The 57,671-nt window shown below is 49.9% G+C and carries 47 protein-coding genes and 4 tRNA genes (2 of these 51 running past the window's edge); 33 read left to right on the top strand and 18 right to left on the bottom strand.

All coding sequences use genetic code 11. The features are described 5' to 3' along the window. The 5 genes from ACFOE0_RS16470 to ACFOE0_RS16450 all read left to right on the top strand — a co-directional run. Positions 1-1,426: the 3' portion of a fumarate hydratase gene (locus ACFOE0_RS16470; protein WP_380712417.1), read on the top strand. It extends 113 nt beyond the left edge of the window; the window shows 1,426 of its 1,539 coding nt (coding positions 114-1,539); the start codon falls outside the window, past its left edge; it ends in the stop codon at positions 1,424-1,426. A 107-nt stretch (positions 1,427-1,533) separates the two neighbouring features. Then, the gene (locus ACFOE0_RS16465; RefSeq protein WP_248936261.1) at positions 1,534-3,588 is read left to right on the top strand and encodes a dipeptidyl-peptidase 5; all 2,055 of its coding nucleotides are present in this window, start codon (positions 1,534-1,536) and stop codon (positions 3,586-3,588) included. 64 nt (positions 3,589-3,652) lie between these two features. Beyond that, on the top strand, positions 3,653-4,237 hold the full coding sequence (locus tag ACFOE0_RS16460; RefSeq protein ID WP_248936260.1) for a type IV pilin protein: 585 nt from the start codon (positions 3,653-3,655) through the stop codon (positions 4,235-4,237). Between the two features lie 42 nt (positions 4,238-4,279). Further along, on the top strand, positions 4,280-4,819 hold the full coding sequence (locus ACFOE0_RS16455; RefSeq protein ID WP_248936259.1) for a GNAT family N-acetyltransferase: 540 nt from the start codon (positions 4,280-4,282) through the stop codon (positions 4,817-4,819). Between the two features lie 95 nt (positions 4,820-4,914). After that, positions 4,915-5,916 (top strand): serine hydrolase domain-containing protein, encoded by a 1,002-nt coding sequence (locus ACFOE0_RS16450; RefSeq protein ID WP_248936258.1) that lies wholly within the window; start codon positions 4,915-4,917, stop codon positions 5,914-5,916. Positions 5,917-5,994: 78 nt separating this feature from the next. Here the strand turns inward: ACFOE0_RS16450 and adhE are convergent, their stop codons facing one another. After that, a complete protein-coding gene (adhE, locus tag ACFOE0_RS16445) occupies positions 5,995-8,592 on the bottom strand; it encodes a bifunctional acetaldehyde-CoA/alcohol dehydrogenase (protein ID WP_248936257.1) in 2,598 nt (865 codons plus the stop codon). 354 nt (positions 8,593-8,946) lie between these two features. Between adhE and ACFOE0_RS16440 the strand changes: the two genes are divergently transcribed. Next, a complete protein-coding gene (locus ACFOE0_RS16440; protein WP_115136879.1) occupies positions 8,947-9,579 on the top strand; it encodes a YchE family NAAT transporter in 633 nt (210 codons plus the stop codon). A 60-nt stretch (positions 9,580-9,639) separates the two neighbouring features. Here the strand turns inward: ACFOE0_RS16440 and ACFOE0_RS16435 are convergent, their stop codons facing one another. From ACFOE0_RS16435 to ACFOE0_RS16425, 3 genes are all read right to left on the bottom strand, one after another. Continuing rightward, positions 9,640-10,965 (bottom strand): anti-phage deoxyguanosine triphosphatase, encoded by a 1,326-nt coding sequence (locus tag ACFOE0_RS16435; protein WP_248936377.1) that lies wholly within the window; start codon positions 10,963-10,965, stop codon positions 9,640-9,642. 15 nt (positions 10,966-10,980) lie between these two features. Beyond that, positions 10,981-11,586: a 5'-deoxynucleotidase gene (yfbR, locus tag ACFOE0_RS16430; RefSeq protein ID WP_248936256.1), complete on the bottom strand. Its 606-nt coding sequence runs from the start codon at positions 11,584-11,586 to the stop codon at positions 10,981-10,983. Between the two features lie 101 nt (positions 11,587-11,687). Then, positions 11,688-12,902, bottom strand: a complete 1,215-nt coding sequence (locus ACFOE0_RS16425; RefSeq protein ID WP_248936255.1) for a pyridoxal phosphate-dependent aminotransferase — start codon at positions 12,900-12,902, stop codon at positions 11,688-11,690. Between the two features lie 553 nt (positions 12,903-13,455). Here ACFOE0_RS16425 and ACFOE0_RS16420 point away from each other — a divergent pair. From ACFOE0_RS16420 to ACFOE0_RS16410, 3 genes are all read left to right on the top strand, one after another. Beyond that, positions 13,456-14,838 (top strand): Na+/H+ antiporter NhaC family protein, encoded by a 1,383-nt coding sequence (locus tag ACFOE0_RS16420; protein WP_115136877.1) that lies wholly within the window; start codon positions 13,456-13,458, stop codon positions 14,836-14,838. A gap of 66 nt (positions 14,839-14,904) precedes the next feature. Then, a complete protein-coding gene (locus ACFOE0_RS16415; RefSeq protein WP_248936254.1) occupies positions 14,905-15,210 on the top strand; it encodes an antibiotic biosynthesis monooxygenase family protein in 306 nt (101 codons plus the stop codon). A 434-nt stretch (positions 15,211-15,644) separates the two neighbouring features. Beyond that, positions 15,645-16,934, top strand: coding sequence for an L-lactate MFS transporter (locus tag ACFOE0_RS16410; RefSeq protein ID WP_248936253.1), 1,290 nt, complete (start codon positions 15,645-15,647; stop codon positions 16,932-16,934). 273 nt (positions 16,935-17,207) lie between these two features. Here the strand turns inward: ACFOE0_RS16410 and ACFOE0_RS16405 are convergent, their stop codons facing one another. From ACFOE0_RS16405 to ACFOE0_RS16365, 9 genes are all read right to left on the bottom strand, one after another. Beyond that, the gene (locus ACFOE0_RS16405; protein ID WP_248936252.1) at positions 17,208-18,311 is read right to left on the bottom strand and encodes an HlyD family secretion protein; all 1,104 of its coding nucleotides are present in this window, start codon (positions 18,309-18,311) and stop codon (positions 17,208-17,210) included. Further along, positions 18,311-19,639 carry a glycosyltransferase family 2 protein gene (locus ACFOE0_RS16400; RefSeq protein ID WP_248936251.1) on the bottom strand — a complete coding sequence of 443 codons (1,329 nt, stop codon included), beginning with the start codon at positions 19,637-19,639 and terminating at the stop codon, positions 18,311-18,313. Before ACFOE0_RS16400 ends, ACFOE0_RS16405 begins: the two co-directional genes overlap by 1 nt. Further along, on the bottom strand, positions 19,636-21,009 hold the full coding sequence (locus ACFOE0_RS16395; RefSeq protein ID WP_283106453.1) for a TackOD1 domain-containing metal-binding protein: 1,374 nt from the start codon (positions 21,007-21,009) through the stop codon (positions 19,636-19,638). The genes ACFOE0_RS16400 and ACFOE0_RS16395 overlap by 4 nt, the downstream gene beginning before the upstream one ends. A 378-nt stretch (positions 21,010-21,387) precedes the next feature. After that, on the bottom strand, positions 21,388-21,951 hold the full coding sequence (gene efp, locus ACFOE0_RS16390; RefSeq protein ID WP_115136872.1) for an elongation factor P: 564 nt from the start codon (positions 21,949-21,951) through the stop codon (positions 21,388-21,390). Between the two features lie 49 nt (positions 21,952-22,000). Continuing rightward, on the bottom strand, positions 22,001-23,173 hold the full coding sequence (earP, locus tag ACFOE0_RS16385) for an elongation factor P maturation arginine rhamnosyltransferase EarP (protein ID WP_248936250.1): 1,173 nt from the start codon (positions 23,171-23,173) through the stop codon (positions 22,001-22,003). Between the two features lie 73 nt (positions 23,174-23,246). Next, positions 23,247-23,774 (bottom strand): flavodoxin FldA, encoded by a 528-nt coding sequence (gene fldA / locus ACFOE0_RS16380; RefSeq protein ID WP_115136870.1) that lies wholly within the window; start codon positions 23,772-23,774, stop codon positions 23,247-23,249. A gap of 57 nt (positions 23,775-23,831) precedes the next feature. After that, positions 23,832-24,104, bottom strand: a complete 273-nt coding sequence (gene ybfE, locus ACFOE0_RS16375; RefSeq protein ID WP_115136869.1) for a LexA regulated protein — start codon at positions 24,102-24,104, stop codon at positions 23,832-23,834. Positions 24,105-24,115: 11 nt separating this feature from the next. Next, positions 24,116-24,337: a DUF2788 domain-containing protein gene (locus ACFOE0_RS16370; RefSeq protein WP_115136868.1), complete on the bottom strand. Its 222-nt coding sequence runs from the start codon at positions 24,335-24,337 to the stop codon at positions 24,116-24,118. An 81-nt stretch (positions 24,338-24,418) separates the two neighbouring features. Then, a complete protein-coding gene (locus ACFOE0_RS16365; RefSeq protein ID WP_248936375.1) occupies positions 24,419-25,198 on the bottom strand; it encodes an alpha/beta fold hydrolase in 780 nt (259 codons plus the stop codon). A gap of 333 nt (positions 25,199-25,531) precedes the next feature. On the opposite strand from ACFOE0_RS16365, the gene seqA reads away from it, so the two are divergent. Further along, positions 25,532-26,101, top strand: a complete 570-nt coding sequence (gene seqA, locus ACFOE0_RS16360; protein ID WP_248936249.1) for a replication initiation negative regulator SeqA — start codon at positions 25,532-25,534, stop codon at positions 26,099-26,101. Between the two features lie 19 nt (positions 26,102-26,120). Beyond that, complete coding sequence (gene pgm / locus ACFOE0_RS16355; protein ID WP_248936248.1) at positions 26,121-27,788, top strand: phosphoglucomutase (alpha-D-glucose-1,6-bisphosphate-dependent); 1,668 nt, start codon at positions 26,121-26,123, stop codon at positions 27,786-27,788. 110 nt (positions 27,789-27,898) lie between these two features. Here pgm and msrA read toward each other — a convergent pair whose 3' ends face one another. Continuing rightward, the gene (gene msrA, locus ACFOE0_RS16350; RefSeq protein ID WP_248936247.1) at positions 27,899-28,381 is read right to left on the bottom strand and encodes a peptide-methionine (S)-S-oxide reductase MsrA; all 483 of its coding nucleotides are present in this window, start codon (positions 28,379-28,381) and stop codon (positions 27,899-27,901) included. 237 nt (positions 28,382-28,618) lie between these two features. On the opposite strand from msrA, the gene astE reads away from it, so the two are divergent. The 10 genes from astE to ACFOE0_RS16300 all read left to right on the top strand — a co-directional run bounded on the left by astE (position 28,619) and on the right by ACFOE0_RS16300 (position 36,405). Continuing rightward, entirely contained in the window at positions 28,619-29,665 is a 1,047-nt protein-coding gene (gene astE / locus ACFOE0_RS16345) for a succinylglutamate desuccinylase (RefSeq protein WP_248936246.1), read from the top strand. A gap of 164 nt (positions 29,666-29,829) precedes the next feature. Further along, positions 29,830-31,017: a thiamine pyrophosphate-dependent dehydrogenase E1 component subunit alpha gene (locus ACFOE0_RS16340; protein WP_248936245.1), complete on the top strand. Its 1,188-nt coding sequence runs from the start codon at positions 29,830-29,832 to the stop codon at positions 31,015-31,017. Positions 31,018-31,020: 3 nt separating this feature from the next. Next, positions 31,021-31,998: an alpha-ketoacid dehydrogenase subunit beta gene (locus tag ACFOE0_RS16335; protein ID WP_248936244.1), complete on the top strand. Its 978-nt coding sequence runs from the start codon at positions 31,021-31,023 to the stop codon at positions 31,996-31,998. An 11-nt stretch (positions 31,999-32,009) separates the two neighbouring features. After that, positions 32,010-33,554, top strand: coding sequence for a dihydrolipoyllysine-residue acetyltransferase (locus ACFOE0_RS16330; protein WP_248936243.1), 1,545 nt, complete (start codon positions 32,010-32,012; stop codon positions 33,552-33,554). 195 nt (positions 33,555-33,749) lie between these two features. Further along, a complete protein-coding gene (nadA, locus tag ACFOE0_RS16325) occupies positions 33,750-34,817 on the top strand; it encodes a quinolinate synthase NadA (RefSeq protein WP_248936242.1) in 1,068 nt (355 codons plus the stop codon). 209 nt (positions 34,818-35,026) lie between these two features. Then, a tRNA-Ser gene (locus ACFOE0_RS16320) sits at positions 35,027-35,114 on the top strand. A gap of 87 nt (positions 35,115-35,201) precedes the next feature. Continuing rightward, positions 35,202-35,289, top strand: a tRNA-Ser gene (locus tag ACFOE0_RS16315). A 96-nt stretch (positions 35,290-35,385) separates the two neighbouring features. Continuing rightward, positions 35,386-35,473 (top strand) — tRNA-Ser (locus tag ACFOE0_RS16310). Positions 35,474-35,561: 88 nt separating this feature from the next. Then, positions 35,562-35,649: transfer RNA gene (locus ACFOE0_RS16305), tRNA-Ser, on the top strand. Between the two features lie 153 nt (positions 35,650-35,802). Then, a complete protein-coding gene (locus ACFOE0_RS16300; protein WP_283106452.1) occupies positions 35,803-36,405 on the top strand; it encodes a prepilin-type N-terminal cleavage/methylation domain-containing protein in 603 nt (200 codons plus the stop codon). Positions 36,406-36,440: 35 nt separating this feature from the next. On the opposite strand, the gene cls is transcribed toward ACFOE0_RS16300, so the two are convergent. Then, positions 36,441-37,898 (bottom strand): cardiolipin synthase, encoded by a 1,458-nt coding sequence (gene cls / locus ACFOE0_RS16295; RefSeq protein ID WP_248936241.1) that lies wholly within the window; start codon positions 37,896-37,898, stop codon positions 36,441-36,443. A 120-nt stretch (positions 37,899-38,018) separates the two neighbouring features. Here cls and ACFOE0_RS16290 point away from each other — a divergent pair, with 120 nt between their 5' ends. Beyond that, positions 38,019-38,852, top strand: a complete 834-nt coding sequence (locus ACFOE0_RS16290) for an endonuclease/exonuclease/phosphatase family protein (RefSeq protein ID WP_248936240.1) — start codon at positions 38,019-38,021, stop codon at positions 38,850-38,852. A gap of 9 nt (positions 38,853-38,861) precedes the next feature. On the opposite strand, the gene dgt is transcribed toward ACFOE0_RS16290, so the two are convergent. Next, entirely contained in the window at positions 38,862-40,319 is a 1,458-nt protein-coding gene (gene dgt / locus ACFOE0_RS16285) for a dGTPase (RefSeq protein ID WP_248936239.1), read from the bottom strand. Positions 40,320-40,490: 171 nt separating this feature from the next. Between dgt and ACFOE0_RS16280 the strand changes: the two genes are divergently transcribed. The 7 genes from ACFOE0_RS16280 to ACFOE0_RS16250 all read left to right on the top strand — a co-directional run bounded on the left by ACFOE0_RS16280 (position 40,491) and on the right by ACFOE0_RS16250 (position 49,298). Then, entirely contained in the window at positions 40,491-42,272 is a 1,782-nt protein-coding gene (locus ACFOE0_RS16280) for a DUF885 domain-containing protein (protein ID WP_248936238.1), read from the top strand. 130 nt (positions 42,273-42,402) lie between these two features. Beyond that, positions 42,403-43,530, top strand: a complete 1,128-nt coding sequence (locus ACFOE0_RS16275; protein WP_248936237.1) for a M14 family metallopeptidase — start codon at positions 42,403-42,405, stop codon at positions 43,528-43,530. Between the two features lie 9 nt (positions 43,531-43,539). Continuing rightward, positions 43,540-43,857, top strand: a complete 318-nt coding sequence (locus ACFOE0_RS16270) for a zinc ribbon domain-containing protein (protein WP_115136852.1) — start codon at positions 43,540-43,542, stop codon at positions 43,855-43,857. Next, positions 43,854-44,135 (top strand): YeaC family protein, encoded by a 282-nt coding sequence (locus ACFOE0_RS16265; RefSeq protein WP_248936236.1) that lies wholly within the window; start codon positions 43,854-43,856, stop codon positions 44,133-44,135. Before ACFOE0_RS16270 ends, ACFOE0_RS16265 begins: the two co-directional genes overlap by 4 nt. Positions 44,136-44,275: 140 nt before the next feature. Next, the gene (locus tag ACFOE0_RS16260; RefSeq protein ID WP_248936235.1) at positions 44,276-45,193 is read left to right on the top strand and encodes a diguanylate cyclase; all 918 of its coding nucleotides are present in this window, start codon (positions 44,276-44,278) and stop codon (positions 45,191-45,193) included. A 1-nt stretch (position 45,194) separates the two neighbouring features. Then, complete coding sequence (locus ACFOE0_RS16255) at positions 45,195-46,148, top strand: ABC transporter substrate-binding protein (RefSeq protein ID WP_248936234.1); 954 nt, start codon at positions 45,195-45,197, stop codon at positions 46,146-46,148. A 6-nt stretch (positions 46,149-46,154) separates the two neighbouring features. Then, the gene (locus ACFOE0_RS16250; RefSeq protein ID WP_248936233.1) at positions 46,155-49,298 is read left to right on the top strand and encodes an ATP-binding protein; all 3,144 of its coding nucleotides are present in this window, start codon (positions 46,155-46,157) and stop codon (positions 49,296-49,298) included. Positions 49,299-49,369: 71 nt separating this feature from the next. Here ACFOE0_RS16250 and ACFOE0_RS16245 read toward each other — a convergent pair whose 3' ends face one another. After that, positions 49,370-50,464, bottom strand: coding sequence for a Rieske 2Fe-2S domain-containing protein (locus ACFOE0_RS16245; protein WP_248936232.1), 1,095 nt, complete (start codon positions 50,462-50,464; stop codon positions 49,370-49,372). A 31-nt stretch (positions 50,465-50,495) separates the two neighbouring features. After that, positions 50,496-51,869: a spinster family MFS transporter gene (locus tag ACFOE0_RS16240; RefSeq protein ID WP_248936231.1), complete on the bottom strand. Its 1,374-nt coding sequence runs from the start codon at positions 51,867-51,869 to the stop codon at positions 50,496-50,498. 245 nt (positions 51,870-52,114) lie between these two features. Between ACFOE0_RS16240 and ACFOE0_RS16235 the strand changes: the two genes are divergently transcribed. From ACFOE0_RS16235 to ACFOE0_RS16220, 4 genes are all read left to right on the top strand, one after another. Next, entirely contained in the window at positions 52,115-53,197 is a 1,083-nt protein-coding gene (locus ACFOE0_RS16235; RefSeq protein ID WP_248936230.1) for an MBL fold metallo-hydrolase, read from the top strand. A 15-nt stretch (positions 53,198-53,212) separates the two neighbouring features. Beyond that, entirely contained in the window at positions 53,213-54,898 is a 1,686-nt protein-coding gene (locus ACFOE0_RS16230; protein WP_248936229.1) for a class I adenylate-forming enzyme family protein, read from the top strand. Positions 54,899-55,106: 208 nt separating this feature from the next. Continuing rightward, on the top strand, positions 55,107-56,852 hold the full coding sequence (locus ACFOE0_RS16225; RefSeq protein ID WP_248936228.1) for an FAD-dependent oxidoreductase: 1,746 nt from the start codon (positions 55,107-55,109) through the stop codon (positions 56,850-56,852). A 31-nt stretch (positions 56,853-56,883) separates the two neighbouring features. Further along, on the top strand, positions 56,884-57,671 hold the 5' portion of the coding sequence (locus tag ACFOE0_RS16220) for a FadD3 family acyl-CoA ligase (RefSeq protein WP_248936227.1). It continues 829 nt past the right edge of the window; the window shows 788 of its 1,617 coding nt (coding positions 1-788); its start codon is at positions 56,884-56,886; the stop codon falls past the right edge of the window.

The raw sequence follows: 57,671 nt of genomic DNA, 5'->3' as shown, positions 1-57,671 counted from the left end.
CATGACTGAGGCCTATGAAAAGGAACAAAATCCTGCGGCCAAAGACGCCATCGCACAGATCCTGATTAATTCCCGTATGTCCGCTGAAGGCCGTCGTCCTCTGTGTCAGGATACCGGTATCGTGACCTGCTTTGTTAAGGTGGGTATGGCGGTTAAGTGGGACAAAACAGATATGACAGTGCAGCAGATGGTGGATGAAGGTGTACGCCGCGCTTACACCAATCCTGATAACCCGCTGCGAGCCTCTATTGTGGCCGATCCTGCCGGTGCCCGTAAGAACACCAAGGACAATGCGCCAGCTGTAGTGCATATCGATCTGGTGCCAGGTGCAGAAATTGAAGTGGCTATCGCAGCCAAAGGTGGCGGCTCTGAGAACAAGAGTAAGATGGTGATGCTGAACCCATCTGACGATATCGCCGCCTGGGTCGAAAAGACCCTGCCTACCATGGGCGCTGGCTGGTGTCCTCCTGGCATGCTGGGCATAGGCATTGGTGGCACCGCTGAAAAAGCCGCGGTACTTGCCAAAGAGTCATTGATGGACCCTGTCGACATTCATGAGCTGATGGAGAAGGGTGCTGAGACAGCAGAAGAGAAGCTGCGTCTGGATATTTTTGATCGTTGTAACAAGACAGGTATCGGTGCTCAGGGCCTTGGCGGTCTGACGACTGTGCTGGACATTAAAATCAAGTCGGCTCCAACACACGCTGCCTCCAAGCCAGTGGTGATGATCCCCAACTGTGCTGCAACCCGTCACGTACACTTTCACCTGGATGGCACTGGTCCTGCCGATCTGAGTCCGCCATCTCTGGATGATTGGCCGGAAGTGACCTGGGAGCTGGGTGACAATGTTAAGCGAGTGAACCTGGATACCGTCACTCAGAGCGATGTGGAAAGCTGGAAGAGTGGCGACACTCTGCTGCTGTCCGGCAAGATGCTGACTGGCCGTGATGCTGCCCATAAGCGTATTCAGAGCCTGATTGAAAGTGGTGAAGGTCTGCCTGATGGCGTCGACTTTACCGGTAAGTTTATCTACTACGTGGGCCCGGTTGACCCTGTAGGTGATGAGGTGGTTGGTCCCGCTGGCCCGACAACTGCAACCCGTATGGACAAGTTTACCGATCTCATGTTGGATAAGACCGGTCTGCTTGGCATGATTGGTAAAGCTGAACGTGGTCCTGCTACCGTTGAGTCCATCAAGCAACATAAAGCGTGTTATCTGATGGCCGTGGGTGGCGCCGCTTACCTGGTGTCCAAGGCGATTAAGAAAGCCCGTGTGGTGGCCTTTGAAGATCTGGGTATGGAAGCGATTTACGAATTTGATGTTAAGGATATGCCGGTGACAGTCGCGGTAGACAGTGACGGTATCAATGCCCACGAAACCGGGCCGGCAATCTGGAAGATCAACATTGAGAACGCCGCCAAATAAGCTCACAGGTTAACGCTAACTCAGTTCGGGGCGGCCGGTGTCGCCCCGCAAAGTTTTTGTTCGATTAAGTACCGGTTACAGGTACATCAACCAAAGTGAAAATAATAATGAAGAAGTCAGCCTTACTTTTGGCCATGGGATTGGCCGGTGTCACTGGTGCTGTAATGGCACAGGACAAAGCACCTTTTACCGTTCAGGATCTGGTAAAACTCAACAAACAGCACTCTGTGGCCGTATCAAACGATGGCCAGACTCTGGTTTATGGCCTGTCAGTTAAAGATAAAGAGGGTCATTCAGAGTCTGAGCTGTATAAGCTGGATCTGTCCAAATCTGATGCCAGGCCGGTACAGATTACCGGTGTACAGGGGACAGAGCACTCTGTGACTTTTGCTCCCGATGACTCAGCTATCTACTTTGTTTCTGCCCGAAATGGCTCAAGCCAGCTGTATCGCATGCCGATGCAGGGAGGAGAAGCGATTCAGGTATCGGATCTGCCAGTTGGTGTTGATGGCTACAAGCTGTCTGCCGATGGCAAACAGGTGGCTTTGCAGCTGAGAGTGTTCCCGGAGTGTGACACGCTGGAGTGCAGTGCCGATAAGTTTGAAGACCAAGCCGACAACCCAAACCGTGGCCGTGAATATGACCAGTTGATGGTTCGTCACTGGGATACCTGGCATGACCATGCCCGTAACCATATCTTCGTTGCGCCGATTGAAGGTAACAAGCTGGGCAGTCTGGTTGATGTGACCTCTGGTCTGGATACCGAAACCCCTCCCAAGCCATTCTCCGGCATGGAAGAGGTGACCTTTACTCCTGATGGCAAGCATCTGGTGTACACCGCCAAGGCACCATCAAAAGATCAGGCCTGGATCACCAATTATGATCTGTGGCAAGTCCCGGTAACCGGCGGCAAAGCCAGGAACCTGACTGAAGATAATAAGGCGTGGGATGCTCACGCGACTTTCTCTCCCGATGGCCGTTATATGGCTTATCTGGCTATGAAGCGCCCGGGTTTTGAGGCTGATCGTTTCGGCATTATGCTGCGCGATACTGTTACCGGACAGGAGAAAGAGGTTGCGCCACTATGGGACAGAAGCCCACACTCCCTGCAGTTTGGTGCAGATGGTCAAACCTTGTATGTGACTGCGCAGGATCTTGGTCAGGTCAGCATTTTTGAGGTAAACACCCAATTCGGTGATGTGAAGACCATCTATAACGATGGCAGTAACTCTGTGGTTGCCATTACAGATAACAAGATACTGTTCAGCCATAAATCTTTGATTGAGCCGGGTGATGTTTATTCGGTCGATAAAGATGGAAACAATCTCAAGCGTCTGACCAATACCAACAAAGAGAAGCTGGACAAGATCAAGTTTGGTGACTTTGAGCAGTTCAACTTTAAAGGTTGGAATAATGAAACCGTTTATGGCTACTGGTTGAAGCCTGCTGACTTTGAACCGGGCAAAAAGTATCCAGTGGCCTTTTTGGTACACGGTGGTCCTCAGGGATCATTCGGTAACAGCTTTAGCCACCGCTGGAATCCTCAGTTATGGGCTGGTGCCGGTTATGGCGTGGTAATGGTGGATTTCCATGGCTCAACAGGCTATGGCCAGGAGTTTACTGACTCCATCACCCAGGATTGGGGTGGTAAGCCTTTGGAAGACCTTCAAAAAGGTTTGGCGGCAGTAGGTGAGCAGCAGAAATGGCTGGATGTAGATAATGCCTGTGCATTGGGTGGGTCCTACGGTGGTTACATGATGAACTGGATCCAGGGTAACTGGAATGACGGTTTCAAGTGCCTTGTGAACCATGCCGGTCTGTTTGATATGCGCTCCATGTACTATGTCACTGAAGAGCTGTGGTTCCCTGAGTTTGAGTTCGGCGGCCAGTATAAAGACAACAAGGCGCTGTATGAGAAGTTCAACCCGGTGAACTATGTCGAGAACTGGCAAACCCCTATGCTGGTGATCCATGGTGAGAAAGACTTCCGCGTGCCTTATGGTCAGGGGCTCGCTGCCTTTACCTATATGCAGCGTAACAATATCCCCAGCAAGCTGTTGATGTACCCAACCGAGAACCACTGGATTTTGACCGGTGACAACCTGGAACAATGGTACGCCAATGTGCTGGGTTGGTTGGATACCTGGACTGAAAAACAGTAATATTCAGCTCATACGAAACCGGCGTTTAACGTCGGTTTTTTTCTGTCAGTTAAGTAGTCGACAAATGAAACAAATCAAAGCTAAGGGTTTTACCCTTATTGAGCTGGTGATCACTCTGATTATCCTGGCCATAGTTGGGGTCATTGCGCTTCCCAAGTTTATTTCTTTTACTGAAGAGTCCCATGTGGCCAAGCTTCAGGAGGTCAAGGCCAATATGCAGCAGTCTGTTGATTTCGCTCATCAGCGGTGGTTGCTCAATGGTCATCCGGGGGGAATGAATGATCTCGAAGGATTTGCTCATGATGCCGAGGGTAATCCTCAATTGGATATGAGCGCTCAGGGTTATCCTTTAGGGGTAAACAAAAACAATCCAATGGGAGCACCGTTGAATATCGGTCGGGGAGAGCAGGCGTGCGGTGAACTATGGAACGCATTGCTGGACACTGAACTGACGGTCAGTCATAAACTCGCGCACAAAGATCAGGTAGACTTTATTTCCAGGCGGGTCAGCACATCCCACAGTACTGGTCTTAATGCCTGCGTATACGCTTATACCCATTTGGGGTTTGAACAGGATCTTGAATCATCGGCGTTGATGCTGACATACAATATAGTTACCGGTAAGGTTGAGTTAACCAACAGACTTTAGCCTTAAGGTAATAATTCCGAAGCCATTTTCCAGGGAGGAAACATGCAACTGATTGGTGAACGAGTCAGTTTACGATTATTGCAGGAGCAGGATCTTGCTGCTTTTGCCCATTATCGCTCCCAGGCAGATATCGCTCGGTATCAAAGCTGGAGTGAATATACCCTTGAAGATGCCAAAGCCCTGTATCGTAATATGGGACTGAGAGCTTTTGGTGCGCCAGGGCATTGGTTTCAAATCGCCATTATCGACAACGAAAGTGGCCAGTTGACCGGAGATCTGGCGCTGCACTTTATCGATGGACGTCAGACTGAAATTGGCTTTACCCTGTCGTCAGACTGGCAGGGGCAGGGGATCGCCCGTGAGGCACTGCAATTGATGCTGGAGTACCTGTTCGATGGAATGAAGAAACACAGGGTGATCTCTATTACCGATACCCGCAATTCCGCAGCGGTTCATCTGTTGGAGCGACTGGCATTTCGCCGGGAAGCTCACTATGTTGACAACATTTTCTTTAAAGGCGAGTGGGGCAGCGAGTATCAATACGCCATGCTTGCCAGTGAGTGGTTTGATAAGCAGGGCTGAGTGTTGATCGCTTTCACCTTTATGCAATGACCAACTAATTGAAATAAATAGGGTCGTTCGTTAGTTTACTTCCTTTGCCAATAATGGACATTGCTATGCCCACAGAGGCCAATAAGCCAAATTTCACCAAAACCTTCAACCTGGTTTTACTGCCGCTCATTCCATTCCACCTTGCAGCAAGCGAATTGCCTGCTGACATCTTTGATTCTCTGTTGAGCGATAAGGACTTTGTTGGCGAGGTCCTTATTACACAGGGAGGTAAACCTGTCTATCAGTTTGAGTCGAAACCGAACTCATATCTGGCCGGTTATGAAAACGGCGGCTATCTCGCCGGTTCCATCAGCAAGCAATTTGTGGCGGCTGGCATATTACGTTTGGTGGATGAGGATAAAGTGTCTCTGGACAATCAGATCATAAAGCTCTTGCCAGATACCGGCACTCCCGGAGCCGTGCTTATTCGTCATTTACTAGACCATAGTTCAGGCCTGATTGCGCCGGATAAGCCCTTGGCCTTTGTGCCAGGGACAGGATTCAGATACAGCAACTATGGCTATGAGTTGCTGGGCAAAGTACTTGAGTCAGCTCATAAGCAGCCCTTGTCTGAAGTGCTGGACGGTATCAGTAAACAATGCGGCTTAAGTCAAACTGGCGGTGAATTGGCTTTGGTCCAGGGTCGGCTAGAGGACGCCGAAGGTCAATTCACGCTATTGCCCGCGACCGCTGAGCGTCCGGCATTAGCCAGTGGTGGTCTGATATCCCGCGCTCAGGATCTGGCTCGCTGGAACACTTGCCTGTATGGCTCTGACTTATTGACTGAGGAGTCCCTCAGTTACATGACCTCAGCGACGCAGTCTCGTAATCACAGATGGGGCGATCTGGGTTATGGTGCCGGTATTCAGATTTCCAGGGTTATACCACATGAATACAGTCACTCAGGTTATGTGCCGGGGTTTATCAGCACCCTGAGCTACTTCCCCGACAAGGATATCAGCATGGTTGTGCTTGAGAGTACTTCCTGGCATTGGCGTGATATTCCCAGAGCATTCAGGTTTCACGATGAGTTACGAAAGCAGCTGCTGGTGCAGATACAGGAGTAATGTTCTGGTGCGTTCAAATTAAGACTGATGAAAAGGGCCAGTTGGCCCTTTTCTTATCACGCTAACTATCAGTAAGGATTAGTCCCGGTAAGTTTCACCATAGAAACTGGCCAGCAGCAGGGCTTTCAGCTCGGCGATCAGTGGGTACCTTGGGTTGGCACCTGTACACTGGTCGTCGAATGCACCTTCCGCCAAATCATCCAGTTGCTCAAGGAACCTGGCTTCATCAACTCCTGCCGCTTGGATAGATGCTGGAATGTTGAGTCTGGTCTTGATGCCCTCTATCGCTTCAATCAGGGCTTCTACTTTCTCATCATCGTTACTGCCCGGCAGACGCAGGTAATCGGCAATGTCGGCGTAACGACATTTGGCCTTGGGTCTGTCGTATTGGCTGAAGGCCGCCTGTTTGGTTGGACTGTCAGTGGCATTGAAGCGGATCACATTGCTGATCAGCAGGGCATTGGCCAGGCCATGAGGCAAGTGGAATTCTGCGCCCAGTTTGTGAGCCATCGAGTGACACACCCCGAGGAAGGCGTTGGCAAACGCTATGCCTGCGACGGTTGCGCCATTGTGGACCTTTTCTCTTGCCTCTGGTGCTTTGGCTCCCAGTTCGTAAGCCTGTGGCAGATGATTAAACAGCAGCTTCAGCGCTTGTAGGGCCTGACCGTCACTGTATTCATTAGCCATCACACTGACATAGGCTTCCAATGCGTGCGTGATAGCGTCAATACCTCCGAATGCGGTGAGCGACGGCGGTAGGTCCATGACCAGATTGGGGTCGATAATGGCCATGGAAGGGGTCAGCTCGTAATCGGCAATCGGATACTTCTGGCCCGTGGTTTGATCTGTCACCACAGCGAAAGGTGTGACTTCAGAGCCTGTGCCTGATGTCGTCGGTATCGCTACCAGACTTGCTTTGACACCCAGCTTGGGGAAGGTATAGATACGCTTGCGAATATCCATAAACCTCAGGGACATATCCGCAAAGTCGACATCCTTGTGTTCATACATGAGCCAGATAATTTTGGCTGCATCCATTGGGCTGCCACCGCCCAGGGCGATAATGACATCAGGCTGAAATCTGTCCGCCATCTCAACCCCTTCCATTACTACGTCCAGGGTAGGGTCCGCTTTAACACCGTAGAAAACATCCGTATCTATACCAAGAGATTTGAGAATGGCCAGAGTCTCGTTGCAGTAACCGGCATTGTAGAGATAGGTGTCGGTGATGATCAGCGCACGCTGCTTACCTTTCAGCTCTTCAAGGGCGACGGGCAAGCTGCCACGACGGAAGTAAATCGACCTGGGAAGCTTGTGCCACAGCATATTCTCGGCCCTCTTGGCGACGGTTTTCTTATTGATAAGGTGGCTGGGACCAACGTTTTCAGAGATCGAGTTGCCACCCCAGGAACCACAGCCCAATGTCAATGATGGTGCTAACTTGAAGTTATAAAGATCGCCAATTCCCCCCTGAGACGCGGGAGTATTAATCAGAATGCGGGCGGTTTTCATCCGCTGACCGAAGAGTCTGATGCGCTCATTCTGGGAGTCCTGATCTGTATATAGGCCTGAAGTGTGGCCTATGCCGCCAAGGGCTACCAGGGCTTCGGCAATATCCAGTGCTTGTTCGAAGTCGCCAGCCCGATACATGCCCAGCAGGGGTGACAGCTTCTCAAGTGCAAAGGCTTCATCATTAGCTATGGCGCTGACTTCACCTATCAACACCTTGGTGATATCCGGCACGGTAATGCCGGCCATTTCAGCAATTTTTACCGCAGACTGGCCGACAATATCAGCGTTGAGATGGCCGTTTTTCAGGATAACGCTGCGAACCGCGTCAGTTTGCTCGGGTGATAACAGGTAGCCGCCATGCTTGGCGAATCGCTCTTTTACTGCATCATAAATATCATCGACGACGACTACTGCCTGTTCTGACGCACACACTACACCATTATCAAATGTCTTGGACATCAGGATAGAAGCCACTGCACGTTTAATGTCGGCGGTTTCGTCAATGATGATGGGCGTGTTACCTGCACCGACACCAATAGCAGGCTTTCCTGATGAGTAGGCTGACTTGACCATACCCGGGCCACCAGTGGCCAGGATCAGGTTTATTTTGTCATGGGTCATCAGGTGGTTCGACAGCTCAACGGAGGGCTCATCGATCCAACCAATAATATGCTCAGGTGCGCCGGCGCCAACGGCAGCATCATGAACCAGTTTGGCTGCGTAGGCTGTGGCGTTTTTGGCTCTGGGGTGGGGAGAGAAGACGATACCGTTACGGGTTTTCAGGCTGATAAGGGCTTTGAAGATTGCTGTTGATGTGGGGTTGGTAGTCGGCACTATACCGCAAATAATACCCACCGGCTCTGCAATGGTGAGCGTGCCGAAGGTGGAGTCCTCATCTATGATGCCGCAGGTGAGCTCATCCTTGTATTTGTTGTAGATATACTCAGAGGCAAAGTGGTTTTTGATCACCTTGTCCTCTACCAGGCCCATGCCGGTTTCCTGAGCCGCCATCTTAGCCAGCTCAATTCTGGCGCCAGCAGCGGCAAAGGCTGCGGCCCGAAAGATAGTGTCGGTTTGCTCCTGTGTAAAAGTGGCAAACTCGGCCTGAGCTTTGGCGACCTTATCCATTAACAGGTCAAGCTCCCGGGGCGAAGTGATTCTCATAACACTCTCCTGAAAAAAAGATTCAGCAAATGCCGGATTTGCTCAATCCTCTTTCCTTGTCTTTGACACTACACAGGCGGGCTACAGCTTTCTGTGAGCCAAAGCACGTAAGTCGGGTAAAGCTTATATAGGGAGCCTGAACGGGGAATATTGCAGCATTGCCTTAAAAGAATGATTCAGGTGAGAAGTAGGTTTTAATTGATAAATGACGTGTTACCTTCGGTAAAAGTGGATAAATACCGAGCTATTCATTGAAATTGTGACCAGCTTAAAAGAATCACGCTACTGAAATAGGCGGGATATAGGTTAGAGTAGCGTCCGATTTCTCGCTCGGCATTTTCAAGGAATTCTGTCTTGGACTTTACCCTTTACATCAAATTTTTCCTGGGTCTGGTTGCCATCATCAACCCTGTAGGCCTGCTGCCTGTTTTTGTCAGTTTGACCAGCCATCAAACTGAGCCAGAGCGCAACCAAACTGCGAAAGTAGCCAATATCGCTGTGGTGGTTATTCTGCTGGTTACCATCTTTGCCGGTCAGCATATTTTGAATATGTTCAGCATCAGTTTGTCGGCGTTTCGTATTGCCGGCGGCACTCTGATTGCCATTATTGCCATGTCGATGTTGCAAGGTAAGCTGGGTGAGGTTAAGCGTAATAAAGAGGAAGTGGGCGAATCCTCTGCCATGGAGTCTGTGGCGGTTGTGCCTCTGGCGCTGCCACTGATGGCAGGTCCGGGTGCTATTTCATCTGTGATTGTATTCGCCGCAGAGAACAATACCTGGGTTAATCTGGCCGGAATGTCCGCCGCAGTAGTGGTGTTTGGCCTGCTGAGTTTCCTGCTGTTCCGTATGGCGTCAGTGATCTACAAGATTCTGGGCAAAACCGGGATTAACGTCATTACCCGTCTGATGGGTTTGATTATGCTGTCTATCGGTATTGAAGTGATAGCCGCAGGCTTTAAAGGCATGTTTCCAAGCCTGATAGGCTAAGCCTTGCATAAGAAAAAAACGCGCTATCAGGCGCGTTTTTTTATGTCTGCATAAAGATCGTCAGATCAGCGGGCCATTAATGTCAGCGACGCTGGGGGTAAACAACTGGCGGTAGAGGCGGGCGGCAAAGTCATCTGTCATGCCTGACAGATAATCTGCGATTACCCGCATGCTGTTGCCCTCACTTTGCCGAGACTCCAGATACCTTTGTTGGGTATTGAGCGGTAACAGGCGCATGGGATCTGACGCAAGTGCTTCAAACAGCGTCATCAGCATTTGCTGTCCTTTATACTCAAGCATCTGCACTTCGGGCTTTCGTACAACGCGTTTCAGAACAAACTGTTTAAGGACTTCCAGTACGATATGGAAGGCGGGCTCCAGCCTGGCCTGAAACTCCAATAACGGATCTTCAAAGGTGTTTTGTTTGATGATGTTGATTGCAGTGACGAAGCCATTAACCAAAGTGCCTATGGCGTCTTTCCTGATGTAGTGCTCCGGGTTGAACATCCTGACATCAATATCTGCCAGTTCCTGACGGATCCATTCATCTTCACTGGCTCTGAGAGACGGCGTGATATCCTGCTGCCATTGTTCCCGGGTAACTATGCCCATCACGATGGCATCTTCCAGGTCATGCACTGCGTAGGCGATATCATCTGCCAGCTCCATGATGGTGGCATCCAGTGACTTACAAAGGGATTTACCCGGAAGGTGACCGTTGGCGGCCTGATATCGGGAAAAAGCCTGCTTGTCGGCGTCCGTCACAGGCCCCAGCACCCAATCCAGAATTTCGCTGTCGTCATTATAAACCGCTTTGACCGGCGGCCAGTCCTGAGGCCTGACCTGGTGATTGGGCTTTACTGCACCTTGGGGGATTTGTGGGGCAAGATGAGCGGCAGTGACAGGATACTTGAGTATTCCCAGCAAGGTCCTTCTGCTCAGGTTCATCCCATAATGCTGGGTATATGGCTCCAGGCGGGTGAGAATTCTGAAGGTCTGGCCATTGCCTTCAAATCCACCGTGATCACGCATCATATAGTTAAGCGCGACTTCACCGCCGTGACCAAATGGGGGGTGGCCAATGTCGTGAGCCAGACACAGAGCTTCAATCAAGCTGGTGGAGTCCATCAGCCAGGCATAATCAGGATGTTTGCGTTTAAGCTGCGCACAAATCCCGGTACCGATTTGCGCCACTTCCAGTGAATGGGTCAGTCTGGTGCGATAAAAATCATTCATCCCCACGCCCAACACCTGGGTTTTGGCCTGCAGCCGCCGGAAAGCTGCACTGTGCAGGATACGCGCTCTGTCTCTTTGAAACGGACTGCGCTCATCGTTTCTTCGTAATTTATCTTCAGCCAGTCGGCGTGCCTGCCATTGGGGATTTATGTTCACTGCCTCTCCTTAAGCCTGATGGTCTTCAGCAGATAACCTGTCTACCGAGACAAAACAGCTGTCGCTGAAGGTTTTCAGAAAGTATTCCACTTCAGGCAACTGCTCTCGATAATACAATAGCATCTCCCCAAGCCGAATTTTGACATGTGCAAATTCGTCGTTACCGAAACGCATCTCATCCATTGCTTTGATATAGGCCGAAATAAGGTCGGCGGCTTTCACCAGCTTCTTATATTCAGGGTCTACTTCATTTTGCACAATCAAAGGTCTGAATATCTCTCTGAGCTCAGGGGGCAGGGTGTTGACGCAATCCTGCTCAGCCATCTCTTCAAGCTTTTTAAACTCTTTGGTCAACTCAGGGTTGTGATATTTGGTGACATGGTTGATGTCCTGCAACTTGGTCTCTGAACACTCATGATAGAGCGCCAGAGTAGCGGCACGTTCAGGGATGAGCTCACCATCGAAATAGGTGTTACGGATAACCGCCAGCATGTGGGCGATGACGGCGACCTGATGGGAGTGCTCGGCGATATTCTCTTTTTTAACGCAATGCATGAGTGCCCAGCGTTTAATCAGAGGCATGCGATGGATCCAGGCAAGAAAACTGCTTTTCATAGAGGTGTTCCATAAACTGCGGGTACTGATTTAAGGTTAACCTGTATATCACCAACAAAAAAGCCACCCTGAGGTGGCTTTTATAAAATAAGCTGCTGAATTTACTGTTGGTATGTTTCGAGGAAGCTACCAAACTCAGTCATGGCTTTTTGCAGATCTTCTTTCCAGGGCAGGAACACCACTCGCAGGTGGTCCGGCTCTGGCCAGTTAAATGCCGTGCCCTGAACCAGCAGAATTTTCTTGTCATTCAGCAGGTCCAATACCAGCTTCTCATCGTCCCGGATATTAAACTTCTTGGTATCCAGCTTAGGGAAGGCATACAGAGCGCCTTTCGGTTTTTTGCAGCTGACACCGGGGATGCTGTTCAGCAGTTCGTAACAGGTATCACGTTGCTGGGCGAGGCGTCCCAATGGCAGTACCAGTTCATTGATACTCTGATAACCACCCAGTGCAGTTTGAATAGCATGCTGGTTAGGCACGTTGGCACAAAGGCGCATGGACGCCAGCATATCCAAACCTTCGATATAGCTGCGGGCATCCTTGAGGTTACCCGTAAGCATCATCCAGCCGACACGGAAACCGGCGGCGCGATAGGCTTTTGACAGACCATTAAAGGTCACGGTCAGAATGTCATCGGACAGACTGGCAGCAGGAATGTGCTGAGCACCGTCATACAGAATCTTGTCGTAGATCTCATCGGCGAACAGGATCAGATCATGTTGACGACAGATTTCGATAATTTCAAGAATCAACTCACGGCTGTACACCGCACCTGTTGGGTTATTCGGGTTAATCATCACCAGTGCACGGGTGCGAGGTGTGATTTTGCTGCGTATATCGTCCAGATCCGGGAACCAGTCAGACTCTTCGTCACAACGATAGTGAATCGCTTTACCGCCGGCCAGGTGCGCTGACGCTGTCCACAGTGGATAGTCAGGTGCCGGGATCAGCACTTCATCACCTGTATTGAGCAGGCCCTGCAATGCCATGAGGATCAGTTCGGATACGCCGTTACCAATATAGATATCATCGATATCGACACTCCGAATCCCCTGGGATTGGTAATGCTGGACAATGGCTTTACGGGCAGAAAACAGACCTTTGGATTCACAGTAACCCTGTGCACTTGGCAGATTCAAAATAACGTCACGGACAATCTCTTCCGGCGCTTCAAAGCCAAAGGGGGCAGGGTTACCAATATTCAGTTTCAGGATCCGGTGACCTTCGTCTTCCAGACGGCGGGCTTCTTTATGAACCGGACCTCGAATGTCATAGCAGACAGTATCCAGTTTGTTTGATTTGATGACCGGGCGCACTATAACCTCAAAAATACGCAAATACAGAGTTAACTCAGTGCAAGATATAGGAAAACCGGAGGTTCTGAAAGGGTACTTGAATAAAATAATCGAAAATATAAGGCGCCTCACGCAGAGTAAAATGCTGATCTTTTGCGTTTGGCGCTCCCTGATTAGGGTAATCCACTACTTGTTGGCGTTTTGCTGTCATTGGCGTCAGGGTAAATGCGCTTTCCCCTTATATCCTGCGGTTTATCTTTGTTATCTATTCAGTCACAACTCCATGGATGATGGGCTGAGAAAATCCTTTCACATGCTTGAGGTTACCACTTTATTAGCCATGTCTTATCATCTTTTGGCCTGCATTTTAACAAATTAAAGTTGACTCATTATTCAATGCGATTTATTTTCTGCGCGATGTTTTGACCAAGGCAAAACAAAAGCGGCAATTTACCGTCTGGAGGCATGCCCCAACATAAAGCAGCACAGGTGTCCCGGCGTTACCTGTTTATACCGGTGGCACTTTTCTTATAACAAGCCTGTGAAGGCAATAATAAACAGAGGACCTAAGTGCATGTCTGAGCCGACTGCGTTAAGTCTTATCCCACCTGCTGTGGTATTAACCCTGGCCATTTGGCTGCGTCGTCCCATCCTTTCCCTGGTTATCGGTGCTTTGGTAGGCCTGCTGTTGGTCGATCCCAAAGCGATATTGAATAATTTCTCCGAAATCTCTCTCAAAGTCATGGGTGATGAAACCATAGGCTGGCTGATCCTGGTTTGTGGTAGTTTTGGTGCGCTGATTGCGCTTCTGGTGCGAACCGGCGGCGCCATGGCCTTTGGTCGATTCGCGCTGAAGTTTGCCAAAGGACCGAGATCATCACTTTTTATGACCTTTATTCTCGGGGTCATTATCTTTATCGACGATTACCTTAATGCCCTGACTGTGGGCTCCACCATGAAACGGGTGACAGATAAATTTAAAGTCTCCCGGGAAATGCTTGCTTATGTTGTAGATTCAACTGCGGCACCTATCTGTGTGCTGGTTCCGTTGTCGACCTGGGCTGTGTTCTTTGGTGGTTTGCTGGTGGACAATGGTGTTGCGGCGGAAGGACAGGGCATTGCTGTCTATATGCAGGCCATTCCTTATATGCTTTACGCCTGGCTGGCGGTGGGCATGGTGGTGCTGGTGATCCTTGGTGTGGTGCCGGCTATGGGCCCGATGAAAAAAGCTCAGTTAATGGCGGCTCAAGGGGCTCCTGCACTTAAGCAGGTAGATCTTGAGCAGGTGCAGACATCTGACGAGTATGCCCTCAAGGCGATTGAAGAGGAGTTTGCCAATGCCGATACCCATGGCAAGTTGCATAACTTCTTTGTGCCGATTTTACTGCTGGTGGCCTTTACCATCTATTTTGATATCGATGTTTGGCTGGGTTTGCTGGCAACCTTGGCTATCACACTGCCTTACTATGCGGTTCAGCGTCTGATGCCACTGTCGGAGATGATGGATCAGATGATTGACGGCTTTAAGAGTATGCTGCCGGCAATCGGTACCGTCACCGCCGCGTTTATCTTTAAAGATGTGTGCGACATGCTGCAGCTTCCCCAATATGTTATCAATAGCCTCAGTCCCTATATGACCGCGCAGATGTTGCCGGCTGTGGTATTTGTGGCTATGGCGGGACTGGCTTTCGCAACCGGTTCCAGCTGGGGCATCTTTGCGGTATCTATCCCGATTGTGATGCCTTTGGCCCATTCGGTCGGCGCAGATATTCCGCTGGTGATCGGCGCCTTGCTATCTGCATCATCATTCGGCTCTCAGGCCTGCTTCTATTCCGACTCAACCGTTTTGGCGGCTCAGGGATCGGGTTGTAATCTGGTGAGTCATGGGGTGACGCAGTTGCCCTACGCCTTAATCGCGGCGGTGGTCGCCTTCGCCGGATTTATCATGCTGGCATAAGTTATCAAGCCGCCCCGGGGCGGCTTTTTCATATCCGCCAGGGACTTAAGGGGCAAGGAGGAACAGATGTTCGTTGTGATATTCAAAGCCACACCGGGAGAGCAGGGTGATGAATACGCTGCCATGGTGCAGCAACTGAGAGTACTGGCATTTGAGCGCTACCATTGTATCGACTTTATCGCCGCCAGCAGTGGTGAGATGGAGGTCGCGATTTCCTATTGGCGCACAGAGCAGGACATACTGAATTGGAAGAGTAATCCCCTGCACCTTAAAGCACAGCAATTGGGCTGGGCGCAGTGGTATCTGGACTATCAGGTGGAAGTACTTAGCCTTGAGCGCAGTTATCAATTCAGCCAAAAACAGATCATTTGAGGAAAGGGAGAAATCATAAGCTCAACATCTTACCTGTCATCTCTGGTCTTGGGACTTTGACGTTCGCAGTTTATGTTTCAACTCTGTGCTACAAACTGCAAATGTATCAGTGCCGGGCGCCATCGCTTTTTATTTTATTACACTTAAAGATCATAAAATCGCCTGCAGCGTAACAGCTGTTGCAATTGGATCGTATGTGCTTATTGCTGTTAGCATCTGAGTTTTGACAAAAAAGCTAAGTAATACAATGTGATGAAAATCACTTTGGTTTAAATGTTCAAAGATGTATCAATCACGCTTCTTTCCTTTCTGCACTTGCTGCTAGAATCCCCCGCCTTCATAAGTAATGCCTTAATCAAAAACTATGTAACCAGGTTGTTTTGGCTGTATCTAATGTGCTGCCAGGGTTGAGGTGAAAATATAAAAGAGGCGATATGAAAACGCTGAGTCGAGCCAGGCAGATCCTGATTGCGGGTTTCTGCATTAATTTGTGTATTGGTATTCTTTTTACCTGGAGTGTATTTAAAAAAGCACTGGTGATGGACCTTGGATGGAGTAACGCCGAGGCCTCGATGCCATACACCATTGCCATTGTCACTTTCTCAATCTCATTGTTGTTGGCCGGGATAATCCAGGACAGGTTTGGGCCACGTCGGGTATTGATTGCCGGTACCTTGCTTTCAGGTATTGGTTTGATTGCATCCGGCTTTGGCACCACACCGGATATGCTGATTGTCAGCTTTGGTCTGATCGCCGGTGGCGGTATTGGCTTCGCTTACGCCTGTTTGGCGCCCGCAGCCATGAAGTGGTTTGCGCCTTCCCGTCGGGGGGTGGTTAATGGTCTGATTGCCGCAGGCTTTGGACTGGCCGGCGTGTATCTGGCGCCTCTGATCACCACCCTTATCGGTGGTTGGGGAATTGAAAAGGCGTTTATCTTTTTGGGCGCCGCGTTGCTGCTAATCGCTGTGCCACTGGCCTGCACCATCACCAATCCCCCTGAAGGTTATGTCGCTGCGGATAATGGCGATGCAGTCCAGAAGCAACAGCCTATCCGCGAAGAGATCAATTGGCGCGGCATGATGCGTACCCCCCAATTCTATGGCCTGTGGTTTATGTACCTGTGTGCGTCATCAACGGGTTTGATGATTATCGGCAATATCACATCCATCGCCGCTGTTCAGACAGATATGGCAGGTGCCGCGCATCTGGTCGTTATCCTGGCCCTGTTTAATACCTTTGGCCGTGTCGGTGCCGGGTGGCTTAACGATAAAATTGGTGGGCTGTCGACCCTGGGCATCTCATTTGTGCTGCAGATTGCCAATATGTTGATGTTCCCATATTACGCGGGTGAAATGGGTATGATGCTTGGTGCGGCTCTCGCTGGTGTCAGTTACGGTACTTTGCCCGCGGTTTTCCCGTCTTTGACCGCAAATTTTTATGGCTTGAAAAACTATGGTACCAACTATGGCGTGGTTTACACCTCCTGGGGTGTCAGCGGATTTATCGGCCCCATTATTGCCGCGTTCGCTGTAGACTCAACCGGTACCTATGAGTTGGCCTATTTTGCTTCTGTAGGCATTATGTCGTTGGCACTCATGGTATGTCTGATGATGGCTCAGGCGGCATTCAGAAAGCGTGCTTTGGAGGCCAAAGCTAAGCTGGCTGAATCGGCCGCTGATGTTACCGGCGCAGCTGAGACGCTAACTTCTGCGCAAGCCCGTTAACTAGCTGCATGATAGCCATGGATGGCTGTCTGTTCCCCTCCTGATTTACTCTTCAACCTTTCTGTTCCGGTATCTCCACCATTCAATTCCTTGGCTGTCATTAGTGGCAGTTCAGCCGCACTCTTTGGCATTCTGATGTTCAGTTCATCTTTCCTATCTAAAATCACTTGCCATAGCCACCACCAAGAGGCTTTTTAAGCTGCTAATGAGTATTGAGATAAAACAAAAAAGCCAGCTAAAAGGTCAGCTGGCTTTGAAGATTTAAGAGGGGAACTATAGAGATGTTGTTGGCGACTTAGCCAGTTTGTTTTTCAAGTCAGCCAGCCATAGGTAGTCAAACTCGACTTTAACGGGCATCCCTTCAATATTGACCTTCAGAGGCTCTGAAGGGGTCAGAATAACTTTCATGACGGCCTGTTCACCATCAAAAGGTCCCGATAGTTGTTTTGGAAGCTTACTCACCAGCTCTGTTGGCTCTTTAATTTCTGCAGTGAACTTATCTCCGTTTGGCAGAATAATGCTGGCCTGCTGTCCCAGATGCACATAATCCAGATATTTTGGATCCAAATAAGCAATAACAACTGGGGCTGAGCGCCCCTGCAACCACATTAACGTGGTGTCAGCACCTACATATTCACCCTTTTGAACTTCAACTTGAGTGACTCTCGCGTTATCCGGGGACCTGATATTGAGCTGATTTGCCTGTGCCTTTAGTTTTGTCAGCTCAAGGTCATATTCAGCCTTGAGTTTGGCAAGGGGGCCTGTGTATTTCTCAATTTTCTGTTTTTGTAGCTCAGAGAGCAGGTCTGCCCTGGCTTGTTCAAGGTCCATTTCGGCTTCGGTGTAATACCTCACAGTAGCGATAGTATCGGAGACCGGAATGAGCTTTTGCTCCATGTATTTATTGAAATCCTTGAGTAACTTACCCTGTTTTTTCAGTCCTTCCCGGGCAACATCCACTTTTTTCTGCAGCTGGGCAATCACAGCCTGCTCTTCTTCGCTATTCAATGTGTCAAGTTGATGCCTGCGTTGTTCTAAGTCGGCTATAACAGCCTGATTTGCAGCCTGGCTGATGGATATCAGTGTTTGCCCCTGTTTTACGGGCTGCCCAACTTTAACCTCCAATGTCTGGATGTTACCTGATAACGGTGTCCGTATTGGCATGGGCTCTGTGGTAATCAGGCCAGGGGCTGAGATGAACAAAAGAGGCTTTGACATAAACCAAATCACAAGTAAAGCAGGGGCTATCACCATGGCCAGCAACAGGTACCATCTCAGTTTATAGCCTGTGCGTTTGGCCTGCGCATACTTAATCTGCTGTCCCTTATCGACAGCGGGTTGCGTTGACTTGGGACTCGACTGATAAACTACTTTCATCAGAATTTTCTACCTCGTTTTAAAACCCACCAAGGGGCCATTGAACTCTCTTCGTGGGAACGTCTAACCACTTCATTAATTAATGCGAACAGTGTTATTGAACGCATAAACAGGGCGAACACAGGATAAAGTGGCAACCATGGCAATAACTTCAGGTCCTGTATGGGGCGCTCGGATACGGCCAGCAGTACCAGGCTGTACATAAAGCAGAGCACCAGCAGGTACAGGCAGTACATGGTAAGGAAAAGCGGAACCGTGAACTCCCAGGGGTAGGAAGCACAGAGCCAAACCATATAAAGCAATATCACTGCAGGCATCAAAACGTTTTGCAGTACACCGTAGAGCAAGGTAAATACAAAGGTCTTTAGCCCCAGTAGCCTTGGTGTGAATGCCGGCCAGTGTTTTCTCATGTAGAGGAACAGCAAATCGCCATCCCATCGAAGTCTCTGTAAAACCAGATCCCGGATAGATGCCGGTGCGTCTGTGTGGCCGATAGCCAGGGTGGCAAAGGGGATACGCCAATTTGGATGTCGGGCGAAATACTGTTTTATGCGAACGGTTAAATCGAGATCTTCGGCCGTATGAGTATCCCATCCTCCGATCTGTATCAATACTTCCCGTCTGAATGCACCAAACGCGCCGGAAACGTTGTTCAGCAGATTCCATTGCCCAAGACCGGTTTTTCCCCCTTGAATTGATATCATATATTCAATGGACTGCATCCTTGTAAACAATGAATCATTGACGTTTCTGACTCTCAGTGAGCCGCCTACAGCGGGGACATCAGGGTCTTCAAAAAAGGGCACTATACGAGCAACTGTGTCGCAATCGAAAGACGTATCGGCGTCGGCATTGATAATGATTTCACCTGTGGCTGCGTGCAGCCCTGCATTAAGGGTTGAGACCCGGCCACCTCGTTGCCATTTTGGCAGCACCGTGATGCTCCTCCCGGGAACAGCTAAATCCTGCGCGGCTTTACAGGCAACCTGATAGCTGTGGGCGTTTTGCACTGCGCCATCCACCACAGCAAAAATCTCTATATGACCGTCGTAGACCTGCTCAACAAATGACTCAATGGTTGAGCGTACAGCATCGCCTTCTGCGTAACAGGTAATGACTACCGACACCCTGGGGAAGTAGCCACTGCTTTGTCGGGGCGCGATAAAAGAGGCGTGATAGAACTTTAATATGCCCGTGATCACCAATAACATCAGAGGTAATTCGTAGGCCAATACCAAAGGAAACACCCAAACCACAGCCTCCAGCTGATTTGTCAGTAAATGCCAGATATCCAGCAGTACATACAGGATGGTGGTAAATTCACTCATCGGTTGATTAGCTCACTTTGTGCCAGAGAGGCCATCAGCCATTGCTGAAAGTTCATACCCGTATCGGCCGGTAAGCCAACGGCTCTGAAGTCAAAATGTAAAGGCAGAGTGAAGGTTTCCTGCAATTCGGTAAATTTGCTGATAAGTGAACTCAGGCAGCCCGGGAGAGTAAAGGGCAACAGAAACAGCATGCCTTCTTCAGTATATTGAGTGCAGGCATCTGTCGTCCTGACAATTGAGCAGATCCTTTCCTGCAGAGTCTCCAGTTGATGAAGTGGCATACCTCTTTCACTCAGCAACGCACCATCGGTTAGCTTGACTGACAAAATGGTGTGAGTCTGACCGTGGCGTTTGGCGAGTTTATTTTGCCATTGTGCCAGCCAGCAGAACTGAGCAAGGCTCATCTGATTGCCTTCGCTATCGGCAAATAAGTTGGCTACAACCCCTTGTCTGGCCAACAGTTGCCCAGCTAAAGACAGTCCATAGGAGTAAAAGTTTTTGGTGACCAGTGCGGACAACTCATGGAGTTCATTACACTCCAGACACTGTGCGCTGACAGGGGCTTCAGCGAACATGGTATGGCAAGTCTTACACACATGATTTTCAATCGGCCGGTCATAATCAACGCCTATGTGTCGCAGGCTCTGATAACAATTAGGACATTCAAGTCCTGACTGTTTCCTGAATTGAGTCTCAGCACCTATGTGGCCGCAATTAAAGCAGTGGAGGCAGGTTTGAAGCTGAAAATCTATGCTTTGGCACGAGGGGCAAGTATCCAGATAATTCAATCTGCTTGAATGGCAGCATGGTGAAAATCTGGCCCGGTTTTCCAGTTGCAAATGTTCAAGCCAGCCTTTGTCGGTTAATCGATTCAGCCATTCAACCTGGTTGCAACTCTTGACTCCCCAAAGAGCCAATAGTGGATATTCGTACAGGTGGGGTTGAACGGGTACCTTCCTGGGTAACATGCTGGCTTCAGGGTGTAACCAAAGATAGGAAAGCAGCATCAGCTCAACATTGTTGTTGGGCTTTAGGTTCCACAACTTTTTTCTTTTTATAAAGGCGTCATATTCCTGTTGCCATTCTCCACTCCATTGACCGTTTGCCAGGTAAGGGGACAACAGAGATGGCGTTTCTATCAAAATCAAACTCAATGATGTGGAAGTTTGCTGCCGCAATGAGCACAGAATTTGATCCTGATTGGCACACGACTGGACAATGATAATGTCCTGCTTGATCAGATTTAACTGATCCTGGGAATAGAGCTCAACTGATTGACAATCAATATCTGCCGGAGCTTCACCGACCCAGGCAAGTGCTGTGACTCCAGATACTGGTGGAATGACAGTAGGAATAGCGTCTGAATGCATTTATTAACCAACCCAAACTTAAATCAGTAAAACCAACCACGGACCCGACCAAAGACAGATGTTCTGGTCAGGTTTGACTGAGCGATACGGTGAATGAATTTTCATTCGAAAATAAGAGGACTGTTAGCGAAGACTGGATTCGGGGGAAAGGGAATCGCAGCACAAATTTGATGGAATCTGCCTACAAAAAACCAATCCTCGCTATCAAGGGGGCGGATAATAATACAATTAGAGTATTTGGTCTAACAAATTTGTTTTTCTTGGGGCGTATCTGATGCGGCTGTTTGGATATGTGGGGAAATGTGTTGGAATTGTGTTTATTTAAGGGTTAAAAAAACCAGCGCGTTGGCGCTGGTTTTCAATATTCAGAGGGCGGAATTACACGCGCTTCTTGAATTCACCGGTACGGGTGTCGATTTCGATCTTGTCGCCTTCTTTAACGAATTCAGCAACCATCACTTCCAGATCGCTACCAACGATCTTGGCAGGCTTCATTACCTTGCCAGAAGTATCACCACGGGCAGCTGGCTCAGTGTAGCCAACTTCACGAACGATGGTGGTAGGCAGTTCAACAGAGATAGCCTTACCTTCGTAGAAGGTTACCTGACATTCTTCAGTCATGCCGTCAACGATGTACTTGGCAGCGTCGCCCATGTTGTCAGCTTCAACGTCGTACTGGTTGTACTCAGAATCCATGAATACGTACATAGGATCTGCGTAGTAAGAGTAGGTGCAGTCCAGACGCTCCAGAACGATTACGTCCATCTTGTCTTCACCTTTGAAGGTGGTTTCAGTGGAGGAGTCGATCAGAACGTGCTTCAGTTTCATTTTCACGATAGCAGCGTTACGGCCGGAACGGGTAGTTTCAGTCTTCTGTACAACCCATGGGCTGTCGTTAAACATGATCACGTTACCTGGACGGATTTCATGAGCAGTTTTCATTGCTAAATTTCCTATATATTGGACGTTTTACTATAAGGCGGTATCTTAACTATTTTTGGACGAATTGCACTAGCCGTGAGGCTAAATCTACCGTCTTTAAAGCATCGATTGGCCATTGTTTGGCATGGTCCAACAGGTCCACACCAACAGAATTAATGTTTTGCCACTGTTCAACCACAGCATCTGTGCGCTGCTGGTTGAAAGCCAGATTCAGTTGTCGCCAGCTTTTAGCAGACTCAAAGGCCAGATTATCGCAGTAAAGTCGCATAAAAGCTTCTAATTTTACCAGATGATAATCACCTTCCTGTTGATATATATGCCAAATGAAAGGTCTGGCGGCCCATTGGGCTCGAAGGAAAGAGTCTTCCCCCCGCACGATATTGAAGTCACAGCTCCACAGCAGGCGGTCATATCCTTGCTGGTCTGTCATCGGCAGCACGTGGATAGTGAGATTTCCCAGGCTAAGCTGTTGTCCCGGTACCAGTTGGTCAATATCACAGGGCAACAGGGATTTCAGGCTGTTAAAGCTGCGACCTTTTGGGATCAGGGCATGGACAGGTTCACTTTCATTGGCCCAATGTTGGCAAAGTGCCGGCAGCGCCTCAGTCTCATAGCTGAAGATGCTGATCACCTTATGGTGCTGCTCTATACCGCTCAGCCCAAGCTTGTTAAACAGTGATAGCCTGTTTGCACTGTCAGCCTGCCAGGCATCCCGCTGGGCAAACAGGTCGGACTCACAGATAAGGCCACCGGTTTTCTCGGTAAAGCCAGGCATATAAAAGAACTTATCAACACCGTTGGGCTGGAACGAGGGTAGCCCATGACAGCCTTCTACCCAATCTTCGGCGCTCAGGTATTCCAGGTTCAGCCACACGGGTGGTTTAACCGGGTTTTGCGACTTGACGGGGGCCAGTTGGGATTTCACTTCATCGGGCAGTTCGCAGGCAAAAGCCTCAATCAGGACTGCGCCCGGTGAATAGGGGAGATCCAGTGGCTGGTTCCATTGTTTAATGGTGACACCCTGAATGGTCTGGCTGTGAGAGGCCGGGTCAAGAGTCGGCAGTATATGGCCAAAGCTGCCAAGGTCATCGACCCAAAGGTTGACCTTGATGCTGTATTCATTGGCAAGCTGCTTGGCCAGACGCCAGGTCACGCCGATATCACCGTAATTGTCGACGACGGCGCAGAAGATGTCCCAATGATTCGAAGAAGTTGTAGTCATAGATTTGTCAGGACAGGATACAGAAAAGGCGGCTGCATTGCCGCCTTTGTCAGAGTTGCTGCCGGAGCCTGGATTAGTCTTCCAGCTCAGCCAGACACATCTCTTCGTAAATTTGTTTAACCCAGGCGTCAACACGCTCTTCGGTCAGTTCTGGCTGACGATCTTCGTCAATACCCAGACCGATGAAGTGGTTGTCATCAACCTGTGCTTTCGAGGCTTCGAACTCGTAACCTTCAGTAGACCAGTGGCCGATGATGATACCGCCACGGGCCTGAACTATGTCACCCACCATGCCCATGGCATCCAGGAAGTACTCTGCATAGTCTTCCTGATCGCCACAACCGAAAATAGCGACTAACTTGTCGTTAAAGTCGATCTGCTCCAGCTCAGGGAAGAAGTCATCCCAATCGCACTGTGCTTCACCATAGTACCAGGTCGGGATACCGAAAATCAGCAGATCGAACTCAGCGATCTCTTCTTTGGTGCTCTTGGCGATGTCTTTTACATCAACCATTTGCTTACCCAGTTTCTTCTGGATCATTTTGGCTACAGCTTCGGTGTTACCTGTATCACTACCGAAAAAAAGACCTACAGTTGCCATTGTCTTTCCTTAATGTGTTTAATGCGCGTTGTCACGTCTATCGTGGTACAAAAACTGTCAGCAGTCGATTTGCTTGAGCAGGAGTAATTCGATTAACTGGCTGCGGCTGATGTTACTGGCCAGCGCTTCGCGGTTCAAGGCGTCATATAATTCTTGTGACACTTTTAACTCTATCCGCTTCAAGCCCTTCGCTTTATCCCGCTGGATTTGATTGCGTTTATTGACCTTGAGTTGCTGTTCGCGGGGCAGAGGATTGGTCCTGGGGCGTCCGCGTCGCTTTTCATTGGCAAACAGGTCAATCGTTGTTCTGTCTGTTGCTTCTTTAGCCATGTTGTTGTCGTTTAACCAATACCCGAGGATTCCCAGGTAAACTGGATAATACCTTTTGCCACAAACCCGGCACAGCCGAGAAAGAGCACTAACCAAACAATATATTGACCGAACTTGGGGACATTTCCCTGTTTCAGTACATCCCGGATGGCCATCCCGATAAAGAAAAATATCGCTGCAAAAAACAGATTCAGGCCAAGGGTTTCAATCTGTTCCATGTACTGATTCAGCATGCATTTTCATCCTTCTGTGCTGCCCGGGGTCAAAAGAGGCGGGAATATATCATATCAAGTGTGGCAGAGCTATATTCCACATCAGGCTTCCGGCCCCTGATTGTCGGCTTTGTCGATAAAGTGTTCAACTATACGGTTAAACTGAGCCGGCTTCTGTGCATGGAGCCAATGTCCTGTCCCTACAATGGTTTTTGCCTGGACACTGGGAAACTGTGCCAGAATCGGCTGCCTGTGGTCACTCAGTACATAGTCTGATTGATCGCCACGAACAAACAAGGTTGGCCCCTCATATTTTAGTCCTGTATAAGGCCAATCGATCAGATGAGAATAGCATTCCTGCAATCCACTGAGGTTCAGCTTCCAGCCAAAGCCCTCGTCGCTGCGTTGTAAGTTCTTGAGCAGGAACTGGGCTGTGCCTTCATCTATACCTGAATCAAGCAGGTGGGTCAGGGCATCTCGTCTGTCTTTAATGCTATCGAGGGGCAGGCTGGTCATGCCTTCAAATACTTTGGTGTGTCTGGCGTGATAGGGAACCGGTGCGATATCAGCTGCCACCAAACTCTCGACCCGCGCCGCTTGGGTCAAAGCGACGGCCATGGCTACTTTTCCCCCCATTGAATGGCCAACCAGATGGGCGCTGGTCAGCCCCTGGCTATCCATAAACCCGGTCAAGGCCTCAGCCATGGCACCATAGTGCATATCATGGGTGTGCTCACTTAGCCCGTGGTTGGGCAGATCGATACGCCAAACACGATACTTTTGTTCCAGCTGACGCCCCAGGCCTTTAAGGTTATCGAGATTCCCAAACAATCCATGAATAAGGATGATGTCACTGCCTTCCCCACTGACTTCATAATGTATCTGCGGTTGTCCCACGTCTCGATCTCCAGCTTTTGAAATTGGTCAGGATTTTGCCTTTTTTTTGAATTGAATAACAGTTTTAGAGCAGTTTAATTAAGGCGTTGGAGAAAGATTCCGTCAAAAGCGGCACCATCCCTGGCCTCCCTGAGCAGGCTTTGTTGATTACACACTGTGCTGCAACGGGGGAAAACTGGCCGGTAGAGCAGAATCCAACGATTTTTCATTATCATGGCGCTTATCAATCTGTTAAATCTGACATACACTGATCGCCTTTAATTGTTCCGCCAACCGTTGTGGAACAGGTGACAAGAGTTATCAATAGGAAAACTGCTCATGAAATATATCGAGGTTGATGAGGAGCTGTATCGCTACATTGCCAGCAAAACTGAACGTATTGGCGAGAGTGCCTCGGATATTCTGCGTCGTTTATTGGGATTGACTGTTGAACAGGCACCATTGGAAGTGCCTGAAGATATCAGTCATCCAGGCAAGGAAGTTGAAGAAGTCCAGGAAGTGAAAGCGAGCCACGAAGTCGCAGAAACTGCCCAGGTTAACACCAATACCGTTATCGCCTTTGATGAGCTGGTTAATGAAGCTCAATTGGAAGCTCAAAAGGGTGCTGTAGGCCGTTTTCTGTTTATTCTGGAAACTCTTTACCTGTCATCCGGTAACGGTTTCGATAAAGTGTTGCAGGTTCAGGGGCGTGATCGTCTCTATTTTGCAACGTCCAAAGACGCGCTGCTTAATGCCAGCAAATCAGCCAATCCAAAAGAGATCGGCAACAGTGGCTACTGGGTAACCACCAACAACAATACTGCCAAAAAGCGCAATATTCTCAGTGAAGTACTAGAGCAGTTTGGTGCATCTGAAATCCAGGCCAGCAAGCTGGCAGAACGTGTTTAGTTAATAGTGGAGTCAAAGTTTGGCCAGTCATAAGAGGGCGGGTAAGCCTGCGCTGCAATCCGATTTAACCAATATTCCCAAGCTGATCAGTCAATATTTCCGTCTGGTTCCGGACATGACCAAGGCGGCCCAAAGGGTGACCTTCGGCACATCCGGTCACAGAGGCTGCGCAGCAGACTCAAGCTTCAATGAGTCGCACATTATGGCCATTACTCAGGCCGTGGTGGATTACCGCAAATTGAAAGGAATAGACGGTGGTTTGGTGTTGGGCATGGATACCCACGCTCTGTCTCAGGCGGCTTATATTACGGCTATCGAAGTATTGGTTGCCAATCAGGTGACTGTGATTGCTCAGTTGGACGATGCTTATGTGCCTACCCCTGTGGTCAGCCAGTATCTGGTGGCCGCCAACCGGGGTAAGCACAGCTCTGACAAAGGCCTGCTGGATGGCTTGATTATTACTCCCTCCCATAACCCTCCACGGGACGGCGGTATTAAGTACAACCCACCTCACGGTGGACCGGCTGAAGGTGAGATTACCTCCTGGGTTGAGCAGCGTGCCAATGAATACCTTGAAGCTCAACTTGAAGGTGTAAAACGTGCCAACATAGAGGTGGCGTTAACCACAGGTTATGTTAAACATGTCGACCTGTATGCTCCCTATATCGATGCCCTGGAAAAGGTGATCGATATGAAAGCTATCGCTGATGCGGGTATCAAAATTGGTGTCGATCCACTCGGCGGATCAGGTATCTATTACTGGGATAAAATTGCCCAGCGCTATGGTCTTAATATCACTGTACTGAATGACAAGGTGGACCCGGCGTTTGGTTTTATGACGCTGGATAAGGATGGCAAGATCCGCATGGATTGCTCATCACCCTTTGCCATGGCAGGACTGTTGGCCCATGCCGACAAATTTGATCTCTGCCTGGGGAATGATCCTGACTTTGATCGTCATGGCATCGTTTGTCCTGCACGAGGCGATGTGAAGGGGGGCTTGATGAACCCCAACCATTTCCTCGCGGTGGCTATCGATTATCTGGTTACCCACAGACCGCAATGGGCAGCGGACAAAGCGATTGGTAAGACGCTGGTGTCCAGCGCCATGATAGATCGTATTTGTGCATCCCACGGCAAAACTCTGATGGAAGTCCCGGTTGGCTTTAAGTGGTTTGTCGATGGTCTGGCAGATCAGTCAATTGCCTTTGGTGGTGAAGAGAGCGCCGGCGCCGCATTTCTGCAACTGGATGGTCAAACCTGGTGTACTGATAAAGACGGTTTCATTCTGTGTTTGTTGGCTGCAGAGATCCTGGCTGTGACAGGTAAAAACCCTGCGGAGCATTATCAGAGACTGACCGAACAATTCGGTACCAGTTTTTATACCCGAATTGACAGTCCTATCAGCGCTGCCAAAAAAGCGAAGTTTTCCGCTCTTAATGCTGACTCACTGGATGCCACTGAGTTGGCCGGTGATAAGATCACTGCTGTACTCAGTCATGCCCCGGGTAATGGCGCTGCTATTGGCGGTTTAAAGGTAGTCACCGACAATGGCTGGTTTGCCGCCAGGCCATCGGGTACTGAAGCGCTGTTCAAGTTGTATGCAGAGAGCTTTGTCAGCGAAGCCCATTTAAAGCAGTTGCTGGCAGATGCCAAAGCCATGCTGGATGCTGCGCTGAAACGATAAGATGCCAGGGTTAGTTTAGTTGCCTGTGCCCGAATCTGGATTGACTGGTTAACCAGAAAAAGCCCGCATATCTGCGGGCTTTTTTATGGCGATATGATTGATGTAAGGAGTTAACCATAAAAGATATGACAGCTGGGCAGTTCGTTTTTGGCCAGGTAATTCTGATGGTAGGCTTCCGCTTCATGAAACCTGACGGCAGGGACTATCTCAGTCACTATCTGCTTAAGACCCCAACGTTCGCTTTTTATCAACGCCAGTTTTGATGCTTCGGCCTGCTGCTTTTGAATCCTGTCGTGGAAAAAGATGGTGCTGCGATACTGACTGCCGATATCCCCACCTTGTTGATTCAGGGTAGTGGGGTTGTGATTTTGCCAAAACACCGTCAGCAGTGTCTCAAAACTAACCCTTTCTTCGTCGTACTCTACCTGAACAACCTCCGCATGCCCGGTCGTCCCTGACTTTACACTTTGATAGTCGGTGTACTTGTCATTGCCGCCCATATAGCCACAGGTCACGTCTGTCACGCCTTCAATCTGACGAAAGAAATGTTCAACGCCCCAGAAACAGCCTGCGCCAAAAGTTGCCTGTGCCATATTTGCTCTCCATAAAATAAACGTAAAGACGTTTAGCCGTCCATACGTCTTATGTTGTTTCAAACTTGATTGGGTTGCAAGGGGCTGGAATGAAGTTTTTGTTTGAATAGATTGTGTCAATTGCTAAGGCTCTGACTTGATGATGAAAAATCTGTGTTATGATTGCCTGCAATCACTGGTAATCGGCAAATTAAATTTTGCGATACAGGGAAACACAAAAATAACAAGGAGCTATTAATGCTAAAAACCCTGATGACTTCAAAGGATTTTCTGGCTCTGACCCTGGCACATCCCGATGGACTGGCAAAACCAGAATCCATGGTGCTTGGTGACCATACCCGAGTCGAAATACAGGACACAGGGATTCTGGTTTTTGAACCACTGAATCCGGGAAATAAAGATATTGTGCTCTCTTCCGGTGTACACGGTAATGAGACAGCTCCTATTGAGCTTTGTAACGGCCTGATTAAACGATTGCTGAACCAGGAGATACGTACCAGCCACAGAGTCATGTTCCTGTTTGGAAATCCTCATGCCATGTTCAACGGCACCCGTATCGTTGATGAGAACCTTAATCGTCTGTTCAGTGGAGAGCATTCCCGGGGCGAAGGCCTGACAAACCCAGAGCGCCACAGAGCCAAAAGACTGGAGCAGGCGGTAGACGGCTTCTTCAGCGCCGAACCTTCCGGTGAGCCAGAGCCAAGACAGAGAATTCACTATGACCTTCATACCGCTATCCGTGGTGCCAAGTATGAGAAGTTTGCTATCTACCCATACCGCCATGGTCGCCCTTACAGTGCCGAGCAGTTACGATTCCTCGATGCGGCGGGTGTAAACTGCGTCTTGTTCCACCACGAGCCCACCACGACTTTCAGCTACTTTTCTGCCAACGGCTATGGTGCTGACGCTTTCACCATCGAGCTGGGTAAAGTGTTCCCTATGGGACAAAACGATATGACCCGCTTTATCGCCATGGACCAAATGCTCACAGACCTGATCACCGGCAAGCCCCTTGAGATGCCGGCCTATAACCCTAAGCGACTGCATCTGTACCGGGTCAGTCGTTCCATCGTTAAGGAAACTGAAGACTTTGAGTTTACCTTCGCCAATGACGTGGAAAACTTCACCAGCTTCAGTAAAGGTGTGGTGTTGGCGCGGGATGGCGGCCAGGATGTTGTTGTTGAAGAGAGCAGGGAAGCTATTGTTTTTCCTAATGCCAAAGTGCCGATCGGCCAGCGAACCCTGCTGTGTCTGGTACAGGTGGATGAGCCCGACGTAATGTAAAGCAATTTATACAAGCCATGCAGGGGCAGGATCTGCATTGCCCAAGTGTAAAAGTTGCTGGCTAGCTTACGTTAACGTAATGTTCTGATTGCGTATCGAAATCACAGCGAGCAGTGTCGGGAAGGGGAGATTTCCCGCCTGCTCTGGATAATAAAGAGCAAAATATGAGCAACGCAACACAAAAAGACGAGCGTCAGACTCTGGTGCATCGTGTCAACTTTATTGAAGGCAATGCGCTGTCAATTCCCATTCTTAAGATACTGCAGGCCGATGGAACGACCTACGAAGGCGCTATAGAGCCAACTATCGATCAGCAGTTAGCTTTGAAAATTTATGATACCTGTGTGTTCACCCGTGTGCTGGATGAGCGTATGTTGGGTGCCCAACGTCAGGGCCGTATCAGTTTTTATATGACCTGTACCGGTGAAGAGGCGGCAGTGATAGGCAGTGCCGCTGGTCTGGACCAGGAAGACGTTATCCTGGCTCAATACCGGGAGCATGCAGCGCTGCGTTATCGTGGTTTCACCACTGAGCAATTTATGAACCAGATGTTCAGCAACGCGCTGGATCTGGGTAAAGGCAGACAGATGCCCATTCACTATGGCTGCGCTGACCTTCACTACCAAACTATCTCTTCTCCTCTGGCCACCCAGATCCCACAGGCAACAGGTGTTGGTTACAGCCTGAAAATGCAGGGTAAGCGTAATGTCGCAATCTGCTATTTCGGTGAAGGTGCCGCCTCGGAAGGTGATTTCCATGCCGGCCTGAACATGGCCGCAGTGCACAAAGCCCCGGTTATATTTTTCTGTCGCAATAATGGTTACGCCATTTCCACTCCAACAGAAGAGCAGTTTGCCGGTGACGGTATCGCCAGCCGTGGTGTGGGTTACGGCATGCATACGATTCGCATCGACGGTAACGATATGCTGGCGGTATTGGCCGCCACTCAGCAGGCCAGGGCATACGCACTTGAGCATAAGGCGCCGGTACTGATTGAAGCTATGACCTACCGTCTTGGCGCTCACTCCTCTTCAGACGATCCATCCGGATATCGCTCTAAAGAGGAAGAAGCCAAATGGCGTGAACATGACCCGGTTCAAAGGTTCAAGCTATGGCTGATCAATAAAGGGTGGCTGAAAGAGGCAGATGATGCCGCTCTTTATGAAAAGTACCGTCAGGAAGTCCTGGATCAGGTAAAAGTCTCAGAAAAGATCCCTTGTCCGTCGCTGGATGAGTTGATTGAAGATGTATTGGATACACCAACGCCTGCGCTGAAACAGCAATTGGCTGAATTAAAGGCACATATTAAGAAGTATCCAAAAGCCTATCCAAAGACGTCAGGGAGAGACTGAGTTATGCCAAAGATGAATATGTTGCAGGCCATTAACGAGGCCCTGACCATTGCCATGGAAACCGATGAGCGCATGCTGGTATTCGGTGAAGACGTTGGTCACTTTGGTGGAGTATTCCGCGCGACGTCAGGTCTGCAGGACAAGTTTGGAAGAGAAAGATGTTTTAACACGCCTCTGACCGAGCAGGGGATCGCCGGATTTGCCAATGGTCTGGCTTCCAATGGTATGACGCCAGTGGCTGAAATACAGTTTGCTGACTATATCTTCCCGGCTTTCGACCAGATTGTGAATGAATCAGCAAAGTTCAGATACCGCAGTGGTAATGAGTTTGACGTCGGTGGATTAACCTTCCGTACCCCCTATGGCGGTGGTATTGCGGGTGGACACTACCACTCTCAATCTCCCGAAGCTTACTTTACCGGTACACCTGGACTGAAAGTGGTGGTTCCACGCAATCCTCACCAGGCCAAAGGTCTGCTGTTGGCCTCTATCCGAGATAAAAACCCTGTGGTGTTCTTCGAACCCAAACGTCTCTATCGTGCATCAGTGGGCGAAGTCCCTGAGGGTGATTATGAGATTGAACTGGGTAAGGCCGAGGTTGTGGCTCAGGGCAGTGATATCACTCTGCTGGGCTGGGGCGCTCAAATGGAGATCCTTGAACAAGCTGCTGAAATGGCTGCCAAGGAAAATATCTCCTGTGAAGTGATTGATCTTCGCAGTCTGGCACCATGGGATGTTGACACTGTGGCTGAATCGGTACGTAAAACCGGTCGCCTGCTGGTTAACCATGAGGCGCCTTTGACCGGTGGTTTCGCCGGTGAAATCGCCGCCACCATACAGCAGGAGTGCTTCCTTTATCTGGAAGCGCCTATTGCCCGCGTATGTGGCTTGGATACCCCTTATCCGCTGTGCCATGAAAAAGAATATATGCCAGATGCGCTTAAGACCTTTGAAGCCATCAAGGCCACAATGAACTACTAGGAGCCCCGGCAATGATTAAGGATTTTATTTTGCCGGATATCGGCGAAGGTGTCGTTGAGTGTGAACTGGTCGAATGGCTGGTGAACGAAGGCGATGTCGTGACTGAAGATCAGCCTATCGCTGATGTGATGACAGATAAGGCCCTGGTGCAAATTCCCGCCCCTTATAATGGCAAAATCACCAAGCTGCATTATGCCAAGGGAGAGATTGCCAAGGTTCATGCGCCGCTTTACAGCATTGAGATTGACGGTGAGGGTGAAGAGGTGGTTGAAGCGACACCCGAGCCTGCAGCTCAGGAAAAGCCTGTGGCTTCCAGTACCGCATCTTTTGTGGTGGAAGACTTCCTGCTGCCGGATATCGGTGAAGGTATTGTCGAGTGTGAGCTGGTCGAGTGGCTGGTCAATGAAGGCGATCATGTACTGGAAGATCAGGCTATCGCAGATGTGATGACAGATAAGGCCCTGGTTCAGATCCCGGCAATCAAAGCGGGCAAGATTGCCAAGCTGTATTATCGCAAGGGACAGTTGGCAAAAGTTCATGAACCTCTGTTCGCCATCGAGGTTGCCGTGGACAGCGCCAGTGCTGCAGTCACCCCTGAAGCTGCAGAAGCCGGTAATGCGGCTACAGCCCCCAGCGACATTGCGCCAAGTCGCCGTCCAGGCAAGGCTCTGGCAAGTCCTGCGGTAAGACGTCTTGCGCGTTCCCATGACCTGGATTTAAGCCTGGTTCCTGGCTCAGGTAAAAATGGCCGTGTCTACAAAGAGGACGTGCAGCGATATCTGAGCGGCGATAAGCCTGCAGCCGTCAAGGCAGAAGCTACAGCGCCTGTGGCCAGTACAGCAACATCTTCTGCTGACAGGGTAGAGCCTATCAAAGGGGTTAAGGCTGTTATGGCCCGTGCCATGCAGGAGTCTGTATCCACCATTCCTCACTTTACCTATTGTGAAGAGCTGGATATAACAGAGCTGATGGCACTGCGGGCCCAGATGAAGCAGAAATATGGTACAGACGAGCTGAAAGTGACCATGATGCCTTTCTTTATGAAAGCCATGTCGCTTGCCCTTAACGAGTTCCCTTTGCTTAACAGTCAGGTCAATGCCGATTGTACTGAGCTGACCTATAAGGGCAGTCATAACATAGGTATGGCGGTGGACTCCAAGGTTGGTTTGCTGGTGCCCAATATCAAAGATGTTCAGGCCAAGTCGATTTTGGATGTTGCGGCGGAGATTACCCGTTTGACCAAAGATGCCCGCAGCGGCAGGGTGCAACCGGCAGATCTTAAAGGTGGCACCATCTCTATCTCCAATATTGGCGCTCTGGGCGGTACTGTGGCAACGCCCATTATCAATAAGCCGGAAGTGGCGATTGTGGCCTTGGGTAAAGTACAAAGCCTGCCCAGATTCAATGAGAAAGGTGAGGTAGAAGCCCGTCAGATTATGCAGGTGAGCTGGTCCGGCGACCACAGAGTGATTGATGGTGGCACCATTGCCCGCTTCTGTAACCTGTGGAAGCAGTATCTTGAGTCCCCTCAGGATATGCTGATGGCGATGCGATAAGCCTTGTCGGCGACCAAAAAAAGAGCACTCAGGTGCTCTTTTTTAATTTAATGCAAACCGAAAATTTGTTATGGGGCAGGGTATTGAGTTCCGTCTTTATAACATTAGGGGTAACTTGTTGAAGATCACAGAATTGTGGGGGCAGAAGGATTTACGTATACTTACCGAACGTTTTGATCCTTTTGCAGTTTTAACATGGAAGCCCAGGTCCCAGTTTATACCCCAGTTGAATATCCGTTTCCGCCCAAGCCAGCCCTATTGAGTGATGAGCAAAAGGCGCAGTACAAGGCCCGTATCAAGTCATTATTGCAGGAACGTGATGCCGTTCTGGTGGCACACTATTACACAGATCCTGAAATCCAGGCGTTGGCTGAAGAGACCGGCGGCTGTGTTTCCGACTCTTTGGAGATGGCCCGGTTTGGCCGTGACCACCCAGCCAAGACCCTGATTGTTGCCGGCGTGAAGTTTATGGGTGAGACAGCCAAAATTCTCAGCCCGGAAAAAACCGTGCTGATGCCGACACTGGACGCTACCTGCTCACTGGACGTAGGCTGCCCGATTGAAGACTTCAGCAAGTTCTGTGATGCTCACCCTGACCATACTGTTGTGGTTTATGCCAATACCTCTGCGGCTGTTAAAGCCCGTGCAGACTGGGTTGTGACATCCAGTATTGCGCTGGAGATTGTAGAGCACCTGGATGCGGAAGATAAGAAGATTATCTGGGGCCCTGACCGTCACCTGGGCAGCTATATTGCCAAACAAACCGGCGCTGAAATGCTGTTGTGGCAGGGAGAGTGTATTGTACATGATGAGTTCAAGGCCAAGGCCCTGCGCGAGCTGAAACTGCAACATCCTGATGCTGCGGTACTGGTTCACCCTGAATCACCGGCCAGTGTGGTGGATATGGCTGACGCCGTGGGCTCAACCTCTCAGCTGATCAAAGCTGCTCAGACTATGGATAATGACACCTTTATCGTTGCAACTGACAAAGGCATTTTCTACAAGATGCAGCAGGCAGCTCCAGGCAAAAACCTGATTGAAGCTCCTACCGGTGGTAACGGTGCGACCTGTCGCAGCTGTGCTCACTGCCCGTGGATGGCGATGAATGGGTTGCAGGCTATTGAGTCTGCTCTGGCCGACGGTGACAGCGATAAGCATGAGATTTTTGTCGATGATTCACTGCGCGAGCAGGCGTTAATTCCGCTGGATCGTATGCTGAGCTTTGCGGCTGGCCTGAATATGCAGGTTAAAGGCAACGCTTAATATCACAGTATCTGAAATGGAACCCGCTGATTGCGGGTTCTTTTTTCTGCATTCCGCCATGTTTTTATACATTTATCCCATGATTTGTTCAAACTCCGCGCATACGCGTGATCAGGGCGTTTTTTCCCTTGATTAGACAAGCGCTTTTGCGTAAAGTAGCGCTCCGTTAACCGCTGAGCCATATGGCAAATGTAGGTTAGCAACAAAATGGTGAAGTGTCCGAGTGGCCGAAGGAGCACGCCTGGAAAGTGTGTATACGGAAACGTATCGAGAGTTCGAATCTCTCCTTCACCGCCAAATTTCAACGGTTCGCATTGCGGGCTGTTCCATTCAGTGATGAGTGGCGACCTGAGTCAAGGCTTGATGTCGTAAAACAAACAATATGGTGAGGTGTCCGAGTGGCCGAAGGAGCACGCCTGGAAAGTGTGTATACGGAAACGTATCGAGGGTTCGAATCCCTCCCTCACCGCCACTTTCAGTTAGTCCTCTGAGTAAAATCATGGATTAACTCTCTGTTCTGACCCTTAAGGAAAGAGCAGGGCGACGACAGTCGTAAAACAAACAATATGGTGAAGTGTCCGAGTGGCCGAAGGAGCACGCCTGGAAAGTGTGTATACGGAAACGTATCGAGAGTTCGAATCTCTCCTTCACCGCCAATTTCCTTCAGTCGACATGACTGTGACCGCTGCGAAAGCAGCCGACCGTGAACTCGTTCCAACGAGGTTGTCGTAAAACTAACAATTTGGTGAGGTGTCCGAGTGGCCGAAGGAGCACGCCTGGAAAGTGTGTATACGGAAACGTATCGAGGGTTCGAATCCCTCCCTCACCGCCACATTCAGCAAAAGCCCAGTCAATCGACTGGGCTTTTGCGTTTTTAATATCCTAAACCTTGTTGTGAACTCCTGGTTAAAAGTTAACAAATATATGATTTGACGGAATATTAGCCCGGACAGATAATCCTGCGGCTATGTGAACCGGAGGTAGTATGTTTGTATCCAGAGACGCTCGCTTAAGAGCAAAAGGCTTTACCCTGATCGAATTGGTTGTGGTCATTATTATTCTGGGCATTCTTGCCGTGGTTGCCGCGCCCAAATTCATCAATATGCAGGACGAGGCCGAAGAGGCTGCCATATTGACTCAGTTTGCTGCCTTCGAGAGCGCGGTAAAGCTTTATCACAGTGGTTGGTTAGCCAGTGGTCATACAGAAGCTGTCAATAATCTGGAAAGTTTTGGTGATGGTTCAGTAGATTCAACTGACAACGGCTGGCCTTATGCGACGTCCGGGGTCAATGCTGAAGTATATGATGCATGTGATGAGCTATGGCACGGACTCACTGATACCGATTTAACCTGCGCAGCCGTTCCAGATACTCAGTTGGCAACAACACCCATTGATATTGCATATACATATAGTAAACCAACTGACGATAATCCATCTGCGGAACGTATGTGCATATATCGAATGGTTCATCATATACAACAGGAGAATACCACTAAGGTAATGAACTATTACCCCGATACCGGAAAGGTCGAAGTGATTGATGCCTTTTACAATAAAGATGGTACACCAGGGACTCCTGCCCATTAATAACCAAACGCCCGCGATTGCGGGCGTTTCTGTTTTTACAACAGGGGCGAGAACCAGTAGAAGAACTGCTCTGCAAAGCGTTTGTGTAACCGTCGGCTGTTCCAACTCTCTGCATCTATCTGGACCGCGTGCTCCTGATAATCACGCTGCAGCTGAGCCAGGTTGGCGGTGAACTCAGAATCTTCCACCGCCAGTGTGACTTCAAAGTTCAACCACAAACTGCGCATATCCAGGTTTACCGTGCCAATAAGCGCGTGTCTGTCATCAATCACTACAGACTTGGTGTGCAGCAGACCTCCTCGGAAGCGGAAGATCTTCACACCTGCCCGCAGCAGTTCGCCAAAGAAAGAGCGGCTGGCCCATTCCACCATCAGGGAATCATTCTTGTCTGGGATGATAATCCGTACATCCACGCCACGTTGCGCGGCTGAAATCATGGCCAGCATCAGGCTTTCACTGGGCACAAAGTAAGGGGTGGTGATGGTAATGCTTCTGCGGGCCTGATAGATGCTTTGCAGCAATACCTGCTGAATGATGGCTTCCGGCATACCCGGTCCTGACGGGATAACCTGCACCAGATCTTTAATGCCAACCTGGGTGTGAGCATCCAGTACAGGTGGCGGGGGCAACTGGCGTTCTGAGGTTTCGGCCTCCCAATCCCATGCCTGAATACTGGCCAGTACCGGGGCATTGGCACCGGTTAAACGCACCATTACATCAATCCACTGGCCCACACCTGCATCCTGTTTAAAGAAGGCCGGATCCACCAGGTTCATGGAGCCTGTGTAGGCAATAGTGTTATCAATCACCACTATCTTGCGGTGTAACCTAAGGTCGATTCGTTGAAACAGAATACGGAAAGGGGAGACCGGCAGCGCCGCAGCCACCTTTATACCGGTATCCCTCAGGGTTTTGGGCCAATGACTTTTAAAAAAGGTACGGCTGCCTGCGGTATCCAGCAGTATCCGGACCTTGACGCCCCGCCCGGCGGCTTCAATCAGGGCATTGGCAGTTTCGTCAGCCAGACCTCCCGGGTGCCAGATATAAAACTCCATATCAATGCTGTTACTGGCCTGGTTGATATCATTTTTCAGACTGGAGAATATCGCATCTGTGGTATCAAGCAGTTCCAGCTTATTATCGGCCAGGGCCGGGATCCCCATTCTGTGCTCGCACAAAGAGGTTATGGCTTCACTGTAACGGCTCAGTGACCCCGGCTGATATTGACGCCACTTATGTAAACGATGAAACCAGTCTGAGTAGGGCTGGAACATCTCCCGTGCGCGTGAGGCGCGTTGACGGCCCAGGTTCAGTTCGCCAAACATCAGATAAGCAATCACGCCACCGAGGGGAACGACGAAGATAACCATCATCCAGGCCAGAGAGACGCCAATGGCACGACGCTTGGTGATAATGCGAATCGTAATGGCGGCGGTAGTTAACCAATAGAGCGAAATGCCGGCAAGGGTGAGCAGATGAACGACTTTTTCCATGAAAACGGGTCTTCAACACCATGAAAGAAAAACCATTATAATCACAAACCCGTCTGATTCTGCTATTTTGATACACCTGTTTCAAATTCTATCCCTGTTACTGCTCAGATCCTGACTAAAATGAAAAAGACACTCTCTTTAATTATCGCCTTTGTGACTGTTGCAGGATTAATCAGCCTTAGTTGGATTTTTGAACGTTATCCTCCGGGCCTGACCAGTGATCTGGCCAGCCCTGACTTCAATCAGGCCTGTGAAAGCAGCGTCAGCCAGCAGCCGTTGGACAGCAACGGCGAGTTGACAGTCAGCGTCTGGAATATCTATAAGCAGCAGAATGTGGGGTGGAAAACAGAGTTAACCCGGCTGCTGGATAGCAGTGAGCTGGTATTGCTGCAGGAAGCCAGTCTGACGACACCGCTGAAGAGCTTCTTCGCCGAAAGACCGGGCCATGCCACTATGGTGCGCGCCTTCACTGGCTTTGAGATCGCCAATGGCGTGCTTGATGTTGCCGCAGTTCCTGCGACTGATATCTGCGCTCAACTCACCACAGAGCCTCTTATTCGATTGCCAAAATCCACTTTGGTAGCCAGTTATCCGCTCTCCAACGGCGAATCCCTGTTGGTAGTGAATCTCCACAGCGTTAATTTCAGTTGGGGTTTGGAAACCTATACCGCTCAGCTGAAAGGTGCTGCAAAGGCGTTGGCCGCTCATCAGGGGCCTGTGATCGTTGCCGGTGACTTTAATACCTGGCGGGAGGGACGTATTCAGCTGGTGAATAAGATGATGGCTGAATTTGGCTTAAAGGAGGTCAAATATCAGCTGGATGAACGCAGTCAGGTGTTTGGTTTTCCGCTGGACCATATCTTCTATCGGGGATTACATCTTGAAAGTGCCCAGGCCTGGCAAACCCAGGCGTCGGATCACAATCCAATACAGGCCAGATTCAGCCTGATGTAGTCGATATCTTTAATCTATCGCCATCAGGGTTCGGTACTCATCCCAGGCGAACTGATCTGTCATGCCACTGATATAGTCCTGAATAAGGCGGCATCTGTGGTAAAACTCAATGCCCGGGCACAGGCAGTGATTTACTTGAGCATCCTTAAGAGCCCGGTGGTAGGTCGCCTTATGTTTGCCCGGCAATTTGTTGTAGAGGCGGGATGCCACCAAGGGCTTCTTGCCCGACGCTGACAGTGCCATAAACTCATCTTCACTAAGTTCCAGTAAAGGTCGATACGCATCCAGCAGACCGGTAATCACCTTGTAGCCCTTAAGCTCCATCCGCTCCACTTCTTTGTGGCAGAACACCTGCTTAAAGGCGACCTGCTTGAGGGTTTCGGTAATGGCATGAGCCGGGCTTCTGTCTTCCAGAAGTGCCTGATTGAAATTGCCATGGAACACGGCCTCAATATTGTCGAGAAAACGATTGGCGGCATGTTTAACCAAAGGATGGATAAGTTTGACCCTGAGGAAGGTAAAGAACTGGCTGACATGGTTGATTCCCTGACGTTGTGCCTGTTCACTGGCATAGCTTATTGCGCCTGACAATATCCCTTTATCCGGTAATTGCCATTGCTCTATCAACGCAGAGTGTTGTGCCAGCAAGTGGGACTCAAGCTCATTCAGACTCAGAATGTCTTTTTCAACCGCATCCTCAATGTCAGCGAGGCAGTATGAGATATCATCTGCCGCTTCCATGATATAAGCCAGAGGGTGCCTGTGACCCTGGGTTATCTCCAAGGCGGCGCACAAACGCTCAATATAACTCTGCTCACTGAAGTACCAACCCGGCTTTTTCTTGAGGTAACTCAGAGCGTCATCGTGTGCGGGCTTGGGCTCGATAGCCGGGCGGGTGTATTTCATCACAATAGCAGCCTGGCTCCAGGTCAGGTTCAGACCCAGCAGGTTCTGTAGCAGGCGTATCGCTTGAGCATTGCCCTCAAACTGACACACATCCCGCATCAGTTGATCCCGGGTTGGAAGTAAAGCCGAAACTTCTGCTGGAAACAGGGCGGGGATATAGCGACTGAACCAGTCGTTAATTGCGGCTTCTCCGAAATGCCCAAAGGGGGGATTACCCACATCGTGCATAAGGCAGCCCATTTCCACCAGTGACTCGACGGAGTTCTCCATATCCGTCAGCCCATATTGGGCCAATTGAGTATCTGATAAACGGTCGAATATGGTTTGCACAATGAATCGACCGGTTTGTTGAACTTCCAAAGAGTGGGTCAGCCGACTTCTTACTGCGGCATTTCGTTCAAGAGGAAATACCTGAGTTTTCTGCTGCAGTCTGCGGATCGCTGCACTGTTAATGATGCGCCCACGGTCACTCTCAAATTGCCTTTGCAGGGAACGGCCAGAGAGGTTTCTGGGTTCACCATAGGGCCGATGGGCCAAAATCTTACTGCGAAAATCTATCATCTCGACATCCTGTGCAATCTGATTTCCGGGTGCGCCACAGCCGGTTATCAGAAGGGCAATTTTATGTAACAGACCTTAACGGACGGGCTGAAAAAAGTCCCGGGTTATGATTAACTTGGGCTACCTACAAATACCTAAGAACTAGAATAACAATCTAAGGAAGGAAATCCTATGTTGAACAAACCCTTATCTCTGGCGATTATGCTGGCGCTTGGCAGTGCGTCATTAACCGCCTGCCAAACTACCGAGCAACAGAGCCAATCCCCAGCTGTGTCCGCAGAGGCGGAGCAACAGGCATTTGCAGCCTATAGCCAGGCGTTTATTGATGCCCTGTGGCAAATTGCGCCGACCTGGGCTTTGTATTCCGGCTATCACAAATATGATGGCATTCTTGAGATCCCTGATGAAGCAAGCCGTCAGCAAACCCTGGCATTTGTGAATACCCAGCGCAATCTGCTTAAGGTGTTTGACCTCAATGTACTGACACCAAATGAAGTCACTGACTACAGGTTGATTGAAAATCTGCTGAATAAGATGGAATGGCAAATCACCAGCTTCAAATCTTGGCAGTGGATGCCTTCCAACTATAACGTTGCCGGTGGTTTTGCTCAGATAATCAATGAGGACTTTGCGCCGCTGGAAGAGCGCCTGCGCTCAGTCATTTCCCGCCTCGAGCATGTCCCTGCTTATTATCAGGCCGCGCGGAGCAATATCAGCGACCCAACACTGCAGCATACCCAGTTGGCGATCATGCAGAATAAAGGCGCATTTTCTGTCCTGTCGGACGCGCTTAAGCAAAAGGTGGCCGGTTCGGGTCTGACGACAGCGGAAAAAGCCCTGTTTAATGAACGCTTTGCTTTGGCGATTCAGGCGATCAATGAACATATTGTCTGGCTTGAAGATCTTGCTGCCACACTGGAGAAAGACGGCGCCAGAGACTTTCGCATCGGCGAAGCCCTGTATGAAGAGAAGTTTGCGATGGACATTCAGGCCGGCATGAGCGCCAGGGCACTGTATGAGAAAGCGATGGCGGACAAAACCCGGGTTCAGGGTGAGATGGCCAGAATTACCAAAGATCTCTGGCCAAAATACTTCAGCAAGCCAATGCCGTCCGATGACAAAGTTGCCATCCGCGAATTGATTGATCACCTGTCGGTGCGTCATGTGAAGCGAGAGGACTTTGTCAGCGAAGTGCGCAAACAAATCCCCGAATTAAACGACTTTGTCATTGATAAGCAGCTAATCACGCTGGATCCCAACAAACCTTTGGTTGTGCGTGAGACTCCGGAATATATGCGGGGCTTTGCCGGCGCGTCAATCAGTGCGCCTGGCCCTTACGACAAGGGGGGCAATACTTACTACAATGTTACCCCCTTGGATGCGATGAATGATGGACAGGCCGAGAGTTATCTGCGGGAATATAACCACTGGATTCTTCAGATCCTGAATATTCATGAAGCGATCCCAGGGCATTACACCCAGTTGGTGTACTCAAATGAGTCACCAAGCATGGTGAAGAGCCTGTTCGGCAATGGTGCCATGATTGAAGGCTGGGCTGTGTATACCGAGCGCATGATGCTGGAAGAGGGTTATGGTGACTTTGAGCCTGAGCTGTGGCTGATGTATTACAAGTGGAATCTGAGAGTTATCTGCAACACCATACTGGATTACTCCATTCAGGTTCTGGGGATGGAAGAGGAAGAAGCTATCACCCTGTTGACTCAGGAAGCGTTCCAGCAACAGGCTGAAGCGGAAGGCAAGTGGCGCAGAGCGACCTTAAGTCAGGTTCAGTTGACCAGTTACTACTCAGGTTATCGTGAGATTTACGATTTCCGTGAGGAGTATAAGGGATTGAAAGGAGAGGACTTCGATTTAAGGGCGTTCCATGAGGAGTTTCTCAGCTTTGGCAGCTCGCCGGTCAAATACGTCAGAGACTTGATGTTGTCAAAGTAACCGACTGATATTTAACCGATACGCAGGATTAAATGGTCAATAACATTTAATCCTGCCGATGGTTTTAAGGCTTGAGCATTTTGGTTTATGCTTACGCTCACTAAATACTGAAAACGCAAAGGATGTGAATATGCGTATCACGGCCAATTTCGATGGCGGCAACATTCAGGTACTGAGCCTGGACAACAAAGATGATATTCAACTGGCGATCCGTGAGGATGAAGGTGGGGAGTTTTATCAGTGGTTTAACTTCCGCTTTGAGGGGCAGGTGGGTAATCAGTACCGACTGAACATCATGAATGCCGGTCAATCTTCCTACCCGAAAGGCTGGGAAGGTTATCAGGCGGTTGCCAGCTATGATCGTCAAACCTGGTTCCGTCTGCCAACCATTTATGAGAATGGCGTACTCAGCATCGAACTTGACCTGGATTGTGAAGCTATTCAAATCGCCTATTTTGCGCCTTACAGCTATGAACGTCATCTTGACCTGCTCAGTGCGGTGCAGGTGCATCCGGAAGTGTCTCTGGAACATCTGGGTCTGACTCTGGATGGCCGGGATATGACTCTGGTGAAAATCGGTGATGGTGACGAAGCCAAGAAGAATATCTGGATCACAGCCCGCCAGCATCCAGGTGAAACCATGGCAGAGTGGTTAATGGAAGGCCTGCTGTACAAGCTGCTCGACAGTGAAAACCCGACGTCCAAATCACTGTTGGATAAAGCCAACTTCTATATTGTGCCAAACATGAACCCGGACGGCAGCGCCCGCGGTCATCTGCGAACCAATGCCGCTGGGATTAACCTGAACCGCGAATGGTTGGCACCATCGAAAGAGAAAAGCCCGGAAGTACTTTACGTTACCGATAAGATGAAAGAGACAGGTGTTGATCTGTTTTATGATGTCCACGGTGACGAGGGGCTACCTTATGTCTTCCTGGCCGGTTGCGAAGGTGTACCTTGCTGGGATGAACGTCTGGAAAATCTGCAGCAGAAGTTTGTTGATGCGTTGACTCTGGCCAGTGCAGACTTCCAGAGCGAGTTTGGTTATGACAAGGATGAGCCGGGTAAAGCTAACCTGACTATCGCCTCCAACTGGGTGGCTGAGACCTTCCAGTGTCTGTCCAATACGCTGGAAATGCCGTTCAAAGATAACGATAACCTGCCAGACCCTTATGCAGGTTGGTCTCCTGAACGCAGCGCTTACCTGGGCGAGGCCTCATTGATCGCCATGTTGGCTGTGGTAGACAAGTTAAGATAAGGAAGCTTTATGGCACTGATAGAATGTCCGGTTTGCAGTAAAAGGATTTCCAGCCTTGCCAGGGAGTGTAAGCATTGCAGTGCCAAACTCGAAGGAAACCTTGAATCGCTGCAGCGTATCAACCACATCAAACGTTCGCAGACACTGATGAACCAGAGTTTTATTGCAATGACACTGTTTATTGCCGGTATGGTACTTTGGTTCTGGGGGGGCGAAACCGCAGAAGGGCCCAGGGCAATCGCCGCGGGCGTTTGTTTCGTATTTGGTTTTATCGGCTACTTGATTTGCCGGGTTCGTATCGTCCTGCATAAACGGAAGAGCATATGACAGATATAAATAAGGTGATCGATGATATGCCCCAGGAGGTGTATGAGCGATTGGTTTCAGCAGTTGAGTTGGGGAAATGGGAAGATGGTTCCCCCCTGACAGCCGAGCAAAAAGAATCCACGCTGCAGGTGGTGATGCTGTATCAGGCCCGTCGCCTGGATCAGCATGAGCACTTTACCATTGCGTCAGGTGGTGAGTTGAATCAACTTTCCAAGGCACAGCTGAAAAAACAGTTTAAAGGCGAAACCATCGCGGAATTTAAGCAAGAAGATCTGTAATCAGTACTGCCGGTACGGTTGTTTAAAAGGAGCCTTTGGCTCCTTTTTTATTTTTGTATTCCCTGTTGTTTTGGGGCGCATCTTTGTTCTTTGACTACACTTATGCATAACAGTTAGCCGCAATAAGGACACCTGTCCTGATGGAAGCGTTTCGCGTCCTCATCGTCGATGACATCAAAAGTAATCTGATGGTGATGGCAAAATGTCTTCAGGGATTATGTGAAGTCATCAAAGCGCACAATGGACGTGATTGCCTGGAACTTGCCAGAACTCATCCACAGCCGGATTTGATTCTGCTGGATGTTCGTATGCCTGATATGGACGGCCATGCTGTGTGTAAAGAGCTGAAGGCCTCACCGGAAACTGAATCGATTCCGGTAATTTTTGTCACTGGTAACGACAGTGAGGAAGATGAAGAGCAGGGATTGCTGTTGGGGGCAATAGATTACATTACCAAACCGATACGCCCGGTGATTGTCAGAGCCCGTGTATCTGTCCATATGCAGCTTAAACAGCAAAGGGATAAATTGCGATTTATGGCCCTTCACGACCAGCTGACGGGTCTGTTTAACCGCTACTTTCTTACTGAGAACGCTGAAGTCCGCCTGGCCCACTTTCGGCGTCATAAAACCCCTTTGAGCGTAGTTCTGATGGACATAGATAAGTTTAAGTCCATTAACGACACCTATGGCCATGAGATGGGGGATCTGGTGTTGGTGGCGGTTGCTGAACTGCTTGAGAATAACACCCGGCGCGAAGATGTGGTTGCCCGCCTGGGGGGCGAAGAGTTCGTGATCCTGATGGAGTGTCCGTTGGATGCCGCTATGGTTAAGGTTGAAAAGCTAAGGCAGCAGATGGAGCAATTAATGCCGAAGGGACTGATGGTGACTGGCAGCTTTGGTGTAGTCGATGCGTGTGCCGAGGTGATGGAGTTGAATCCATTGCTTAAGCGAGCCGATGAATGCGTTTATCAGGCCAAAGAGCAGGGCCGTAATCAGGTGGTGGGTTGGCGAACCAAGCCTGCTGCACTCCAGGAAGTGACCTATAAGGGAAATTAAGATGCCAAGGATTATGGTGTTATTCGCAGTTGTTCTATTGCTTGTCTCCTGTTCGCCAGCGCCGCAAAAAACCATTCGTATAGCCATTAATCCCTGGCCGGGATACGAATTTCTGTACCTCGCTGAACAAAGAGGTTTTTTTCAGGCTGTAGGGCTTAATTTAGAGTTGGTTCAGGTCTCCACCCTGTCAGACTCGCAACGGGCTTATCTGGCGGGCAGGGTTGATGGATTTGCCAGTACCTTAATTGAAGCGATACAGGTTGAGGCGTTGGGAGGCCAGCCAGTCAAAGTGGTTTTGGCGGCAGACTATTCCAACGGTGGCGATGTGATTGTGGCTACCAGAGCATTTGGCTCAGTATCAGCACTTAAAGGTAAAACTGTCGGTTGCGAAGTGGGTAGCCTGGGTCTGTATGTGCTGGCCAGGGCGCTGCAAAGTGAAGGGATGACACTAAGTGATGTGAATGTCGTTAATGTCGAGCAGGGGGACGGGAAAAGTCAGCTTAGCCTGGGCAATATTGACGCCATGGTCACTTACCCTCCTTATTCCACCGAATATATAAGAGATAATCTGGCCCATCAGATATTCAGCAGCGACACCATCCCCTGGGAGATTCTCGATACTGTGTCTGTGTCTGACTCAGTGCTGACAACCCATCCTGACCTGGTTAATAAGTTATGGCTGGCGTGGCAGATGGCGCTGGATGATTATGCCAACGACCCAGAGGCGGGGGCGGCCTTGATGGCGGCCCGTGAAGGGATAAGTCCCGGAGAGTTTACGGACGCTCTCAATGGAATTCATATTATCAGCAGTGAAGAGCAGGGAGAGCTGTTCGTCACTGACAGCGAAATTAATCAAAAAATGCAATCTGTGTGTGCCACTCTGGTAGAGGTCAATGCGCTGGAAACTGACTGTACGCATATATCTGACATTTTATGGAGCCCGGGCCGAGAGTAATCAGGGATGCAGACCAGTAACGCCAAAGCCAGATTCAGACGCTCTTTGGGTGTCAAACTCAATGTTGCTAATATCACCCTGAGCATTATGGTTTGCCTGATGGTCACGGTTTCCTATTACAACGTGCTGGCAAACAGGATTGAAGATCAGGGCAGGGCCGAAATCGCCGATGTACTCAGCACGCTGAATATCTCTTTAGAAGCTAAAGCGGAAGTCGCTGATTTGCAAAGAGTGGTAGGGGCTTTGTCTGCCAAGTCCACTATCAGGCGTATGAGTATTCTCTCCGGTGATACTGTGATTGCAGACAGTGATGGTCAATTTGTTGGACGTAGCAGGGACTTTGCGTTTGATAACAAGGTGATCGAGCTTCTTGCACAGCCATTAAAGCAGAATCAAGAGTTTTTGATGGATCGGGATCAGGGGGTAATGCATCAGGCTCATCAACTGTTTTGGGTGTCCCCCCAGGAACAAAGACTCAGGCCTTATCAGGTGTATATCGCCTACAACACTGAGCTGATGGAGTGGCAAGCTAAATCCGATCTTATTGAATTTATTATCATTCAGGCAATTGGTTTCATCTTAATTCTACTGGTAAATCCCTTAATCCAGCGGGAAGTGGTACTTAAGCCCATCCGCAGTATAAGATCTCAAATCAGCAAGAACCCCAGAGCGACCATAGATTTTAGTTCCAACGACGAGTTTGGGCTGATGATCGACAGCTATAACAACGCTATACGTCAGCGCCAAATCGGTGAGAAAGAACTGCTTCAGTCCCGCCACTATATCGATAAAGTAACCAATGTGATTCCGGTACAGCTGGCTTATGTAGACCGTGACCTCAAGCTACGTTTCGTTAACCGCAGGTTGCTTCAATGGCTCGGGAAGTCAGAAGCTGAGGTACTGGGTAAAGAGCTGGCCAGCGTGATGCCAGGGGAGCTTGAAGCGCTTATCCGTCCCCATATCTTAAGAGCCCTCAAAGGGCGAATTCAGGTCTTTGAGTCTCAGCTTGAAGATGCCGATACAGGCCAGATGTTTCTGCAATCTACCTATGTACCGGATCTCGATGATCATCAGGATGTTAATGGCTTCTTTATGTGCGTTGAGGATATGACCCACATTAAGGCCAACGAACATAAGATTGAGGTCTACGCCCAGGAGATGGAGTTTAAAAACTGGGCGCTGACCGAGGCGACAGAAAAAGCTCAGGAAGCCACCAGAACCAAGGCTGACTTTCTGGCTTGTATGAGCCATGAAATACGTACTCCGATGAATGGGGTGTTGGGAATCCTGTCACTACTGGAGCAGACAGAGCTGTCACGCCAGCAAAGACAGTATGTTTCGGTTGCATCATCCAGTGCCGATGCTCTTCTGACGTTACTCAATGACATTCTTGATTTTTCCAAAGTTGAGTCCGGCAAGTTCATCATAGAAAAAACCGAATTCGACTTCCTGCAACTGGTTGACGACGTTATTCAGCCACTGGCAATGAGAAGCGATGAGAAGGGGCTTCAACTTGTTTTGGACATCAAGGCTGTGGATTGCCGCTGGGTTAAGGGTGATCCCACCCGGATCCGTCAGATTCTCAGTAACCTGATTGGTAATGCCATTAAGTTCACCGAACAGGGGTGGGTAAAGGTGTCGGTTAGTGTCACTGAATATGATGGTGAGTTAAGACTGAGAGCAGAAGTGGAAGATACAGGTATAGGTATTGACGAAGAAAATCAGGGCATGTTGTTTCAACCCTTCGTTCAGGCCGACTCCTCGACCACCCGGCATTTTGGAGGAACCGGACTTGGGCTCTCCATCGCTAAACGTCTTTGTCAGTTGATGTCAGGAGACATCAGGGTCAGTAGTCAGCCAGGAAAAGGCAGTGTTTTTGCTTTCCACATTCAGGTGGAACAGGCACTACAACAAGGTGATGAGCTTTGGCCTCCCTCTCTTACTGACCAGGAGATCATGATGGTCAGGGAACAGGCGTTTGATGATGATCAGGTGCGGGTATTGCTTAATTCCTGGGGGGCAGATACTCAAGTGCGGGACCTGAGTATATTCAATGATATCGAAAATCCGCCGTCCTCTTTGATCTGTAGCGTTCCTCAGCACCATCCTGATATTGATGCACTGCTGGAGCAGTTGGTTGGTGTCGCCAATCTGGGGTGTAATGTCATGGCCATTATGTCCCACAAGCAGGTACTGGAGGCTTCAGAACGATTCGGCAACAAGATTCATCTGAGTACCCGACCCGCGCAATTCCATGTGATTGGGGCCTGTCTTAAAGGCAAACTTGCCGGAGATCCTGAAAGCGAAGGGGCTATCGTCAACTTTGATAACAAATATAAGATTCTGCTGGTGGAAGACAGCAAGGTTAATCAGATAGTGATCAAGGGGATGCTGAAGAAACTGGGGCTGGAGCAGGTGTTGATTGCGGCCAATGGAGAAAAGGCTCTGGCAGTGCTTGAATCTACTGATTTTGACCTGGTACTGATGGACTGTCAGATGCCAGTGATGGACGGCTATCACGCGACTCAAGCCATCAGACAGGGAGAGGCTGGAGAAGGTAAGCGCGAGCTACCTGTTATCGCACTGACTGCCAATGCTATGCAGGGAGACAGAGAGAAGTGCCTGGCGGCAGGCATGGATGACTATATCAGCAAGCCACTGTCTATCCCCATACTGGGTAACACACTCAGGAAATATCTTGGGGTCAGTGAACCAGCAGCCAAAGCAAACCCTGCAATCACTGATGAAATGCAAACTTCAGCTCAGCCTTGCATGTTTAATCTGGATTCGGCCCTTAAAACCTTTATGAGCGACAGAGAGTTGCTAAACGAAACACTTATTGCGTTTGTGGAAGAGGTGACCTCCTTGGTGATTCAGCTTGAAGTTGAGGTGGAGGCGCAAAATGCCGATGCCATAGTGGCTATCAGTCATACCATCAAAGGTGCCTCCGCCAATCTTTCAATGGGCCCCCTGGCCAGCAAGGCCAAAGAGTTGGAGAGCATCGCCAAGGAAAATCAAGTGAGTGATTTTACCAACACGTACCGTGAGCTTTCGTTACTGTTTGAAGCCACGGTGAAGCAGGTGAACCAGGTCTTAAATATCAAGCTGCAGGATAACAGCGAGCTGGTGTCAGGAAATACAGCAGGGTAAATCAACTGAATATAAAAAACGCCGCAATTGCGGCGTTTTTTATATCTATATTGAGGCGTCGGTCCTCAAGCTTAGCCCTGTGTATATGGCTCAATGCCCCTTGGAACATAGGTTCCTTCGCACTTGTCCAGATATTCGGCTTTGCGCTCTCTTGGATTGTAGAACTGCTTATACCAGATGCGGGCTTTCATGAAAGGGCCATCACTTGGAATAAACAGACCATTCAGGCAGGGGGCCTTATTCACCCAAACCTGGAAATCCTGCTCGAACGCCAACCGGCTGGCTTGCTGGAACTGACGGGCGGCGATGGTATCCTCCACTGTCGCTTTGGCGTGGCCATTGGGGGATTTCACCAGGAGTGCGTGCCATACCTTAACCGAGCCATCTTCAACGGGAGTGTGGGTGATCATCAGGATAGACTCATAATACCCGGTCAAATGGGAGATAAGCACGCCCGGACCATGGTAACGGGTATCTGTGTGCAGGATAGGGCTGACACCATCGTCCCCAACCAGAGTTCGGTGAGGGCCACATTGGCGCTGAACTGCGCAGTGACCAGTGAACTCATTTTCGTAGCGTTGAACAGTTGACCCATGAATAGGGCTCAGGTGGCCATAGTCACAAATGTTGTCGATAACTTCCTGAGGGTGTTGCTCCAGTATACCCAGGTGGTCAAATTCCCACTGTACCCAGGCTTCATCATCCCACTGGGGTAGCGATGGGTGGTCCCACTCAGGCTCACCATTTTCAGGGTCATGCCATACCCAGATGGCTCCCAGGCTTTCTACCACAGGCCAGGACTTAACACAGGCAGTTTTTGGGATTGGACCTTCGTGATACGGGATATCGTCACATTGACCGTCAGGGCCAAACCGCCAGGCGTGATAAGGACAACGTATGCCGTCACCGTCAATATTGGTGCCACCACCGTCAATAATCACATAGGAGGTGTCGTTCTCTGCTGCAAGGTGGGTTTTCATGTGGGGACAGTATGCGTCAAGCAGCACCACGCGACCTGTGGCTCGTCCACGGTACAGGGCAAAGTCGCGACCGAAGAAGCGAATCGCCAATGGTTTGTGAGTATTGATATCTTCCGATGTTGCAATCATGAACCATCCCCTTGGGAAGGTAAAATCACCCATACGATAATCTTGTGAAGTCGCCATATAGTTCTCCTTATTGGCAGTGGCGGGGCGCTTATCCAGCGGCTCCCTGTGTATTCATTTCAGGCGCTGCTTCCTGAATGGGGGCAGGCTCGGATTCCGGGTTATTTTGTTCAAGGGCAGCCATTCTCTTTGTATAGGGTTCGCCCGCACGCCAGTAACAAAATGCAGACAGCAACAGGAATGACAGGGTGACGATAAGGGCAAATTTCAGCCCATCTGTTTCACCAAAGAGATCACTGAGAGTGCCGGTCAGCATAGGGCCAAGGCCTGCACCGAACAGCGTTAGAAAAAGATTAAGAGCGGCAGCGCCGGTTGCCCGTTGACGGCTGGTCATTACGTGGCTGACAGCTGCATAGGACAGGCTGGGCCACCAGGACGCAAAGAAGCTGAAACCTGCTGCGAAAATAATCGCATGGGGAACAACCAGATCGCCTATCACCCAGATGGCGTCGGAGGGCCAAAGCAGAAAAGCGATGCCCAAAGGCAGGCTGATCAGTATCCCTATCATAGGCATCCATACCTGCCATCTGGCATCTTTGTTCGCCAGCTTGTCGCAGTAAATACCGGCAAAAATTGAACCTACTGCGGCAAAGATCCCGCCGGCGATACCAAAGCTGATCCCGGCATGTGCAAGGGACATATCGTAGTTACGTACCATAAAGGTAGGTGCCCAGATGCCATATCCGTATCCGGCCATGCCTGCAAGCGCACAGCCCATGGCGATCCAGCCAAATCCCTGAACCCGAATTATGCCGTTTAGCTGGGTGAAGAAGGGGCGGCTGTCTTTATCACCTTTATGCTTATCGAATACACCATGACCTGGCTCTTTACCCAGGATCAGCAATAGCCCGGCCAGTACTATGCCCGGGGCGCCAAACCAGATAAATACCATGCGCCAACCGTATTCCTGAGCAATCCACCCACCCAATACCATGGCGGCCAGCAAACCTATGTGGGGCCCCAGCATAAAAGCGCTCATCGCCAACGACCGGCGATGTGGGGGATAGAGATCAGACACCATGGAAACAGAGGGGGCCATACCACCGGCCTCGCCGACTGCCACTGTCATACGGGCCAACATCATTTGCCAGAACTGCTGAGCCATACCACAGGCCATGGTGGCAAAGCTCCACAGCCCGCAGCAAATGGCGACCATATTACGTCTGTTGGCACCGTTATCGGCCATACGTCCAAGTGGCAAGCTCAGACCAGCATATAAAATGGCAAACGCCAAACCTGTCAGCAGGCCCATCAAAGTATCTGACGCACCAAACTCCTGTTTGATAGGTTCAAGTACAATGGCAATAACGTTGCGATCGATAAATGAGAATACGTACACCAACGCAAGCAGCACCAATGTAGTGTGTTTGCGCCAGTTGGGAATTGAAGAGTTGGACGACTGCATGGTTCGCTCCTTTGTTATAGCCGGCGTGTCCGGCTGAACCTGAACTCACATTTCAGTTGGAGTGAGCCAAAGTCCAAAAATTTACCCGTGATAAACCTGTGGGATTTCACGCTTGTATCTGAAGGTAGCGTCCACAAAAAAACCATCATCGTCCTTTTGGACGTATTGGCAGACCTGTGAATGAATTCTTATGGACACATTGAGAAATAAGCATTCATTGGGCGGGAGAGCCCGAAGGGGGAAAGGTGCAGCAGGTAAAAGGCAGCGCGGTAATGCTGGAATATCCCTATTCAGCACCCGATCCCGATGGCAGTGTCCGGCAGGTTGCTCCAGGTGTTTTATGGGCTCGTATGCCCATGCCAATGGCACTGAACCATATCAATGTCTACCTGCTGGAGGATGACGATGGCTGGTATGCAGTGGATACGGGCCTGGCGCTGGAACAGGTAAAACGCCTCTGGCAAACATTGGTAGCTAATGAGCTTAAGGGGAAACCCCTGAAAGGCCTGATCTGCACCCATTTTCATTATGACCATGCAGGCCTGGCTCCCTGGATGACAGAAACCTTTGATATTCCTTTGTACATGAGCTTTGGTGAGTATTTGTTTATGCGCAGTATTGGTGCGGAAAGAAATCCTGACATGGTTGGGCAACTCACCAGCTTCTACCAACGAGGCGGCGTCCCTCAGCAAGAGATAGCAAGCATTATCAAAGCCGTGGCAAAAGATCCCTTTATTGGTCATTTCCCAAACACTTTCAACCGACTGCGTGAGGGAGACCAATTGGCTATTGGTACCAGAAACTGGCAGGTTGTGATTGGGGAAGGGCATTCTCCTGAGCATGTCTGTCTCTGGTGTGAGCAGGAGCAGCTTCTGATTGCGGGCGATCAGCTGTTACCTGAAATCAGTTCCAATGTGTTGGTCAATGAAATTGAGCCTAACGGTAATCCTCTGGCGCTTTGGCTAAAGTCATTGGAAAGACTGGAGACTTTTCCTGCCAATACAATAGTGCTGCCAGCTCATGGCCCTGTGTTCCGGGGAATAAAGCCCAGAAGCCGAGCCTTGATTGAGCATCATCATACCCATTTAGCTTTGCTGGAGTCTGCAGCCCTGCGGGGATTGACCCTATGGCAGGCAATGCAGGTGATGTTTAACCGGCAGCTAAGCAGCCGCAAGCTTGGGCCGGTTGAGAAGATGTTGGCTTTGGGAGAGACCCAGGCACACCTGAACTATCTTTACGATGCCGCAAGGCTTGAGAAAAGTAACGTCCGACAACAGGACGGCGAACAATATATAAAACTACGACAACAAGACCAAAAGACTCAATAAATCAGGAGTATTGTCATGGATGCAATTGCCAGAGCTATGGAGGTTAAGGCCCAGCTTACTGCGCCCGGTTCCCCATTTGAACTCAGCATGACAGAGCAGGATGGCGTTAAACTGCCCAGATACAAAAATGCCCCCCGGAGCCTTGCGGAGGTTATCGAATCCGCCAGACGGGACGATGATGCCTGCTTTCTGGTATATCGCGATGACAGGTGGAGCTTTAAGCGCTTTTTTCAGGAGATGGATGCTCTTGGGCGCTGGATGCTGTCACAGGGAGTCCAGGCGGGGGATCCTATCGCGATAGCATGTCGCAACCGTCCAGAATGGGTGGCAGCATTTTGTGCCGCAGCCCGTATTGGCGCTGTACCTGCTCCACTGAATAGCTTCGGTAAGAAAGAGGAGTTGACGGCCGCCCTTAATGATATTGAGCCTCGCTTGTTGGTGTGCGATCTGGACAGATATACCCGGTTGGAGGGCGATATCGAGTGTCGCACCCTGATGGTGGATGACCATATGCGTCAATCAGGCGGTGTATTCCATTATCAGGATTTAGTGTCTGATCATGTCAGCGATGTCCCGCTCGCCATACCTAGGCTTAACGACTCAGATCCTGCCCTTATTCTATTTACTTCAGGGGCGACCAGCCGGGCAAAGGCGGTACTTTCCAGTCAATTGGCGGTGTGCCAGGCACTGTTTAATATCGACTATATCTCTGCCATATCAGCGATGACCTCTCCTGAGATAGTCCAGAATATTATGGCTCAGGGGAAAGCACCTGTGATCCTGACAGCTGTTCCTCTGTTTCATGTCAGCGGTTTGCATGCACAACTGTTAACCGCATTAAGAACAGGTCGCCGCCTGGTGTTTATGCATAAGTGGAATACGCAGGATGCCATCAACACCATGAAGGCTGAAGAGGTCACTCAGTTTAACGGTGCGCCTTCCATGGTGATGCAACTGCTTCGTGAGCAGGAGTTCTTCAGTGATGAGATCCTGGCAGGATTTTCGGGTCTGGGCTTCGGCGGCGCCGGTTTGCCGGACACTCTGGTTGAGCTGGTGATGGATAAGCTGCCCAAACAGATGGTGGGCATAGGCTTTGGTATGACAGAGACTAATGGCGTTGGCTCTGCTATCTCCGGCGATCTGTTCCGTATGCACCCCAAAAGCTCAGGAATGATCTCCCCATTGATGGAGGTGATGGTGGCAGACCCTCTTGGGGAACCGTTACCTCCTGGCCAAAATGGCGAAATTTGTCTGCGGGGTGTCACCTTGATGGACGGCTATGTAGGGGATGATGCTGCCACCCGCGACTGCATGCGAGACGGCTGGCTGCATACAGGCGATCTCGGCTATCTGGATGATAATGGTTTTGTGTATATCGTAGACCGTCTGAAGGATGTCATTAATCGTGCTGGCGAGAAGATTGCCGCAGCAGAGGTCGAATCTTGTTTGCTTCGGCATCAGGCCGTGCGGGAGGCAGCAGTATTTGGTGTGCCCGATGAAGAAACCGGTGAAGCTGTGGTCGCCGTTGTGTCGGTATCTCCATGGGAATCTGTGAGTGAGCAGAACCTCAGGCTGCATGTCGCGGCCATTCTCGCGGCTTATAAAGTCCCGTCCAAAATTCATATTCTGGAGCAGAATTTACCACGTAACCCAGCGGGTAAATTGCTCCGCAGTCAATTAAAGCAGGCTTTTACTGCCTGACTATTTGATGGCTGAAATGCATTGATATTTGAGCCTGTGTTTTGCATGGGCTCTTTTTTGTTGTCTTGTTATCAAAATTTTTGATGGATAATCTGAGGCTCTATTGAGCTAGTCCGCTTCGACGATGAGGGACGGGATATGACAGGCGATTATCGGCATAACCAACAAACCTGCAAGGCAGGGGTCAGCCAATAATCGGGGTTCATTAATGAGTGCAAGTCACAACAAGCAAATCTATGACGTAGTGATCGTCGGCTCAGGAGCCGGCGCCATGTCCGCTGCAGTGTTTGCCGCAGATAAAGGCCAATCGGTTTTAGTCGTTGAAAAAACGGACAAGTATGGCGGTACCTCAGCCTTATCCGGAGGTGGCATCTGGATCCCCAATAATCACTACTTCCGCAACAAAGGTGGCAATGATAGCTATGAGCTTGCGATGCAGTACCTGCAACATTCCACCGGAGGACGAGTGGAGTCGGAGAGGTTGAAAGCCTATCTGGATAATGCGCCCGAGATGATCCGTTATCTGGAAGTGAACAGTCGGGTAAGTTACGCAGTTGCTGAAAAATATCCGGACTACTATCAGCACCTCGAAGGGGCGTTGCCGGGGGGAAGAACTCTGGACCCAGAGCTGTTCGATACCAGTGTGTTGGGCGACGAGGTGGAAAACCAGCGCAAGGCGTCTCCTTCTACCTTATTGATGGGCAAAATTGCCTGGACTGCAAGAGATGCTCATAAAGCCATGGCTCGAGAGTCCGGTTGGCGCTGGATGCTTATCAAACTCATGCTCAGATATAAATTCGATTTTAAACAGCGTAAGAAAACCCGACGTGATAAACGTGCAGGCCTGGGAGGGTCTTTGGTGGCTGCATTGCGTCAATCAATGAGAGACAGAAATATTCCCCTGTGGCTCAATACCGACTTTACCGACTTTGTGATGGAGAATGACAAAGTCGCAGGCATTCGGGTAACCACGCAACAGGGCGAACAAACCATCTATGCCCGCAAAGGGGTGATCATGGGGTCCGGTGGCTTTGAGCAAAACCAAATGCTCAGAGATAAGTATCTGGCTAAACCCAGCCGCAAGGAGTGGAGTGCAACGCCACCGAATGCCAATACCGGGGCTGCACTGGTTGCAGGGCAAAAACTGGGTGCTGCGACAGATTTGCTGGACTGGTGCTGGTGGGCTCCGACCATCAGTGTACCACGCGAAGACAAAGCCAGAGGCGTGTTTGCCGAGCGTGCCTTTCCCGGCGCCATAGTGGTAGATGACAATGGCCAGCGCTTCTTTAATGAAGCCGCGCCATATCTGGAGTTTGGCGATGCCATGTACCGCAATCATCAGGCATCCGGCGGTAAATCGATACCCGCCTGGGTGATCTTTGATGCCAGCTTCAGATTCAACTATGCCATGGGGCCTTTGATGCCGGGACAGATTATGCCGGACAGTCGGTTACCCAAAGATTGGCACAACAATTTGTACTGGAAAGCTGACTCACTGGATGAGCTGGCCTCGTCGATTAACATCAGCGCGTCGGGGCTTAAAGATACCGTCGCCAAAATGAATCATTTCGCCCAAACCGGTGTCGATGAAGATTTTGACCGGGGGGGCAATGTGTTTGACCGTTACTATGGCGATCTCAATATCAAACCCAACCCCTGCTTGGCCCCCATCAATAAAGGCCCTTTTTATGCCATGCGCATGGATGCCGGTGACATAGGTTCAAAAGGGGGCCTGCTGACTGACGAGTATGCCCGGGTAATAGGTGAGAGTGGCAGTCCCATCAAAGGGCTCTATGCCATAGGTAACTGCTCAGCCTCTGTCATGGGCACCAGTTATCCGGGGGCTGGTGCTACACTTGGGCCTGCTATGACCTTTGGCTATATCGCCGCCAATCATATCGCTTCGCAAGCCAGTGAAGCTGACACATCAGAGCAACACCAAAGTGTGGCGTAAGCCGGGTAAACAGCAGGGAGCTAAGTGATTCATGAGCGATTTATCCACCAACCCAATTCAAACCATTCCGGCATTGGTATTCGATGCAGCCCGGCGCTATGGTGATTTACCTGCTATTGAAGACGGGAGCGAATCAGTCTCCTATGCCCAGCTCCCCGCTGAATGCCTGAGTGTGTGCAGGGCTTTGATCGCTTCGGGGATTGAGAAGGGAGACAGGGTAGCAGTGTGGGCGCCCAATTGTAGCCGCTGGGTGATAGCTGCCATTGGCTTACAGATGGCTGGCGCTGTGCTGGTGCCTCTTAATACCCGGATGAAACCGGCAGAAGCTGCCGATGTACTGACTCGAAGTGGTGCAAAGCTGCTGCTGTCAGTCGGTGATTTTCTGGATAAAGATTATCCGGCTTCCATTAACCCTGTGTGGCCGGAATCATTGCAATCCATAGTGGTGATGAGCGACAGGCAAGCTCCCGCCTGCGACCAGATTATCGGCTGGGACAACTTTATTGCCAATGGAGCAGATATCGCCGAGTTGGTGGCACTCAACAGAGCTGCATCGGTAACCGGTGATGATCTGTCAGATCTGATGTTTACCTCTGGCACCACAGGTAAGCCCAAAGGTGTGATGAGCAGACACTCAGCTTGTCTGCAGGCCTTCCGCGAATTCGTGACGATACTCGGGTTAAAAGTAGGTGACAGGTATCTGGTGGTCAACCCATTCTTTCATGCCTTTGGTTACAAGGCTGGATGGCTCGCCTGCTTGCTTGCGGGCTGTACCATATTGCCTGAACAGGTATTTGACGCCAAAAAGGTACTTAAGCG

Source organism: Shewanella submarina (assembly GCF_042646185.1).
Taxonomy (GTDB): Bacteria; Pseudomonadota; Gammaproteobacteria; order Enterobacterales; family Shewanellaceae; genus Shewanella; species Shewanella corallii.
Note: the sequence above shows the minus strand (reverse complement) of the source record. Positions and strands in the feature narration are given on the sequence as shown.

Excerpts from the sequence above, each read along its gene's own strand:
- ACFOE0_RS16465 (WP_248936261.1), top strand. The coding sequence starts at position 1,534 with ATGAAGAAGTCAGCCTTACTTTTGGCCATGGGATTGGCCGGTGTCACT.
- ACFOE0_RS16460 (WP_248936260.1), top strand. The coding sequence starts at position 3,653 with ATGAAACAAATCAAAGCTAAGGGTTTTACCCTTATTGAGCTGGTGATC.
- ACFOE0_RS16455 (WP_248936259.1), top strand. The coding sequence starts at position 4,280 with ATGCAACTGATTGGTGAACGAGTCAGTTTACGATTATTGCAGGAGCAG.
- ACFOE0_RS16450 (WP_248936258.1), top strand. The coding sequence starts at position 4,915 with ATGCCCACAGAGGCCAATAAGCCAAATTTCACCAAAACCTTCAACCTG.
- adhE (WP_248936257.1), bottom strand. The coding sequence starts at position 8,592 with ATGAGAATCACTTCGCCCCGGGAGCTTGACCTGTTAATGGATAAGGTC.
- yfbR (WP_248936256.1), bottom strand. The coding sequence starts at position 11,586 with ATGAAAAGCAGTTTTCTTGCCTGGATCCATCGCATGCCTCTGATTAAA.
- ACFOE0_RS16420 (WP_115136877.1), top strand. The coding sequence starts at position 13,456 with ATGTCTGAGCCGACTGCGTTAAGTCTTATCCCACCTGCTGTGGTATTA.
- ACFOE0_RS16415 (WP_248936254.1), top strand. The coding sequence starts at position 14,905 with ATGTTCGTTGTGATATTCAAAGCCACACCGGGAGAGCAGGGTGATGAA.
- ACFOE0_RS16410 (WP_248936253.1), top strand. The coding sequence starts at position 15,645 with ATGAAAACGCTGAGTCGAGCCAGGCAGATCCTGATTGCGGGTTTCTGC.
- ACFOE0_RS16405 (WP_248936252.1), bottom strand. The coding sequence starts at position 18,311 with ATGAAAGTAGTTTATCAGTCGAGTCCCAAGTCAACGCAACCCGCTGTC.
- ACFOE0_RS16400 (WP_248936251.1), bottom strand. The coding sequence starts at position 19,639 with ATGAGTGAATTTACCACCATCCTGTATGTACTGCTGGATATCTGGCAT.
- ACFOE0_RS16395 (WP_283106453.1), bottom strand. The coding sequence starts at position 21,009 with ATGCATTCAGACGCTATTCCTACTGTCATTCCACCAGTATCTGGAGTC.
- efp (WP_115136872.1), bottom strand. The coding sequence starts at position 21,951 with ATGAAAACTGCTCATGAAATCCGTCCAGGTAACGTGATCATGTTTAAC.
- earP (WP_248936250.1), bottom strand. The coding sequence starts at position 23,173 with ATGACTACAACTTCTTCGAATCATTGGGACATCTTCTGCGCCGTCGTC.
- fldA (WP_115136870.1), bottom strand. The coding sequence starts at position 23,774 with ATGGCAACTGTAGGTCTTTTTTTCGGTAGTGATACAGGTAACACCGAA.
- ybfE (WP_115136869.1), bottom strand. The coding sequence starts at position 24,104 with ATGGCTAAAGAAGCAACAGACAGAACAACGATTGACCTGTTTGCCAAT.
- ACFOE0_RS16370 (WP_115136868.1), bottom strand. The coding sequence starts at position 24,337 with ATGCTGAATCAGTACATGGAACAGATTGAAACCCTTGGCCTGAATCTG.
- seqA (WP_248936249.1), top strand. The coding sequence starts at position 25,532 with ATGAAATATATCGAGGTTGATGAGGAGCTGTATCGCTACATTGCCAGC.
- msrA (WP_248936247.1), bottom strand. The coding sequence starts at position 28,381 with ATGGCACAGGCAACTTTTGGCGCAGGCTGTTTCTGGGGCGTTGAACAT.
- astE (WP_248936246.1), top strand. The coding sequence starts at position 28,619 with ATGCTAAAAACCCTGATGACTTCAAAGGATTTTCTGGCTCTGACCCTG.
- ACFOE0_RS16340 (WP_248936245.1), top strand. The coding sequence starts at position 29,830 with ATGAGCAACGCAACACAAAAAGACGAGCGTCAGACTCTGGTGCATCGT.
- ACFOE0_RS16335 (WP_248936244.1), top strand. The coding sequence starts at position 31,021 with ATGCCAAAGATGAATATGTTGCAGGCCATTAACGAGGCCCTGACCATT.
- ACFOE0_RS16330 (WP_248936243.1), top strand. The coding sequence starts at position 32,010 with ATGATTAAGGATTTTATTTTGCCGGATATCGGCGAAGGTGTCGTTGAG.
- nadA (WP_248936242.1), top strand. The coding sequence starts at position 33,750 with ATGGAAGCCCAGGTCCCAGTTTATACCCCAGTTGAATATCCGTTTCCG.
- ACFOE0_RS16300 (WP_283106452.1), top strand. The coding sequence starts at position 35,803 with ATGTTTGTATCCAGAGACGCTCGCTTAAGAGCAAAAGGCTTTACCCTG.
- cls (WP_248936241.1), bottom strand. The coding sequence starts at position 37,898 with ATGGAAAAAGTCGTTCATCTGCTCACCCTTGCCGGCATTTCGCTCTAT.
- ACFOE0_RS16290 (WP_248936240.1), top strand. The coding sequence starts at position 38,019 with ATGAAAAAGACACTCTCTTTAATTATCGCCTTTGTGACTGTTGCAGGA.
- dgt (WP_248936239.1), bottom strand. The coding sequence starts at position 40,319 with ATGATAGATTTTCGCAGTAAGATTTTGGCCCATCGGCCCTATGGTGAA.
- ACFOE0_RS16280 (WP_248936238.1), top strand. The coding sequence starts at position 40,491 with ATGTTGAACAAACCCTTATCTCTGGCGATTATGCTGGCGCTTGGCAGT.
- ACFOE0_RS16275 (WP_248936237.1), top strand. The coding sequence starts at position 42,403 with ATGCGTATCACGGCCAATTTCGATGGCGGCAACATTCAGGTACTGAGC.
- ACFOE0_RS16270 (WP_115136852.1), top strand. The coding sequence starts at position 43,540 with ATGGCACTGATAGAATGTCCGGTTTGCAGTAAAAGGATTTCCAGCCTT.
- ACFOE0_RS16265 (WP_248936236.1), top strand. The coding sequence starts at position 43,854 with ATGACAGATATAAATAAGGTGATCGATGATATGCCCCAGGAGGTGTAT.
- ACFOE0_RS16260 (WP_248936235.1), top strand. The coding sequence starts at position 44,276 with ATGGAAGCGTTTCGCGTCCTCATCGTCGATGACATCAAAAGTAATCTG.
- ACFOE0_RS16255 (WP_248936234.1), top strand. The coding sequence starts at position 45,195 with ATGCCAAGGATTATGGTGTTATTCGCAGTTGTTCTATTGCTTGTCTCC.
- ACFOE0_RS16250 (WP_248936233.1), top strand. The coding sequence starts at position 46,155 with ATGCAGACCAGTAACGCCAAAGCCAGATTCAGACGCTCTTTGGGTGTC.
- ACFOE0_RS16245 (WP_248936232.1), bottom strand. The coding sequence starts at position 50,464 with ATGGCGACTTCACAAGATTATCGTATGGGTGATTTTACCTTCCCAAGG.
- ACFOE0_RS16240 (WP_248936231.1), bottom strand. The coding sequence starts at position 51,869 with ATGCAGTCGTCCAACTCTTCAATTCCCAACTGGCGCAAACACACTACA.
- ACFOE0_RS16230 (WP_248936229.1), top strand. The coding sequence starts at position 53,213 with ATGGATGCAATTGCCAGAGCTATGGAGGTTAAGGCCCAGCTTACTGCG.
- ACFOE0_RS16225 (WP_248936228.1), top strand. The coding sequence starts at position 55,107 with ATGAGTGCAAGTCACAACAAGCAAATCTATGACGTAGTGATCGTCGGC.